General features: G+C 67.6%; 48 protein-coding genes, 1 tRNA gene, 1 other RNA gene and 4 pseudogenes (1 of these 54 running past the window's edge). 36 read left to right on the top strand and 18 right to left on the bottom strand.

Annotated features, from left to right (window positions below; all coding sequences use genetic code 11):
- Positions 1-368: 368 nt before the first annotated feature.
- The 3 genes and pseudogenes from MKCMC460_RS00005 (at position 369) to dszC (ending at position 4,051) form a co-directional block, all read left to right on the top strand.
- Positions 369-1,728, top strand: a pseudogene (locus MKCMC460_RS00005) (LLM class flavin-dependent oxidoreductase).
- The gene (locus tag MKCMC460_RS00010) at positions 1,725-2,807 is read left to right on the top strand and encodes a 2'-hydroxybiphenyl-2-sulfinate desulfinase (RefSeq protein WP_305071298.1); all 1,083 of its coding nucleotides are present in this window, start codon (positions 1,725-1,727) and stop codon (positions 2,805-2,807) included. The pseudogene MKCMC460_RS00005 and the gene MKCMC460_RS00010 overlap by 4 nt, the downstream one beginning before the upstream one ends.
- A complete protein-coding gene (gene dszC / locus MKCMC460_RS00015; RefSeq protein WP_015388811.1) occupies positions 2,804-4,051 on the top strand; it encodes a dibenzothiophene monooxygenase in 1,248 nt (415 codons plus the stop codon). The genes MKCMC460_RS00010 and dszC overlap by 4 nt, the downstream gene beginning before the upstream one ends.
- Here dszC and MKCMC460_RS00020 read toward each other — a convergent pair.
- Both MKCMC460_RS00020 and MKCMC460_RS00025 read right to left on the bottom strand, forming a co-directional pair.
- Positions 4,046-5,116, bottom strand: a complete 1,071-nt coding sequence (locus tag MKCMC460_RS00020; RefSeq protein ID WP_255735954.1) for an IS256 family transposase — start codon at positions 5,114-5,116, stop codon at positions 4,046-4,048. The two genes, dszC and MKCMC460_RS00020, sit on opposite strands and share 6 nt — an antisense overlap.
- 84 nt (positions 5,117-5,200) lie before the next feature.
- Positions 5,201-5,461 (bottom strand): hypothetical protein, encoded by a 261-nt coding sequence (locus MKCMC460_RS00025; protein WP_238305146.1) that lies wholly within the window; start codon positions 5,459-5,461, stop codon positions 5,201-5,203.
- A gap of 4 nt (positions 5,462-5,465) precedes the next feature.
- Here MKCMC460_RS00025 and MKCMC460_RS00030 point away from each other — a divergent pair, with 4 nt between their 5' ends.
- The 15 genes from MKCMC460_RS00030 to MKCMC460_RS00100 are packed head-to-tail and all read left to right on the top strand — an operon-like array spanning position 5,466 to position 24,493.
- A complete protein-coding gene (locus MKCMC460_RS00030; protein ID WP_236978770.1) occupies positions 5,466-6,056 on the top strand; it encodes a phage tail protein in 591 nt (196 codons plus the stop codon).
- Between the two features lie 25 nt (positions 6,057-6,081).
- Entirely contained in the window at positions 6,082-6,807 is a 726-nt protein-coding gene (locus MKCMC460_RS00035; protein ID WP_236978771.1) for a hypothetical protein, read from the top strand.
- Positions 6,801-7,769 carry a hypothetical protein gene (locus tag MKCMC460_RS00040; protein ID WP_236978772.1) on the top strand — a complete coding sequence of 323 codons (969 nt, stop codon included), beginning with the start codon at positions 6,801-6,803 and terminating at the stop codon, positions 7,767-7,769. The genes MKCMC460_RS00035 and MKCMC460_RS00040 overlap by 7 nt, the downstream gene beginning before the upstream one ends.
- On the top strand, positions 7,766-9,025 hold the full coding sequence (locus MKCMC460_RS00045) for a DUF4255 domain-containing protein (protein ID WP_236978773.1): 1,260 nt from the start codon (positions 7,766-7,768) through the stop codon (positions 9,023-9,025). Before MKCMC460_RS00040 ends, MKCMC460_RS00045 begins: the two co-directional genes overlap by 4 nt.
- Positions 9,022-10,980: an ATP-binding protein gene (locus tag MKCMC460_RS00050; protein WP_238305147.1), complete on the top strand. Its 1,959-nt coding sequence runs from the start codon at positions 9,022-9,024 to the stop codon at positions 10,978-10,980. The genes MKCMC460_RS00045 and MKCMC460_RS00050 overlap by 4 nt, the downstream gene beginning before the upstream one ends.
- The gene (locus tag MKCMC460_RS00055; protein WP_236978778.1) at positions 10,977-11,255 is read left to right on the top strand and encodes a hypothetical protein; all 279 of its coding nucleotides are present in this window, start codon (positions 10,977-10,979) and stop codon (positions 11,253-11,255) included. Before MKCMC460_RS00050 ends, MKCMC460_RS00055 begins: the two co-directional genes overlap by 4 nt.
- Positions 11,252-11,923 carry a hypothetical protein gene (locus tag MKCMC460_RS00060; protein ID WP_236978779.1) on the top strand — a complete coding sequence of 224 codons (672 nt, stop codon included), beginning with the start codon at positions 11,252-11,254 and terminating at the stop codon, positions 11,921-11,923. The genes MKCMC460_RS00055 and MKCMC460_RS00060 overlap by 4 nt, the downstream gene beginning before the upstream one ends.
- Positions 11,920-12,225, top strand: coding sequence for a hypothetical protein (locus MKCMC460_RS00065; RefSeq protein WP_236978781.1), 306 nt, complete (start codon positions 11,920-11,922; stop codon positions 12,223-12,225). The genes MKCMC460_RS00060 and MKCMC460_RS00065 overlap by 4 nt, the downstream gene beginning before the upstream one ends.
- Entirely contained in the window at positions 12,215-13,531 is a 1,317-nt protein-coding gene (locus MKCMC460_RS00070; protein ID WP_236978782.1) for a hypothetical protein, read from the top strand. Before MKCMC460_RS00065 ends, MKCMC460_RS00070 begins: the two co-directional genes overlap by 11 nt.
- Before the next feature lie 15 nt (positions 13,532-13,546).
- Positions 13,547-14,146, top strand: coding sequence for a phage baseplate assembly protein V (locus MKCMC460_RS00075; RefSeq protein ID WP_236978783.1), 600 nt, complete (start codon positions 13,547-13,549; stop codon positions 14,144-14,146).
- Entirely contained in the window at positions 14,143-14,514 is a 372-nt protein-coding gene (locus MKCMC460_RS00080; protein WP_238305148.1) for a GPW/gp25 family protein, read from the top strand. Before MKCMC460_RS00075 ends, MKCMC460_RS00080 begins: the two co-directional genes overlap by 4 nt.
- The gene (locus MKCMC460_RS00085; RefSeq protein ID WP_238305149.1) at positions 14,511-17,369 is read left to right on the top strand and encodes a putative baseplate assembly protein; all 2,859 of its coding nucleotides are present in this window, start codon (positions 14,511-14,513) and stop codon (positions 17,367-17,369) included. The genes MKCMC460_RS00080 and MKCMC460_RS00085 overlap by 4 nt, the downstream gene beginning before the upstream one ends.
- Entirely contained in the window at positions 17,366-20,635 is a 3,270-nt protein-coding gene (locus tag MKCMC460_RS00090; protein WP_236978789.1) for a baseplate J/gp47 family protein, read from the top strand. Before MKCMC460_RS00085 ends, MKCMC460_RS00090 begins: the two co-directional genes overlap by 4 nt.
- Positions 20,632-22,767, top strand: coding sequence for a phage tail protein (locus MKCMC460_RS00095; RefSeq protein ID WP_236978791.1), 2,136 nt, complete (start codon positions 20,632-20,634; stop codon positions 22,765-22,767). Before MKCMC460_RS00090 ends, MKCMC460_RS00095 begins: the two co-directional genes overlap by 4 nt.
- 10 nt (positions 22,768-22,777) lie before the next feature.
- The gene (locus MKCMC460_RS00100; RefSeq protein WP_236978793.1) at positions 22,778-24,493 is read left to right on the top strand and encodes a DUF6519 domain-containing protein; all 1,716 of its coding nucleotides are present in this window, start codon (positions 22,778-22,780) and stop codon (positions 24,491-24,493) included.
- Between the two features lie 16 nt (positions 24,494-24,509).
- Here the strand turns inward: MKCMC460_RS00100 and MKCMC460_RS00105 are convergent, their stop codons facing one another.
- Complete coding sequence (locus MKCMC460_RS00105) at positions 24,510-24,911, bottom strand: DUF4280 domain-containing protein (RefSeq protein WP_236978795.1); 402 nt, start codon at positions 24,909-24,911, stop codon at positions 24,510-24,512.
- A 159-nt stretch (positions 24,912-25,070) separates the two neighbouring features.
- Here MKCMC460_RS00105 and MKCMC460_RS00110 point away from each other — a divergent pair, with 159 nt between their 5' ends.
- Positions 25,071-26,186, top strand: coding sequence for a DUF4157 domain-containing protein (locus tag MKCMC460_RS00110; RefSeq protein WP_238305151.1), 1,116 nt, complete (start codon positions 25,071-25,073; stop codon positions 26,184-26,186).
- Positions 26,187-26,303: 117 nt separating this feature from the next.
- Here MKCMC460_RS00110 and MKCMC460_RS00115 read toward each other — a convergent pair whose 3' ends face one another.
- The 3 genes and pseudogenes from MKCMC460_RS00115 to MKCMC460_RS31620 all read right to left on the bottom strand — a co-directional run.
- Positions 26,304-26,870 carry a DUF6714 family protein gene (locus MKCMC460_RS00115; RefSeq protein WP_238305152.1) on the bottom strand — a complete coding sequence of 189 codons (567 nt, stop codon included), beginning with the start codon at positions 26,868-26,870 and terminating at the stop codon, positions 26,304-26,306.
- Positions 26,871-26,876: 6 nt separating this feature from the next.
- Positions 26,877-27,539, bottom strand: coding sequence for a hypothetical protein (locus MKCMC460_RS00120; protein WP_236978801.1), 663 nt, complete (start codon positions 27,537-27,539; stop codon positions 26,877-26,879).
- A gap of 603 nt (positions 27,540-28,142) precedes the next feature.
- Positions 28,143-29,042 (bottom strand): annotated as a pseudogene (locus MKCMC460_RS31620) (DUF4157 domain-containing protein); the annotation flags it as partial.
- Between the two features lie 666 nt (positions 29,043-29,708).
- On the opposite strand from MKCMC460_RS31620, the gene leuA reads away from it, so the two are divergent.
- Complete coding sequence (gene leuA, locus MKCMC460_RS00125; RefSeq protein WP_236978803.1) at positions 29,709-31,541, top strand: 2-isopropylmalate synthase; 1,833 nt, start codon at positions 29,709-29,711, stop codon at positions 31,539-31,541.
- A gap of 139 nt (positions 31,542-31,680) precedes the next feature.
- Here the strand turns inward: leuA and MKCMC460_RS00130 are convergent, their stop codons facing one another.
- Positions 31,681-32,673, bottom strand: a complete 993-nt coding sequence (locus MKCMC460_RS00130) for a DEDDh family exonuclease (RefSeq protein WP_236978805.1) — start codon at positions 32,671-32,673, stop codon at positions 31,681-31,683.
- A gap of 73 nt (positions 32,674-32,746) precedes the next feature.
- On the opposite strand from MKCMC460_RS00130, the gene MKCMC460_RS00135 reads away from it, so the two are divergent.
- The 3 genes from MKCMC460_RS00135 to MKCMC460_RS00145 are packed head-to-tail and all read left to right on the top strand — an operon-like array spanning position 32,747 to position 35,339.
- On the top strand, positions 32,747-33,985 hold the full coding sequence (locus tag MKCMC460_RS00135; protein WP_236978807.1) for a Mur ligase family protein: 1,239 nt from the start codon (positions 32,747-32,749) through the stop codon (positions 33,983-33,985).
- A complete protein-coding gene (locus MKCMC460_RS00140) occupies positions 33,978-34,685 on the top strand; it encodes a type 1 glutamine amidotransferase (protein ID WP_236978809.1) in 708 nt (235 codons plus the stop codon). The genes MKCMC460_RS00135 and MKCMC460_RS00140 overlap by 8 nt, the downstream gene beginning before the upstream one ends.
- Before the next feature lie 21 nt (positions 34,686-34,706).
- Complete coding sequence (locus MKCMC460_RS00145) at positions 34,707-35,339, top strand: C39 family peptidase (protein ID WP_236978811.1); 633 nt, start codon at positions 34,707-34,709, stop codon at positions 35,337-35,339.
- Between the two features lie 8 nt (positions 35,340-35,347).
- Here the strand turns inward: MKCMC460_RS00145 and recR are convergent, their stop codons facing one another.
- Together recR and MKCMC460_RS00155 are read right to left on the bottom strand one after the other, a co-directional pair.
- The gene (gene recR, locus MKCMC460_RS00150; RefSeq protein ID WP_236978818.1) at positions 35,348-35,959 is read right to left on the bottom strand and encodes a recombination mediator RecR; all 612 of its coding nucleotides are present in this window, start codon (positions 35,957-35,959) and stop codon (positions 35,348-35,350) included.
- A gap of 4 nt (positions 35,960-35,963) precedes the next feature.
- Positions 35,964-36,323 (bottom strand): YbaB/EbfC family nucleoid-associated protein, encoded by a 360-nt coding sequence (locus MKCMC460_RS00155; RefSeq protein ID WP_236978826.1) that lies wholly within the window; start codon positions 36,321-36,323, stop codon positions 35,964-35,966.
- A gap of 98 nt (positions 36,324-36,421) precedes the next feature.
- Here MKCMC460_RS00155 and MKCMC460_RS00160 point away from each other — a divergent pair, with 98 nt between their 5' ends.
- The gene (locus MKCMC460_RS00160; RefSeq protein WP_236978834.1) at positions 36,422-37,183 is read left to right on the top strand and encodes an Rv3717 family N-acetylmuramoyl-L-alanine amidase; all 762 of its coding nucleotides are present in this window, start codon (positions 36,422-36,424) and stop codon (positions 37,181-37,183) included.
- Here MKCMC460_RS00160 and MKCMC460_RS00165 read toward each other — a convergent pair.
- Together MKCMC460_RS00165 and MKCMC460_RS00170 are read right to left on the bottom strand one after the other, a co-directional pair.
- A complete protein-coding gene (locus MKCMC460_RS00165) occupies positions 37,180-37,626 on the bottom strand; it encodes an SRPBCC family protein (protein ID WP_236978836.1) in 447 nt (148 codons plus the stop codon). The genes MKCMC460_RS00160 and MKCMC460_RS00165 overlap by 4 nt on opposite strands.
- A gap of 54 nt (positions 37,627-37,680) precedes the next feature.
- The gene (locus tag MKCMC460_RS00170) at positions 37,681-39,528 is read right to left on the bottom strand and encodes a DNA polymerase III subunits gamma/tau (RefSeq protein WP_238305153.1); all 1,848 of its coding nucleotides are present in this window, start codon (positions 39,526-39,528) and stop codon (positions 37,681-37,683) included.
- Positions 39,529-39,939: 411 nt separating this feature from the next.
- On the opposite strand from MKCMC460_RS00170, the gene MKCMC460_RS00175 reads away from it, so the two are divergent.
- A complete protein-coding gene (locus MKCMC460_RS00175) occupies positions 39,940-42,222 on the top strand; it encodes a SpoIIE family protein phosphatase (RefSeq protein WP_236978842.1) in 2,283 nt (760 codons plus the stop codon).
- On the opposite strand, the gene MKCMC460_RS31625 is transcribed toward MKCMC460_RS00175, so the two are convergent.
- The 6 genes and pseudogenes from MKCMC460_RS31625 to ffs all read right to left on the bottom strand — a co-directional run bounded on the left by MKCMC460_RS31625 (position 42,223) and on the right by ffs (position 48,185).
- Positions 42,223-43,026: a YncE family protein gene (locus tag MKCMC460_RS31625; RefSeq protein ID WP_370653208.1), complete on the bottom strand. Its 804-nt coding sequence runs from the start codon at positions 43,024-43,026 to the stop codon at positions 42,223-42,225. It lies immediately after the preceding gene.
- A pseudogene (locus tag MKCMC460_RS31630) lies at positions 43,000-44,301 on the bottom strand (PE family protein); the annotation flags it as partial. The pseudogene MKCMC460_RS31630 and the gene MKCMC460_RS31625, both read right to left, overlap by 27 nt.
- 132 nt (positions 44,302-44,433) lie before the next feature.
- Positions 44,434-45,132: a beta-propeller fold lactonase family protein gene (locus MKCMC460_RS31635; RefSeq protein ID WP_370653209.1), complete on the bottom strand. Its 699-nt coding sequence runs from the start codon at positions 45,130-45,132 to the stop codon at positions 44,434-44,436.
- Positions 45,115-46,485 (bottom strand): annotated as a pseudogene (locus MKCMC460_RS00185) (PE domain-containing protein); the annotation flags it as partial. The gene MKCMC460_RS31635 and the pseudogene MKCMC460_RS00185, both read right to left, overlap by 18 nt.
- Before the next feature lie 272 nt (positions 46,486-46,757).
- Positions 46,758-48,044 (bottom strand): aminotransferase class I/II-fold pyridoxal phosphate-dependent enzyme, encoded by a 1,287-nt coding sequence (locus tag MKCMC460_RS00190; protein WP_236978844.1) that lies wholly within the window; start codon positions 48,042-48,044, stop codon positions 46,758-46,760.
- A 44-nt stretch (positions 48,045-48,088) separates the two neighbouring features.
- An RNA gene (ffs, locus tag MKCMC460_RS00195) (signal recognition particle sRNA small type) lies at positions 48,089-48,185 on the bottom strand.
- 102 nt (positions 48,186-48,287) lie between these two features.
- On the opposite strand from ffs, the gene MKCMC460_RS00200 reads away from it, so the two are divergent.
- Both MKCMC460_RS00200 and MKCMC460_RS00205 read left to right on the top strand, forming a co-directional pair.
- Positions 48,288-48,376: transfer RNA gene (locus MKCMC460_RS00200), tRNA-Ser, on the top strand.
- A 79-nt stretch (positions 48,377-48,455) separates the two neighbouring features.
- Positions 48,456-49,334: a hypothetical protein gene (locus MKCMC460_RS00205; protein WP_236978845.1), complete on the top strand. Its 879-nt coding sequence runs from the start codon at positions 48,456-48,458 to the stop codon at positions 49,332-49,334.
- 11 nt (positions 49,335-49,345) lie between these two features.
- Here MKCMC460_RS00205 and MKCMC460_RS00210 read toward each other — a convergent pair whose 3' ends face one another.
- The gene (locus MKCMC460_RS00210; protein WP_236978847.1) at positions 49,346-49,714 is read right to left on the bottom strand and encodes a hypothetical protein; all 369 of its coding nucleotides are present in this window, start codon (positions 49,712-49,714) and stop codon (positions 49,346-49,348) included.
- A 94-nt stretch (positions 49,715-49,808) separates the two neighbouring features.
- On the opposite strand from MKCMC460_RS00210, the gene MKCMC460_RS00215 reads away from it, so the two are divergent.
- The 9 genes from MKCMC460_RS00215 to MKCMC460_RS00255 all read left to right on the top strand — a co-directional run.
- The gene (locus MKCMC460_RS00215) at positions 49,809-50,297 is read left to right on the top strand and encodes a lipoprotein LpqH (protein WP_236978849.1); all 489 of its coding nucleotides are present in this window, start codon (positions 49,809-49,811) and stop codon (positions 50,295-50,297) included.
- Positions 50,298-50,362: 65 nt separating this feature from the next.
- Positions 50,363-52,066, top strand: coding sequence for a hypothetical protein (locus tag MKCMC460_RS00220; RefSeq protein WP_236978851.1), 1,704 nt, complete (start codon positions 50,363-50,365; stop codon positions 52,064-52,066).
- A gap of 5 nt (positions 52,067-52,071) precedes the next feature.
- On the top strand, positions 52,072-53,415 hold the full coding sequence (locus MKCMC460_RS00225) for a CHAT domain-containing protein (protein ID WP_236984483.1): 1,344 nt from the start codon (positions 52,072-52,074) through the stop codon (positions 53,413-53,415).
- Positions 53,416-53,432: 17 nt separating this feature from the next.
- A complete protein-coding gene (locus MKCMC460_RS00230; RefSeq protein WP_238305156.1) occupies positions 53,433-54,752 on the top strand; it encodes a hypothetical protein in 1,320 nt (439 codons plus the stop codon).
- Complete coding sequence (locus MKCMC460_RS00235) at positions 54,749-55,825, top strand: hypothetical protein (RefSeq protein ID WP_238305157.1); 1,077 nt, start codon at positions 54,749-54,751, stop codon at positions 55,823-55,825. Before MKCMC460_RS00230 ends, MKCMC460_RS00235 begins: the two co-directional genes overlap by 4 nt.
- Positions 55,826-55,853: 28 nt before the next feature.
- Positions 55,854-56,912, top strand: coding sequence for a dihydrodipicolinate reductase (locus tag MKCMC460_RS00240; protein WP_236978861.1), 1,059 nt, complete (start codon positions 55,854-55,856; stop codon positions 56,910-56,912).
- An 87-nt stretch (positions 56,913-56,999) separates the two neighbouring features.
- Positions 57,000-57,170, top strand: a complete 171-nt coding sequence (locus MKCMC460_RS00245; protein WP_236978862.1) for a CsbD family protein — start codon at positions 57,000-57,002, stop codon at positions 57,168-57,170.
- A gap of 57 nt (positions 57,171-57,227) precedes the next feature.
- A complete protein-coding gene (locus MKCMC460_RS00250) occupies positions 57,228-57,401 on the top strand; it encodes a CsbD family protein (protein WP_236978865.1) in 174 nt (57 codons plus the stop codon).
- A gap of 111 nt (positions 57,402-57,512) precedes the next feature.
- Positions 57,513-57,671, top strand: partial view of a cutinase family protein gene (locus MKCMC460_RS00255; RefSeq protein ID WP_289624958.1) — the 5' end (the start) only. 549 nt of this gene lie beyond the right edge of the window; 159 of the gene's 708 nt are visible here — the first part of the coding sequence; it begins with the start codon at positions 57,513-57,515; its stop codon lies off the right edge, out of view.

The raw sequence follows: 57,671 nt of genomic DNA on the forward strand, positions 1-57,671 counted from the left end.
GGTGATGTCCCAGGAGCGGTGTAAAAGGGGCGTCACGTAGGCTCCCTGTTTTGCGTTGGTGATTTTATGCGATCGCTGACGAATTGGATGCCGCCACGGCGAGCATGTCTTGGTCTTACTTCAGATCGCCTCAATGCTCACTGACGCCGGTTTCGGATTGCCGGTCGAATCCGTTGCAGCAGTTGGAAGTCCCGTCGGTGGCAAGTCGACCGTTGTGTCCGACAGACCGTGCATCCGATCACCCCGGCGCGATGGAAAGGAATCACCGGAATCATCGAGGTTTTAACCCTGTGCTGCTGATGGCTCGTGAATAGATACTCGATCGGACCGCCCACTCCTCGAACGGGAGGACATCTTTGACCACGACCGTGCCCCAAGGCCGTCAACTGCACCTCGCTGGGTTTTTCTCGGCTGGCAACGTGACCCACGCCCACGGTGCGTGGCGTCACGTGGGCGCTACGAATGGCTTTCTCAGCGGTGAGTATTACAAGCGGATCGCTCGGACGTTGGAACGCGGGAAGTTCGATTTGTTGTTTTTGCCGGACGGTTTGGCGATCGAAGACAGTTACGGTCGGGATCTTCAGACCGGCGTCGGCCTGGGCGGTCAAGGCGCGATCGCCCTGGAACCGACCAGCTGTTGTTGCAACAATGGCCGCGGCGACCGACAGATTGGGTTTGGGCGCGACGGTTTCCACGACGTACTACCCGCCCTACCACGTCGCGCGGATCTTCGCGACGCTGGACCATCTGTCGGATGGCCGGGTGTCCTGGAATGTGGTGACGTCGCTTAACGACTCGGAGGCGCGCAATTTCGGGGTCGACAAGCACCTAGAACACGATATCCGCTACGACCGTGCCGACGAGTTCCTTGAGGTCGTGAAGAAGCTGTGGAACTCCTGGGGCGACGATGCTCTGCTGTTGGACAAGGCGGGCGGGCGGTTTGCCGACCCGAAAAAGGTCCAATACGTTGGGCACCAGGGCAAATGGTTGTCGGTTCGCGGCCCGTTGCAGGTCCCCAGGTCACCGCAGGGCGAGCCGGTTATCCTGCAGGCGGGATTGTCACCGCGCGGTCGGCGCTTCGCCGGGCGGTGGGCCGAAGCGGTGTTTAGTATCTCGCCGAATCTGGACATCATGCGTGCGACCTATCAGGACCTCAAGGCGAATGTGGCCGCCGCTGGCCGCGATCCGGACCAGACGAAGGTTTTCACGGCGATCATGCCGGTCCTCGGAGAGACTGCGGCCATCGCCCGAGACCGGCTGGAATACATCAACTCGCTGGTGCATCCTGAGGTCGGTCTGTCGACCCTGTCGAGTCATAGCGGGATTGATCTCTCGGCGTATCCGTTGGACACCAAGTACGCCGATATCGTGGCCGACCTTGGTGACCGGCATGTGCCGACCATGTTGCAGATGTTTTCCGCGACCGCTGGCGGCAGCGACTTGTCGCTCGGGGAACTGGGACGGCGATACGGGACCAACGTCGGGTTCGTGCCGCAGTGGGCGGGAACAGCCGAGCACATCGCCGAGCAACTCGTCAGCCATTTCGAGGCTGGTGCCGCAGACGGGTTCATCATCTCTGCGGCCTATCTGCCCGGCGTCTACGACGAGTTCGTTGATCAGGTGGTGCCGTTGCTGCAGGAGCGCGGAGTGTTCCGCACCGAGTACGAGGGAACTACCTTGCGCGAGCATCTCGGGTTGAGCCGCCCCACCGGTAGGAGCGTGCAATGACCACGACTCCGGTCGAGCGTGATGTCCTGGCCTACAGTAACTGCCCGGTTCCCAATGCGCTGCTGACCGCCTTGGAAGCGGGTTTGTTGGCGCAGGAGGGTATCGCCCTGGAAGGTGTTGAGCGGCGCCCAGGGCGCTTTACACTTCACCTACGACCATCCCGCCTACACCAGGTTCGGTGGGGAGATCCGCCGTTAGTCAGCGAGGGGCTGCGGGCACCGGGGCGTACCCGCCTGCTGGGCGTCACCCGCTTCGCCGGGCCTCAGGGCTTTTACGTGTGCGCGGACAGTCCGGTGCGGTCGCCCGCCGAGTTGGCGGGCCGCCGGGTCGGGGTCTCGGCGGCGGCGATTCGCATCTTGCGCCGCGAGCTGGGTGACTATCGCCAGCTCGACCCGTGGCGGCAGACATTGATCGCCCTGGGCACCTGGGAGGCTCGGGGCCTGCTGTCCACGCTGGAGCGCGGCGGTGTGAAACTGGGCGATGTCGACCTGGTCGCCATCGAGACTCCCGGCGTGGATCTGCCCGCGGACCGGTTGAGCGCCGCCACCAGCGTCAAGGGCGCCGATCTGTTCCCCGCGGTGGCCCACCACCAAGCCGGCGTCCTAGACGCTGGCACAGTCGACGCGCTGTTCAGCTGGTTGCCGTGGGCTGCCGAACTGGAAGATCTCTACGGCGCTCGTGTACTGGCCGACCTCAGCGGCGACCAACGCAACCTATACGCCAGCGTCTGGACGGTCAGCGCGCAGCTGGTCGAGACCCACCCCGATCTGGTGCAGCGGCTCGTCGACGCCGCGGTGCGCGCTGGCCAGTGGTCCCGTCACCACCACGACGAGGTGGTGACAATCCATGCCGCCAACCTCGGCGTGGCGCCCGCGGCGATCGACCGAGGATTCGGCCCCGACTTCGCTGAGCACCTAGTGCCACGCCTGGACGAATCCGCCATCAACCTGCTGGACCAGACACAGCGGTTCCTCCTCGACAACGACCTGATCGATCACCCGGTCGATCTTGAGCAATGGGCCGCACCGGAGTTCTTAGCCGCAAGCCTGAACCGATCGACACCAGGAAACGGATCATGACACTGACGACCAACACCGCGAAGCCCCGGCCAGCCGACCTCGCCGACCCCGTTGCCGTAGCGCGTGATCTGGCCCGGACATGGCAGGACGGCCTCATCGAGCGCGACCGTGCCGGCGGATCGGCCACCACCGAACGCGAGGACCTGCGCGCCAGCGGCCTACTGTCGCTGGCAGTTCCGCAACGGTTCGGGGGATGGGGTGCTGACTGGCCCACCATCTTCGAGGTGATCCGCGAGATCGCCAAAGTAGACGGCTCCTTGGGTCATCTGTTCGGGTACCACACCGTGTGCATCGCGTTCATCGAGCTCTTGGGGTCGAGCGAACAGACGGAGCACGTCTACCGCCAGGTGGCGCAACACAACTGGTGGGCCGGCAACGCATCCAGCGAGAACAACAGCCACGTGCTGGACTGGAAGGTCCGTGCCACACCCCACGAAGACGGAAGCTACCGATTTGAAGGCACCAAGCACTTCACCAGCGGCGCCACGGATTCAGACCTGCTGCTCGTCTTTGGAGTAGTTCAAGACGCGTCAGCGCAGCAGGGATCGATCATCACCGCGGTGATCCCGACCGACCGAGCCGGCGTCACAGTCAACGACGACTGGGACGCCCTGGGCATGCGTCGCACCGACAGTGGCACCGTGGAGTTTCACGACGTGGAGGTGCGCGCTGACGAGGTTCTCGGGGGCCCCAACGCCATCATCAATGACTTCTTCCAGTTCCAGCCCGCCAGCCTGTTCGGGCCACTGGTCCAGCTGAGCTTCGCCAACGTCTACCTTGGGATCGCGCAGGGGGCGCTCGACGCCGCGCGCGACTACACCCGAACCCAAGCCCGCCCGTGGACACCAGCCGGTGTCACCCAGGCGGTCGAGGATCCCTACGTCGTGCGCGCCTACGGCGAAATGGGCATTGCCTACCAAGGCGCGGACGCCGCCGCGCGAGACGCCGCGCGACTGTTGCAAACCGTCTGGGACAAAGGCCGACAACTGACCGCCGAGGATCGCGGTGAGCTCATGGTCCGCGTGTCCGGCGTTAAGGCGTTGACCTCACAGGTCGCCCTCGACATCACCAGCCGCATCTTCGAGGTCATCGGAGCCCGCGGCACACACCCCCGGTACGGATTCGACCGATTCTGGAGAAACATCCGCACCCATACCCTGCACGACCCGGTCTCCTACAAGATCGCCGAAGTCGGCAACTACATACTCAACGGCCGCTACCCGGTGCCCGGCTTCACGTCATAGCCACGTTCGGGTGGGGAGAAGGCTCGCTCCCCACCTGAAACGAATAGTCGGCCTGTGACAATCGATTCTATGCGGTGGCAGCTGAATCGGTTGGCGCCACGCCGGTTTCGGCGTGAACTCCGAATTCCGTTGCGGGAGTTCGGAAAGTGGGTCATGCAGCGACCTGCGCAGGTTGGCCAGCAGCCGCAGCCCGGCCGGTGTCATGGTGAACCCTCGCCACCCGGCCGAGGCGCGATCGAGCACCGCCCACACCAGCTTCAGACAGGAAACCTCGCCGGGCAGCCGACCGATGACCTTGACCCGGCGGCGGGTCTCACCGAACGTCCGCTCGATGAAATTGGAGTGCCGCACCCGGGTCCAGTGCTCACGCGGGAACCGCAGGTAGGCCGTCAGCGAGTCACGGTCGCTGAGCAGACACCGCACCGCTGCCGGATAGGAGTCGCGCCAACGCCTTTCGAACACGTCGAGCCGCTTCTGCACATACCCGACCGCGTCGGGGCCGGGCTCGATCGTGTCGGGCACCTCGAAGATCGACCAGTAGTCGGCCTTGACCTCCGCTTGGGCGTTCTTGGGCACCTTGGCCAACACGTTTCTGGCGCGATGCACCAGACACCGCTGCCGCAGCGCCGCGCCCATGGTGCGCTCGACCGCGCCGATCAACCCGGCCGCACCGTCGCTGACCACCAGCAGCGGACACGCCAACCCACGCTCACCGAGCCCGGTCAAAAACCCCTCCCACGCGTCACCGGACTCGCTTGAAGCGGCCTCCAGCCCGACGAACACCGGGTTGCCGTCGGTGTCGATACCCCACGCGGCCAGCACCGGGTCGGCCGACGCGTTGGCGTGGTATTTGAAGTGGCTGCCGTCGAGGAACAGGTAATCCAGCTCGATGTCGTCGAGCCGGCGAGCGCTCCAGGCCTCGAACTGGTCGCGGATGTCTTCGCAGATGCGCGACACCGTCGATTTCGACACCGCGGCGGTCTCGCCGAGCGCCTCGGTCAAGGTGGCCTGCACATCGCGTGTCGACAGTCCGCGCACGAACCCGGCGATCACCAGCGACTCCAGCGCGTTGGTCTTCGGTCACCCCCTTACCGAACAACTGGGAGGCGAAGCGCTCGGCGGTGCCGCGCACCTTCGGCCGCTCCAGCGTCACCGGCCGGCGGTGGTTTTCACCGTGGTCGGGCAGTACCCGTTGCGCATCCCGGCGCGGGCGCCCGCACTGCCTGCGGCCCGCTCATAGCGGTCCCGGCCCGAAAACGCGGTCACCTCGGCCTCGATCGCGGCCTGCAACAGCAACCGGGCGCCGAGCACCGCGACCTGCTCGATCGCACCCGCCAGGTCCTCGCCGCCGGCGAACACCTCATCAATTTCTGCCTGCAACCGCTGCGCAGGCGATATCCTCTTCGACACGGACGTGGGTTCCTTCCTTCAGACTTGCTGGTCTTCGAGGGAACCTACGTCCGAACCCTTTTACACCGCTGGAGGGACACAACCTGCCCAGCGGGTCGATCCCTACAAGAACTTCAAGTTCCGGGTCAAGTGGGACGGCGCCTACGTCGCAGGGATCTCGAAGGTCAGCTCGCTGAAGCGGACCACCGAAGTGGTCAAGCACCGCGTGGGCGCCGACCCGAGCACGACCCACAAATCGCCCGGCCGAACCGAATACGAGGCGATCACGCTCGAGCGCGGGGTGACTCACGATCCGGCCTTCGAACTGTGGGCCAACAAGGTGTGGGACTACCAAAACGCACAGGCACTAGACGCCAACCAGGAGGTGTCGCTCGCGGACTTCCGCAAAGACCTGATCATCGACGTGTTCAACGAGGCCGGCCAGAAGGTGATCTCCTACCACGTGTACCGCTGCTGGGTGTCGGAGTACCAGGCGCTGCCGGATCTCGATGCGAACGCCAACGCCGTAGCGATACAGCACCTCAAGCTCGAGAACGAGGGCTGGGATCGAGACCCGGCCGTGGTCGAGCCGAGAGAGCCTTCGTTCGCCGGTTGATGAAGCGAGCTGACGGGGGAACGCGATGGAGACGAGTGCCGCACGCCTGCTCCAAGCATGGGAAGTGGGGGCCGCCGTTGCGCCGTTGGACCGGGCGCCATCGCTGCTGAGAACTCTCGACGCGCTGCCCGCGAGCGTGCCGGTCGATGAGCTGACGGTCGGTCAATGCGACGCCAGGCTCTTCGAGCTGCGCCGGACGGTTTTCGGAGAGACCCTGGATGCCGTCACGACCTGTCCGGCCTGCCAGACCGAGGTCGAATTGAACCTGCCGCTCGGCGAGCTGCAGCCGACCGGCAAGCATTCCGCCACGTCGACGACGGTGCACGCGGACGGGTACACGCTGCGCTGCCGGATTCCCAGGAATGCCGACCTACGCGCGCTCGATCTTCTCCACGGCCGGGCGACGCCCCGCGACCTGCTGGACCGGTGCCTGCTCGAGGCGGCCTCGCCCGCGGGCGACCCGGTCGCCGCACATCAACTGCCGGACGCAACCGTGGCTACCGTCGTCGAGGCGTTGGCCGACAGTGACCCCGGCGCCTGCATCGCCCTTCGGGTGTCCTGCACGTGCGGTAACCAATGGCTCGACGAGCTCGACATCCGCAGCGTGCTCTGGAACGACCTCACGGAATGGGTTGGACGAATGCTCTCCGAGGTGCATCGGCTGGCCCAGGCCTACGGCTGGTCGGAGACCGAGATCTTGGCTATGAGCGGGTGGCGCCGACGGTGGTACCTGGAGGCGCTGGGATGGTGATGCCCTACATCTCGCGGCTGCGCCCGACGACGGGCTTGCGACCCCGGCCGCGGTCGCGGTTCGAACCGCCGCCCGCGCTGCCCATCGACGGGCCTGCGTCGAACGGCCACGCTCTGCTCGGGCCGCCGGCACCGGACATCGAGCCGGTCACTCCGGAGACCGAGTTCGAGCCGGAACAGTGGTCCCCCGCCGAAAGTGATCCGGCGGCAGCCGAACCGGTCGCCGAACCCATGGTTGCCCCCACGAACCCGGCCGTTGAGGGTTCAGCGCTTGTCCGACCCCCGGCCCACGAACCCGATCCGAACCATCACCTGGTGGCACCCTCCGCGAAAACCCTGGAACCGCCACCGCGCCGGCCCGCCGCCGCGCCGGGTGCCAGCGCGGCCGAACCCGTCGCGGTCGCGAACCAACCGGTCAGGGCGCCCGTCGCAGCGGTGCGTCCGCCCGCCACGGCGCCGCCGCACGCCAACGCGGCCGCGCCACCAGATGCCAAGCCTGCGCAGGTTACCGAACCCGCGCCGTCCAACGGATCGCCACCGCCTATCGAACCGCCGCGGCAGTCCCGGCCCGCCGAGGCCCACCGTCCCGCGCCGACACCCCAGCCGTACCCCGGACCACCGGAAGCGGCGCCGACCGAAACAGGGCCAGAGGGGCCGTCCGACAACGTCCCCGCGCTCGCCAGGTGGCAAGGCGATCTCCGCGTCGACCTGGCGACCACCGAACCGCCGCAGCACCAGCGACCGGTGCACGCATCGTTGCCGGCGCCGCCACCGGCAGTGCCGCCGTCCGGTCACCACCCCGCCCACACCGACGTTTCGGTGACGATCGGCCGGATCGAGGTCCGGGCCCCGGCCGCCGACGCCGCACCGACGCCTCGCCAACCAGCCGGGCCGCGACGCCGTCCGCCCACCCTCGACGACTACCTCGCTTCGAGAACCAGGGCGAGAGGTCGCGCGCGATGAGCAACCATGCCGCGATCGCGGCAGTCACGGCGACCCTGACGAACATGCTCCAGTCGGCGGTTTCGGCAGACGAAGCGGTGAGCAGCGGAAAGGTGACCGCCCGGCCGCCTGACCGGGCGCGTCAGGGCGCAGCGGTCAATCAGGTCAACCTGTTTCTCTACCGGACTTCGATCGACGCCGCATGGCGAAACCAGGACCCGCCCGGCATCCGACCCGGTGAAGTGGGGCAGCCGCCGCTGCCGCTGGTGCTTTCCTATCTGATCACCGCCTACGGCGAAAACGACGACGAGATACTGGCCCACCGGCTGCTGGGCATCGCGATGGGCGTGCTGAACGACTGGCCGCTGCTGTCACGATCGCAGATCGCCAGCGCGCTGCCAGCTCCCGGATCGGGTCTGGAGAACCAGGTCGAGCGAATCCGGATCACCCCCGATCCCCGGCCCCAGGACGAGATCTCGCGCATGTGGGTGACATTCGGGACGGGCTACCGGCTCTCCGTCAGCTACGACGCCGCCGTCGTCCTCATCGACAGCACCCGCTCGCCCGTCGCAGCACCGCCCGTGCTCACGCGGGGACGGCAAGACACCGGCCCGGTAGCCGCCGGCTCCCCCTTTCCCCAGCTTCAACTCGCGGTGCCCCCGAACGGCCAGCCGGCGGCCCAGCCCGGCGACGTGCTGACTCTGACCGGCAGTTACCTCGACGCGGTCACCGCGATAGAACTGAGCCATCCGCTGGTCGATCAACCGGTCGCTTTGACGCCGCTGAGCGTCACCCCGGCTGCGGTAACAGTTCAGCTCCCCGATCCGCCGACCCTGCCGGCTGGGATGGCGACGGTCATGGCAACCTTCGACGCCCTGATGGACCAGACACTGTCCCCCGGCGCCGGACCGGTGACGGTTGCCAGCAACGCCGCACCCGTCGCGTTGGCACCCAAGCTGGTCAGTGCCACAGAACCACAGCTCAAGCTGACCAAAGCCGGTACCGGAAGCTTGACCGTGAGCTGCGTTCCCGCTGTGCAGCCGCATCAGAGCGTCGCCCTGATCGTAGGTAGTCAACTGGTGACGCCGGCGCCGATCCAGACGGCCACCGAACAGCTCACGTTCAACCTGCAGGGCTTCTCGGCCGGCACCTACCTGCTCCGCTTGCGGGTCGACTCGGTGGACAGCATCCCCCTGACCGCTCCCGCGGCAGCCGCGAACGGCAACCAGCCGGCGCCCATGCAATTCGATCCCAACCAACAGCTGGTGCTGACATGACCGCGGCGACCGGAGCTCGCGAAACAACGAACGAACCGGCCGACTGGGAAACGACGAACAATGCCTATCTGACCGCGGGACTGGCGTGGACCCGGGACCAGCTCAGCGGCGCTGCCTCGGATGCCGAGGCGTCACCGTGGTGGGAAATCGGCAGCGAGGCGGAGCCTCCGCCGGCGCTCGAGCTGCTGGGAGATCGGCTCGGGTTATCCCGATTCGAACGCCTCGTCCTGATACTCGCCGCCGCCATGGAACTGGACCCGAACACCCCCGCGCGCTGTGCCGACGCGAGCGGAAATCCGCACACCACCTACCCGACGATGGCGTTGGCACTGACAATGCTGCCCGGCGCCACCTGGGATGTCGTGTCGCCGCAACGGCCGCTGCGGTATTGGCGGCTCATCGAATTCGACGAACCCCGCGCCGATGCATTAACCGCCACCCGGTTCCGCATCGACGAGCGCATCGTCAGCTTCATCAAGGGGCTGAACGTGATGGACGAACGGCTCGCGGCGATCGTCTCCCCGGTGCCGATGGAGCTGACGCCGTCCCTGCCGCCGACGCACGAGCGGGCGGTCGCAGACATCATCGTGGCGCTGACCGAGGAGGGCGACGAGCAGCCGCCTGCCGTCCAGTTGGTCGGAGTGGACGCTTCGGTGCGCCGATACCTGGCCGGCACGGCGGCGCAGCGCCTGGGCCGCGATCTGTATGAGATCACGGCCGAACGGGTGCCGACGCACCCGCAGGAACTGTCCGACCTGATCCGGCTGTGGGAACGCGAGACACTCCTGCTGCCGGTGCTGATGTATGCCGACACGGCGGAGGTCTCCCGCGAAAGCTCGATTGGAATCGACGCGCTGTTCGAACGGGTGCGCAGCCACGTCTTGCTCGGCACCCGCGAACCCCGGCCGCTGCGATCACGCCGCCTGCGCGTAATCGACACGCCCCGACCAACCCCGGCCGAACAGCAGGCGTTGTGGCAGGAACTGCTGCCCGACGACACCGAAACGCCGCAGCGGCTGGCCGCCGAGTTCGACCTGAGTCAGCTGGCCATCACCGACGTTGTGCGCCAGTGCGGCCAAAATGGGAGGGGTGCGGCGGGCCTCTGGTCGGCCTGCCGCGCGCAAACCCGGCCGCGATTGGACACACTGGCGCGTCGCGTCGAACCGTCGGCGGGGTGGGATGACCTCGTGCTCCCCGACGCCGAACTCGCCCTGCTGCGACACATCGCCGACCAGGTGCGGGGCCGGGCAACGGTGTTGAGCTCCTGGGGCTTCGGCGAACGGATCACTCGCGGAAGCGCCGTGACAGCGCTGTTCGCCGGCGGCTCGGGCACCGGTAAGACCCTGGCTGCCGAGGTGATCGCCCACGAGCTCGAACTCGACATGTATCGCGTCGACCTCGCGGGAGTGGTGAGCAAGTACATCGGCGAAACCGAGCAAAACCTGCGGCGCGTCTTCGACGCCGCAGAAGAAGGCGGGTCGCTGCTGATGTTCGACGAAGCAGACGCGTTGTTCGGCAAGCGCAGCGAGGTCAAGGACAGCCACGACCGCTACGCCAATATCGAGGTCAGCTACCTGCTGGCGCGGATGGAGGACTACCGCGGGATCGCGATCCTGGCGACCAACCTGCGCCACGCCCTCGACGACGCGTTTCTGCGGCGGCTGCGATTCATCGTCGACTTCCCCTTTCCCTCACCGACCGAGCGGGCCCGCTTGTGGGCGCAGGCGTTTCCCGCCCAGGCACCGGTCGACGAGTTGGACCTCGAGCGCCTCGCCAGGCTCGCCGCCAGCGGCGGAATGATCCGCAACATCGCGATCAACGCAGCGTTCTGCGCGGCAGGACAGGGGACGAGGGTCGGCATGGAACTGGTGCTCGAGATGGCCCGGATCGAGTTCCGCAAACTCGAAAGGCATGTCAACGACGCCGATTTCAGGATCGAGGGAGCACCGGCATGAGGACCGATGTCCGGATCGATCACCTGGTGCTGGACGGGGTCGAATTGTCCCATCGGCAGCGCGACGCCCTCGGGCCGGCGATCGCGCGCGAATTGCGCAGGCTGGCCGACCGGCCAGTAGTTGGCCCGGCGGATCAGGGCGCCGCGGATCGCGGGCGGGACTCGACCGTCATCGAGATCGCACGTCAGGTCGCCGGCAGCGTTCACCGGGCCGTCAGCGCGGTGCGACCGCCGGCGGCAGTGACGCGTTCGGACATTCGCAGGGGACGCCGATGACCACTACCGGCTTCCCGGGGACACCCAAGACGCTGCGCGGCGGCCTGGTGCGAATCGACCCGAACGCGCGGACCCTGCTCGACGTGGTCGTCTTCCAATACAACCCGGACACGCTCACCCGGACGCTTCAGCCACGGGCGATCGGCGGCGAGCCCGGAGATCGACTCGAGGTGCTCCGATTCATCGGTCCCCCGCACGAGACCATCAAATTCGACGCCGAGATCGATGCGACCGACCAGCTGGAGAATCCGGCTGACAGCGCAAACCAGCCGGTCGTCACCTACGGGTTGCTGCCGGCGCTGGCGGTGCTCGAGCGGCTGGTGACACCCAGCGTCGCCGAACTCCTGGCGACCGACGCCCTGTTCGACAGCGGCACGCTCGAGGTCTCGCCGATGGAGGCGCCGCTGGTGCTGCTCGTCTGGGGAGTCAAACGAGTCGTGCCCGTGTTGGTGAGCAACCTGTCGTTCACCGAAGAAGCCTTCGACACCAAGCTGAGGCCCATCCGGGTCAAGGCCAGCATCGAATGCAAGGTCCTGACCAGCAGCGATCTTCCGCTGCAGCACGTCGGCGGAAACCTCTATATCGCCTACCGGCAGGCGGTGGAACAGCTGGCCGCGATGGTGACCAGCTCCGACGTTCGCCCCCTCGGATTGGAACACCTGCCATGAGCGTCAGCCGTTACGCGAATGTTGGGCAGGCGGTGTGGACCGCGCCCGACGGCTCTGAAGTCCCTTACCTACTGCGGCGGCTGCTGCCCGCGCTGGGATCCCTGCCGGCAGGCGGCGAGCACCGGGTCCGCCCCGGCGAACGGATCGATACGATCGCGAACTCCGCGCTCGGGGACGCGACCCTGTCGTGGCTCCTCGGCGACGCCAACCTCGCCACTCGCCCCACCTTGCTCGCAACCCCGGGCCGGCTCCTGGCGATACCGCCGCGGGGCGGCGCGCAAGGAGCCTCAGGTGCCCAGTGAGCTGACGCTGAGTCTCATGGTGGGCATGGGACTGGATCCCGCGCCCCGCGCGGTGATGGAGGCGCTTACCGACGTCAGCGTGTCCGTCGGCGCCGGCGGGTCCACTCCCAGCGGTTTCGATCTCAAGTTCGCCACCAGCAAGCTCTCGCCGATCACCACCCAGCTGCTGCCGACCGGCTATTTCGACCCGCCCACCCGCATTGTCATCGCGGCGACCCTGTCGGGGTCGACGACCGTTCTGATGGACGGCGTCATCACCCAGCAGGACGTGGTGCCCAGCGACGAAGCGGGCAAATCGGTGCTCTCACTCAAGGGCGAGGACCTGACCCGGATGATGGACGTGATCGACTTCAGTTCGATGATCGCCTACCCGGCGATGCCGGCCGAGGCGCGAGTCGCGCTCATCTTGGCCAAGTACCTGCCCGTCTACGGAATCGTTCCGCTTGTCCTGCCCAGCGTGCTGATCAACGTTCCGCTGCCCAACGAGACCGTCCCCCAGCAAAGCGGAACGGATCTGCAGTACATCAACACGCTGGCAGAGCAGGTGGGCTACACGTTCTATCTGCAGCCGGGTCCGGCGCCCGGGATGAGCATGGCCTACTGGGGACCCAAATTGCAGATGGCGATACCGTTCCTGGCCACGCCGCCGCCACTGGCGATCGACTGGGACGGACGCAGCAACGTCGAATCCCTGCAGTTCTCGTTCGACGGCTTCAAGAAGACGCGTTTCTTCGTGTGGGTTCAACTCCCCGACGTCCCGGTCCCCCTGCCGATTCCGGTCCCGGATGTGACGCCGCTCAGCCCTCCACTCGGGCAGAAGGATCCGCTCCCGCTAAAGGTGACACCGCTCAGCGGGCTATCGGGCTACAACCCGATTCAGGCGGCAGCCATCGCACTGGCGAAGACGGCCGACTCGGCCAACGTGGTCACTGGGCAAGGGACCCTCGACGTGTTGCGGTACGGGTCGATCCTGCCGGCACGGACGGTGGTTCAGGTGCAGGGGGCCGGAATCACCTTCGACGGAGAGTATTTCGTCTCCACCGTCACTCACACGATCAAGCCGGGCTCCTACAAGCAGAACTTCACCATGCAGCGCAACCGGCTGGTCGGCGGGAATTCCGCTGATCCGGCGAGTTATGGCCTCGGCCAACAACTCCCGGCATTTTCCAGTTCGGCGGCAACGGCCACGCCCGCGTTGCCTAGCCCAGGCCCGGCCCTGCCGGTTCCGGCGCCCGCCGGGCCGGCCGTTCCCGTGAACACCGGTGCTAGCACCGCGTCGTCCCTGCCGGCCTCACCGGCCGGCTGATCGATCGGAGAGCCCATGCCCGACAACAGTGTTTCTGGCGCCGTCCACCACACCACCATCGATCCGGACACGGCGCGGGAGCAGGACCCCGAACCGCCGGTGGCCAAGCGGTATTGGGGCAAATACCGCGGCACCGTGCTGGACAACGTCGACGTCCCACCGTCCGGGCGCCTGCTGGTCCGCGTGCCCGGAATCGTCACGGCCAACTGGGCCATGCCGTGCGTTCCGATCACCGACGTGCTGATGGGCACCTACCTGCGGCCGCGCATCGGCGCCAACGTGTGGATCGAGTTCGAACGCGGCGACGCGGACAAGCCGATCTGGGTCGGCTGTTACTGGGGTGACGGCGAAATCCCCACCATGGCCGAGGAATACAACGCCTACCCCGAAGTCACCGCGATCAGCATCGAGAGCGCCACCGCCGGAATATCGATCGCCGACGAGCCGATCCTCGGCGGCGGCGATACCCCCGGCTGCGTCAACATCATCGCCGGCAAGGGCGCGGTGGCCATCGCACTGACGCCGGGCAGCATCGACATCACCGCACCCGAGGTGACGATCACCACCGCCAGCTTCAACGTGATCACCGCCACCGGGACGTTCTCGGTCGAATGAGCACAGTCAACGTCGCCTTCCCCTACGGTCTGGATGGCCGTGGCCGAACGGCCACAGCGAGCTACGGCGACCACGTCGAGCAAATGCTCTTGCTGCTCCTGCTCACCCGCCCGGGAGAACGCGTCAACCAGCCCACGTTCGGCTGCGGACTGCTCGATCAGGTGTTCTCCCCGAACTCCCCGGAAATCGCCGCCGCACTGAACGTGACAATCGCGGCGGCGATCAACCTCTGGCTGCAAGACGTGCTGTCGGTGACTTCGCTTGGCGTGAGCAGCCAGGATGGCGTGCTGAGCGTGAACATCGGCTACGTCGTGCTGGCCACCGGCGCTGCGACCAACCTGACGCTGGCCGTCCCGGGGGGGCCATGAGCACCGAAATGCGGTGGGGCGACCTGGTGGTCAGCGGTGACGCGCGGCGGCGCACGCTGCATGAACGCCACGCCAACGGCCTGGACGGGGTGGAAGTCCACGACGGCGGCCGTCGGCTGCTCGTGTACTTCTTCGAGCACGCGCCGAGGGGGCTGCAAGCGGGCAACATCAGGATCGAGGCCCCCCGGGGCGCCCGGCCGGTGCGGGCGGTCGAGGTGCGCCGCGCCGAGGAGGCCGGGGGCGACCTCGAAGACCGCCTGATCGTCGAACTCGACCACGCCGGCACGGCAGGCCCTTACCTGCTCCGGGTCGTCGAACGCGGGCCGGACGGGGCGCCGGGCTCAAGAACACATCACGGCATCGACCCGCGCTACGCACAGGTGCGGTTCGTCTTCGACGTCGACGAACCGCGGCCGCCGGTCCACCGGGGGCCGGGCGGCGGGCCCTTCTCCGACAACGCGGTGTCCTACCTCTACCGCGACTACGCGGGGCTGCGACAGCTCATGCTCGACAGACTCGCGGTCACCCTGCCCGAGTGGAGCGAGCAGCACGAGCCCGATATCTGGATCACCCTGGTCGAGCTGCTCGCTTACATCGGCGACGACCTGAGTTACTACCAGGACGCCGTGGCCACCGAGGCCTACCTGCAAACCGCCCGCAACCGGATCTCGGTGCGCCGACACGGCCGCTTCGTCGGCTACCGCCTGCACGAGGGTTGCAGCGCCAGGGGCTGGGTGTGTATCCGCGTGAGTACGCCGGTCTCCTTGCCGCTGACCGATATTCGTTTCGCCGCGGCGGGGGTCCTCAGCGACGACGGCCCGCCGGTGCTGAATGCGGACACGCTGCCCCCGGACGTTCTGGCGTCCTTCCCCCAATACAGCCCGGTGTCCGTCCAGCCAGGTGCGCAAGGGCCGCCGGCAGTCGCCGAGCTGCTACCCGCCCACAACACGATCGACTTTTGGAGCTGGGGCGAGGACGACAGTCACCTGGCCGCGGGCGCGACCAGCGCCGTACTGGTGGACGGGCAGGATTCCCGCGCCGCGCCAAAGGTCACCAAACGCCCACCGCAGCGGACCTTGCAACTGCATGCGGGCGACGTGCTGGTCCTCGAACAGACCAAAGACCCAGACACCGGCGGGGTGGGGCCCGCAGATCCCGCCCTGCGCCAAGCGGTCCGCCTCACCGGAACGCAGCTATTGACCGACCCGCTGTTCGATCAGCCATTGCTGGAAGTGCAGTGGGCCGCCGAGGATGCGCTCCGCTTCGACCTTGCCGTGACGGCAGCGGGCCACCTCTGCGGCCAGGCTTCGGGCAACGTGGTGTTGGTGGCCAACGGAGTGGCTGCCGCGGATCCACTCGATCCGTCCGCGCCGGCACTTTCCCGGCCAGGGCTGAGCTACGCGACACCATTCCCCGACCCGCGGACCGTCGGCCGCCACCAAGCCCGCCGGCTGCATTCCATCTACCACCGTTGGCGCGAGCAAATCGCGCATTGGCGCACCCAGGCCGACCACGGCACCCCGCTATCCACCGAACACCTGGAGATGCTGGCCCTGCAGGTTGGTGACGACGCGCTGGAGCGGCTCGGGCTCGGCGCCACCCGCCGCGGACTCCGCAAAGACATCCGGGCCGAGCTCGACGCCGACGCGCTCACCGAGTTACTCGCACGCGCCGACCGCCTGCTGGCGGGCCGCCGCCGGAGGCTGGACTATCTGGCCCGGGTCGCGGCGGGCACCGGCCCACTCGACGCGGTGCTGATCGACGAGCTCCAGCAGGATTGGGGGACGGAGCTGACGGCAGCGCTCGCGCCGGGGCAACCCGGCTCCTGGGGACCCGCCGCGACGGCGATTTCGCAGGACCCGCGCGCAGCGCTGCCGATACTCCAACTCACCGATGGCGCGGGCAACAGCTGGCGCCCGGTACTGGACCTGATCGGCGCCGCACCGACGGATCGAGTCTTTGTCGCCGAAGTGAACGACGAGGGAATCGCCCAGCTGCGGATCAACAACCCGCCGGCTGCGGCCGGGTCGCTATCCGGGGCGTATTGGGTGGGCAACGGCGCGGCGGGCAACGTCGAGACCGAGGCGATCAACGCGTTGGTCTGGGTGCCCGGCGAGCAGGCCGGCTCCGTCAAACCGCCCGCATTGAGCGGCATATCGGTGATCCGCAACCCTCTTGCAGTCGTCGGCGGAATCGAGGCCGAGAACGTCGCAGCCGCAAAGCTGGCGATCCCCGGTTGCTTCGCCGTCGGGCAGCAGCGGGCCCTCACCGCGGACGATTACGCGGCGCTGGCCGCCGCGCTGCCCGGGGTCCGGCGTGGCGCAGCCGAATTACGCTTCACCGGTTCGACGGTCGTGGTCGATGTGGCCGTCCAGCCCGACTTGGGCGAGGACCCTTCCGACGAGCTGCTCGCCGAGGTGCGCAGGTCGCTTGCGGCGGTGCGCCGGATCGGCCAGCAGGTACGAGTGCTGGCGCCGCACTATCGGCCAGTGGCCGTGGAACTCGAGGTCGGCCTCGGCCGCGGTGCGATCCGACGCGACGTTGCTCACCACCTCGCGCGGCTGCTCTCCGGCGGCTGGCTGCACGACGGTACGCCGGCGTTGTTCAACCCGGCGAAGATGGGCTTCGCCGCGCCCGTGTACTCCAGCCCGATACTGGCCGCCGTCGGCGCCGTCGCCGGCGTCGACTCGGTGACGCTCACCCGGTTCGGGTTCCTGGACCAGCCGGCCGCGAGCGGATCCGCGACGCCGGCTTCGCCGCTGCAACTCGGGGCGCTGCAGATCGCGCGCCTGGACAACGATCCCACCCGACCGGAGCACGGCTACGCGCTGGTTTCGCTGGAGGGCGGACGATGACCGGCGCCTTTGTCCCTCCGCACAACTCGGCCCGCCGCGCCGCGCTGTTCGAGCAGCTGATCGTCGCGTTGACGTCCAGCGACACACCGGCGTTGGGTCTCCAGACCCGCGTCCCGGACGACCCCACCATCGCACTGCTGGACGCCTGGGCAACCGTCGGCGACGTGCTCGGCTTCTATTCGGACCGGATCGCCGATGAGGGGTACCTGTCTTCCGCTGTCCAGTCGGGTTCGATCCTGGCCATGGCCAACCTCGTCGGTTACCAACCGGTACCGAGCCTGGCCGCGCAGGTGCACATGGCCTACACGCTGGCCCCTGATGCGGCCGACGGCGCGGTCCAGTTCAGCCCCGGTCTGCTGTTCCAATCGGTGCCCGGTCCGGGTCAGCAACCGCAGACCTTCGAATCCGCCACCAAGCTGACCGCACGGCCCAGTTGGAACCTGCTGACGGTCAAAACCGGCCAACCGGTTCAACCCACCGACACCTCGCTGGTGGTTGACAGCACCACCGCGAAGCTGGGCCCCAACAGCGTGCTCTTGCTGCAGGCCGGCACCGGCCAGTACCCGGTCGCCGTCCAGTCCGCCACGGTTGACTACACGGCCAAGGTCACCAATGTGACGCTGCAGCAATCGGCGATCCCGCCGCCGAAGGATCGGGCCGACAGTGTTGCGGCGGGTTCTTCGCAGGAGGTTCAGCCGCCTGCCAACACGACGGCCGCGATAGACGCTCTGCTCACTGACGGCCTCAGCAAGCCGGTACGAGCACCCAGCTCGTCGTACCCGCAGCCCCAGACATCGGGCAACGGCGCTCGAACACCCGCGTTCAGCACCGGCTCCGACAGCGTGCCGCGGCTGCTGGCGGCCCTGCAGCCGTCCATCGCCCCAACGCTGTATGCCGCGCTCGGCTCCACCACCATTGGATCAGCGCCGGTGACGGGCGCATCGGTCATGGCGGTCGCGGCGGCCCCGTTCGGCGGCGCCGCCCCTCCGCAGCCCATCTTCAATGCCGGCGGCCAGCCGTCCGGCAGCCGCGACTGGCCGCTCGGCGATACCTTCGACCTGCAGTTCAGTGTCACCGCGGCGGACTTTCTGCTTTTGCACCAGGCCGCGTTGGAGGCGCTGGGCATCAGGTTGGATCCCGCCCGGGCCGGCCTACTGCAACGCATACTCGGACGCATCGAACAGGATCGGACAACCGAATATCCAGTCCTGGACGTGCAATGCAGTGCCGGGACGTTCACCAGCCAGGCCACGATCACCGTCAACCCGCGCGCCTTCCCACCGTCGCCCGCCACCCCAACGCCGGCCTCTTTCGGCGCAGTCACGCTCTCGACAAACCCGGACCGCACGATTGCACTGGCCTACGCCGGCTACACGACGGCCGACCCGGCTTCGACACCCACACCCCCGCCGACGCCCGCGCTGACCGTGAACCTCGGTCTCAATCCCACCACCGGCGCGGTCACCCTGGCATTCACCGGCGGCCCGAACCAAGGCTCGTTGATCTGGGATCCCGCCGTGAACACCGTGTTCAACGGGCAGGTCGGGAACGCGCAAGTGACGATCGCCTGGTCGACCCCCACCGACGCGCCGCACTCGATCGCTCTCTCCATCGCGACGCCGCTGCCGCCGGCCGACCCGACGCTGCTGCTGCTTGACGGGAACTACCCGGGAATCACCGCGGGCAGCTCGGTGCTGATCCACCAAGCGGAGACCGACATCTCGGTCGCCACGATCGCGCAGGTCCAGTCGGCTGACACGGTGTCCGTGAGTGGCTTCGGGATCACCGGCAAGGTCACGCAACTGAAGCTGGACAGGGCCTGGCTCGACAGCGGAGCCGTACTTCAATCCGCACTGCGGCCGGTGACCGTTTACGCACAGCCGACCGTGCTGCCGCTACAGCCGGCGCCGGTGACCGACGACGTGGCCGGTGTTTCGATCGACCTCGGCGGCCTGGTCGCCGGCATGGATCCGGGCCGCCTGATCGCCGTGACCGGCACCCGCACCGATGTGCCGGGCGCGTCGGTTCCGGGCGGCGAGATCGCGACGGTCGCGTCGGTGTCGATGACCGCCGACGCCGGCGGCGCGCCCTACAGCACCCTGAACCTGGCGCAGCCGCTGGCCTTTAGCTATCAGCGCGCCACCGTGCAGGTCTACGGCAATGTAGTCTGCGCCCACCAGGGCGCGACGATCAAACAAGTGCTGGGTAGCGGCCAACCCGCGCAGGTGCCGCAGAGCTTCACGCTGTCAGCCGGGCCGCTGCTCGCCGACCCCGCGTCGTCGGTATCCGGCTACCGCTCCACCCTGTCCGTGACCGTGGACGGGGTGGGCTACGCCCAGGTCAACCGCGTCGACGACAACACGTCGGCGCAGGCTTTCGTGGCGAGAACCAATGCGTCGGGGCAAACCACGGTCGTGTTCCCGTCGCCGCTTCCGCCCGGCACCGGAAACGTCAACGCCACCTACCGGACCGGTGACGGCAGTCAGGGCAATGTGCCTTCCGGCCAGATAACGCAGCTGCTCAGCCGCCCGGCAAGCCTGAAGGGCGTCACCAACCCGTTGCCGGCCGTGGGTGGCACCGGCGGCGACGACCAAGACTCCGTGCGGGCCGCGGCGCCGTCGGGCCTGAGCTCGCTCGGGCGTGTTGTGACCGTCGGTGACTACGCCGCGCTGGCCGGGTCGGTTGCCGGCGTCGGCAAAGCCAGCGCCGCCCTGACCCCAGCCGGGGTGGTGGTCACGATCGCCGGGACCGATCCGACAGCACTGAGCCCGCAAGGGGGGCTGTGTGCTGGTGTCGCCGCCGTCCTCGCCGCGGCCGGCGACCCGATGGTGCCGGTGCGGGTGCTGCCGGCCGATGTATACCTGATAGCCCTGAGTGCCAACGTGGTCGACGATCCAGCCGCCAATTGGGAGGACACCGTGACCGCGGTGCAGGGAGGCCTGCAGACGAGGTTCGGCTACGCTCGACAGAACCTTGGCCAGGACGTCGCGGTCAGCGATCTACTAGCCGCGGCGCACACCGCCCCGGGCGTGCTGTCGATCACGATCACCGGGCTGGCACTGGTGCCCGCGACGGCCTCTGCAACGGACCTGTCCAGGAAGCTGCCGACGCTGCTCACCCAGCCGGTGCCGGCGGTGGCCACGCTTGCCGCCGTCGCGGCTCAGTGGGGACTACCAACCACCCCCGGCGCGCCGACGCCGGCCGCGGTCGCTTACATCTCCGATGCGGTTCCCGGCATCGTGACCCTGAACGAGCAGACATCGTGAGCACCGACCGACAGAGCACACCCGTGTCGCTGTACAACCTGCTGCCCGCGATCTATCGGATGCGCGACGCGCAACAACAGGACACGCCGCTACTGGCCCTGCTGACCGCGATCGCCGGACAGGTCGACCAATTCGACGCCGACATCGGGCAGCTCTACGACAACTGGTTCGTCGAGACCTGTCAGCCCGAGTTGCTGCCCTATTTCGCACAATTGGTCGCGCTGTCACTCGGGCCGAGCTTGCCGACGAGCGCTTCAGACGCCGGCGCCGACGCCGTCTGGCGCCGCGCCCAGGTCGCTGACGCACTCACCGACCGCAGACGTAAGGGCTCCTACTCGGTGTTGCAGGACTTGGCGAGGCAGGCGACCGGCTGGCCCGCGCTGGCGGTCGAGCTGCGCCAAGTCGCGCTGGCCACCCAGTCGGTACGGATGCCCGGCGTCGGGCGGCGGCGGCTGGTCGACTTGGGTGATTCGCAGGCTCTTGAGGTGTTGGGGACGCCGGCCTCGGACGCGGCGCCGATCGCCGACCTGCGCCGCCTGTCGTCGCACCGGACACCCGGCACCGTCGATCCGTCGGGTGTGGCGGTGTGGTTGTGGCGACTGGTTCCCGACCGGGTGAGCCAGGCCCCGGCCGCGAACGACGGCGAGGAACACCGCTTCACGTTCGACCAGCTCGGGAGAGCTCTTCCGCTCGCCGTGGTTCCGGTCAGCGCCCCCCACTGCCCACCTGCTACGGAGTTCGACGTGGCCACGACCATCACCCGGCGCGCCCTCGAGCTGCGCCTGGACGACTACTACGGACCCGCGCGCAGCATCTGCCTGTATCGCGGCGGCCAGGCCGTACCCCGCTCACAGATCCTCGTCGCCGACCTGAGCCGCTGGCACGAGCGAACACCGGACGGCCACGTCACCATCGACCCGCTCCTGGGCCGAATCGCGTTCCCGGCCCGGCGCCCACCGGACGAGGCGATCTCGGTGACGTACGCGCACCTCGGCATCGGAGCGATCGGCGGTGGCAGCTACCAGCGCCCGCTCGCAGCGACCGCGGACTATCAGGTCGGCCCTGGGCACCACGCCAGCATCGAGAACGCGTTGCGGGCCTGGCATGCGGCCAACAAGAGCGGGAAAAAGCCCTACGCGGTAATCGAAATCAACGACGACGGCGTATACCGCGAGCACCTCGACATCAGGCTCGCCGCCGGCGAGCGATTGCAGATCCGGGCCGCGCAGGGACGCCGCCCCGTGATCATCCCCGTCGAGGCCGGCGGTGGCCGCGCCGACCGGTTCCGGGTGCGGGGCATCGACGATCCCGGCGCCGCCGATCTGCCGCACTTCTCGCTCGACGGTGTGTGGGTGGCGCGTCATTCGCTCGACCTCTACGGCAGCTTCGATAGCGTGGCTCTGCGCCACTGCACGCTGGTACCGGCGGGCAGCCTGGCCGACGTGGAAGCGCCCGACCAGCGCGAGCTGCCCAGCCTGATCGTGCACGGCGCGCCGTGCCCGCTGTCGATCTCGTCGTCTGTCGTCGGCAAGATCCGCGTCGAAAGCCCCGAGACCGGGTTCGACCCGCTACCACTGAGCGTTTGCGATTCGGTGCTCGACGCGTCGGGCCGGCACAGGTGCGCCGTGCTGGGGGCCGACGATCGGCCGGCCTGGGTGCGCCTGTCGCTCTCCCGGGTGACCGTCCTGGGAGGCGCCGACGTGCACAGCGTCGGGCTCGTCGAGGACTCGATTATCACCGGCGCCCTGGACTGCGAGCGGCGCCAGAGCGGGAAGGTGTCCAGCTGCTACATCGCGCCGGGCTCCCGCACCCCCAAGCGCATGAATTGCCAACCCGACACGGCGCTCGCCCGCGCGAAGCTCTCCGGGTTGGCAGTCCATCAGCGCCTGCGGCGGGCGGCCCGCATCGTCGAGCGCCTGGTGCCGCGCTTCGATGCCGTCCAGTTCGGCCAGGCCGCCTACGCGCGGCTCGCCGAGAGCGCGGCTCAGGAGCTCACGCACGGCGCTCACGACGAAGGCGAGCTCGGGGCGTACCACGACCTGTGGCAGCGGCAGCGAGTTGCCGACCTGCGGTGCCAGTTAGAACAGTTCACTCCCGTCGGAGTCGACATCGACCTCCGCTTTGCGACCTGAAGGAAGACTCATGTACGGCGATTTCTCAAGGCTGCCAGTCGGTTTCGCGGACCCGTTCTCCAGCGTGTTGGCCCAGCAGGGCCGGCTGCTGCTCGACGCGGAACTCAACGAGCAGAACGCGATCCTGCTGGACTACCTGCGCGACCTGACCACCGACCTGATCGGCCCCTTCGGTGGCCCCGCGCACCGGGCCGGCTTCTCGGTCGAGCCGGTTATCGAGGACGGCACGCTCCGGGCCGTGCGGCTCGGACGCGGGCATTACTACGTTTACGGTCTGCGCTGTCAGGCTCCGGCGCCCTACCAATACGCCGAAGAGGAGCTGCCGATCGGCGAGCACGAACCGCCCGCCGTCATCTTTCTGGTGGTCTGGGAACAGTCGGTCAGCGCGCTGCAAGTACCCGAGCTCATCGACCCCGCGCTCAGTGCCAGCGTGCCGGACACGACGCGACGCAGCCAGGTGAAGTGGCGGCCGCTGGCCCGGCGCAAACTGCCGGTCGGCGACACCGACCTTACGGAACTCAAGCCAGACCAGATCATCCGCGCCTTCCACGAGTTCAATGCCAACCCGACCCACAAGCCGAGGCTGGGCGCTCGAGCCCACGCAGGCGGTGAGACCCGGCCGGGGCCAGCCACCGCCGCGACACCTTGGGGTTACCGCGGCGTCGAGAATCAGCTCTACCGCGTCGAGGTGCACCGTGGCGGTGACGCCGAGGAGGCGACCTTCAAGTGGTCGCGGGACAACGGCAGCGTCGAGTTCGGCATCGAGGAGCTGAGCGAACCCGACGGCGACGTACGCACCGCCATCCTGCAACGTGTCTGGTACGACGCACGGCAGGGTCTGGCGGTCGGGGACTGGGTGGAACTGGTCGACGACCACTGGGCGCCGGTAGGCACGGCGCCCGCATTGATGCAGGTACAGGGCGTCAGCCTGGCAACACGACAGGTCATGCTGTACGACACCGAAAAGAATCGTGCGGTCAACTCCACACTGCACCCGATCCTTCGCCGCTGGGACCAGCAACCCGACACCGAGGCGCCGGGCCACGGGATTCCGGTGCGGCTGGCCCAGCACGAATGGTTCGACCTCGAAGACGGGGTGCAGATCACGTTCGAGGCGCCCGAAGCCCAGTACGAGCGGGGGGATTACTGGACGATCCCCGCGCGAACGGCCACCGGCGGCGTCCTCTGGCCGCAGTCACGGGACAGTTCGCCCGCTCCCCTGGCGTTGCCCCCCGAAGGACCCACCCGGTATTTGGCGCCGCTGGCCTTGCTCCCGCAGCCGCCGGGTAAACCGGTCGAACTTCGAGTGCTGTTCGGATATCGGGTCCGCGAACCCGAAACGGGTTCGGAAACAGCCGTATCCCCGATGCCGCGGCAGCGACAGGCCGACGAGATAGCGACCACCGCCGTCCAGGCTGTGACCATTCGATTCTCATTGCGGTCCGTCTCGACGCTCGACCCGGGCACTATCCACCCGATCTTGGACGGGACAACCATCGGCCGGGCGGCCGACGCAGGAATCCACATTGACCATCCCGACATTTCACGCCACCACGTTGCCTTCAATATCGCCGACGGGATCCTGTCCGTCATGGACCTCGGCTCCACCAACGGCACCGAGGTCAACGGCCACGAGCTCGCGCCGAGAGTGCCGGTGCCGCTGTCGCCCGGCGACCTGATCCAGGTCGGCTCCCCCGAGCTGCAGTTCCGGGTGGAGGCGGCTTAAGTTGACGGACGGCGTGTTACGGAACCGTGGCTACGGTGGTCTGCCCCGGGTTCACCACCGCGATCGTGCCGGCCCAGGCGCACTGGCAGGTGGCCATCTCGTCGAAGACGGGGTCTCCGCAGACGGCGGCCGCTTGGGGCGGGGTCCATGGGTCCGCCGTGGCTGGGACGCAGGGGGCCGGGGTGAACGCACCGGCCTTGGCGGCGGTGGCGGCTATCACCGCCGGATTGGTCGGCGAGTTGCACATCCCGAAGGTCGGGATGTTGGTAAGCGGCAGGACGTCGGTGACAGTGGCGAGTTGGATGCCCGGCACCGGCGCGGAGGCGACGTGCGGCGGGCCCGGCGTCACGGTGAGAATCGACGGAGCGACTCCCATGTCGCACATTATTTGGGCGCCATTGGCGACGAGAATTGCCATGTGTTAATAGTTTCAGAACGACAGACGGTATTCAACAAATTTCCCCCTAATTCGGCCGATTTTGTCCCCAGCCGCCGCGATCAGCTTCGTGGCGAATCAATGGTTGAGTGCAGTGGCACCAAACTAGAATGCCGATAAAATAAATGAGGGACAACCAACATGACACGAGCTTTTAAAGCCGAACCGGCGTCGGCGCAGCCGACTCATCCACTTCGTGCTGTCGAAAAGATGCGATCTAGCCCAGGATTTGCGCTTGACCGCGACCTTCGGAACCGCATGGAGCATCGGTACGGCCGTGACTTCAGCAAAGTACGGCTACATGCTGACACTGCGGCAGCCGAGTCGGCGCATGCCATTCATGCTCGCGCGTACACGGTCGGACAACACATTGCCTTCGGCGCCGGGCAGTTTGCCCCTCATAACTCCGACGGCTTAAGGCTAATCACCCACGAACTCGCGCATGTGGTTCAGCAGACCGGATCAGACACGGCAGAGCCAGTCAAGCTGGACAATCCGGCTCACGCAGTCGAACGCGACGCGGAACGCGGCGCCGAGAGCGGTCGTGTCGCGGAGCGCACTCAGTCGAACGTTGTCCACCGCTCCTTCATCGGTTCATTACTTGGTGGGGTCGCCGGTGCGGGCGCGGGCGCTGCGTTAGGCGGACTGGTGGGTGGCCCTATCGGTGCCATCGTTGGGGGTTTCGTCGGCATGGTGGGTGGCGCTATCGCGGGCAATGCCGCCACAACAAAGGAACGTGCGTTAACTACTGACGAGATCAATTACGCAAAAGAGATTTTCGTCAACAGTCTCGACTACTCCAAGATTCGAATCACACGAGACAGTATGTATGCGACGGGAGCACCGCGAACGATCGGTAATACTATTCACTTAAAATCTAGCTGGGGACATTTCAAAGGAGATGGCCTGGAGCTTACAGAGGAGGGCCGGACAACTCTGATCCACGAAATGACACATGCTTGGCAATTCCAAAATGGCGGCCTAGCCTACATACCCCAAAGCGTGATTGCTCAAATCAAGGCTGCGTTGAAGGGTGGCGACCGAGGCGGAGCTTATGATTGGCGAGCGGCGCATAAAGAGAAGTTGCCATGGAGCAAATGGAACCCTGAACAACAGGCTAGCGCAGTCGAGGACTACAACAAGCTGCTCAGGGCAAGCAAAGACAAAACAGCAACACCTGACCAGATTGCCGAACTCGCCGTGCTCTCAACTTACGTGCGCTACGTCGTCAACCGGCAAGGAGCGCCTTCATGGTAAAGCGAACTATTCACAAGGTCAGGCTATTCTAATAGTATTACTGAATATTGCACGCAATCTCGTGAAATCGAAATCGGAATCGCTGAATAAATCTGCATAGTCGACCGGCGCCTTGATTCACGGCAAAGAGATCTCGCCATCTTCCCAGAAGCGAATTGCCCGTGCGATCTCATCGCACTCCGAACCAGGATCATCTCTATAACATTCACCGTACTTAAGCATCGCGATTAGGTTCAAGTACGTCACAATCGCCTCTCGTTCCCTGAGCGTGAACTGCGCCGCCCGCGTAAGAAAATATTCGTCATCGACCGGCAACGCAGGCGGAAAAAGTTCGAATAAGACGAAGCTCACGATATCGTTGTTATCGAAGCAAAAATTGTGTTCTGAGCTTGCTGGCTCATTGCTGAAATCCAGATCCGCGGCAGGCGTAAGACTAGCCAACATATAGGCAGGCATATAATAGCGAAACGCCTGACTGGTAAATAGAGGCAATGAATCGGCGAAATTCCCGATCATGTCCACTGAGACCTCTTGCCAACTCTTACCTCTGAAGTTCTCAGCAATCTGATCGCACTCTGGATCCTCACCTGGCTTGGCGACAACCAATATGTCGTCGCCCGGATAGGGCGTCTCGGCAAACGCCTCACGGATCGTCGCCATCGCGGACGAGTGCGCCTCAGTCACGTCGTCTCATGGTGTGGTCAGCTTCTTCTTTGCGAGCTCTTCGCATTCATGGAGCATCCTATAGAGAGCGCCGATCTGTTTCATATGTCCGTGGTAGTTTTTATCACCTTTCTGCCAACAATTCCACTGATATTTCTCCCGCGCAGAAATGCAATCATAGAGCTTTGCTATTTTCTCAATCATTGCCTCATGCGTATCTGTCTTCAAGCAGCTGAACTTACCTCGGTTCTTGCACGCTTTTTCCACCTGGCGATACAGGTCTGCCTGCACCGCCTCAGTGCACTTCTTGCTTCGTTGCCGCGGTACCGGCGCAGGGACTGGCGGCGCGCTCGGCGCGTGCGAGGTTCCAGGGTCGACATGTTCTCGCTCGCCCGCTATCGGAGGTTGCGGCGCGGAATGTTCCGCAGGCGGCGCATTTGGACCCGGGGCACCCGGTTGCGCCTCAATCCACTTCCTCAAAGTCTCAGCATCCGCGTCGTTGTGGCCGGGAATCTGAGGCATCCCGGTCGTCGGTCCGCCCGGCAATTGCGGGGATTGCAGAGGGCCCTGCGGACCAGGCGCTCGCGGCTGATGGCATCCGCCGATACAAACCTGGAGCGGATCCGGCAAGACCACGAATCCGTGCCGTTGTAGTGCCACTTGAAACGTTGCAAAGCCGATCAGATCCACTGCGGCGAGTATTACGTAGACACCTAGCGCCACCGGAATCGCGACTGCACCAATTCGTGCCGCCGCCGCTTCGGCTTCTCGCGCTGCCTGCTCTTCTGCAACCCGCGCAGCTTGAGATGCCCAGCGTTCAGTCGCTTTGGCTGCCGCCGACTGTGCCGGCGGCGCCGCGGCTGGAGGTGCTGTCGCTGGACTCGCACCAGCCCCGCCGGGTGCTAGGGCGGGCGCAGTCGCGGCAGCGAATCCCGCCGCGGGCGCGGTTCCCCCGGCGCTTCCTGCATCGCTTCCGCGCTCGCCCGCTTTTCCCGACTCTTCACCGAGTCCCGCCTTCAATCGCCCCGTGCGATATGCGGTGTAGGCCTCCGCCGAGGTTAGGAGCTTCTGACAGCTACCCTGCCGACATCTCCGCAACGCGTTCGCGGCCTCAATCATGCCCATACGTCGATATGTCGCTTCCAGTTCCGGCGACCACTTTTCGAATGGGACACCGGGCGGCCCAGTCGTAAAATTCGAATCGTGGACGCCACCGGTCGGCTGGCGTTGCACCCTTACGCCGGTGCGACCGGCCGACATCCGTCCGCCGCCCATGGGGCGCGCGCTCCCCTGCTGCACCGTATGTGCCAGCTCATGTGCGAGCAGGCGCCTACCGCTCTGCGTGCTGACGGAAAATTGATCTTGACCAAATACAACATGCGGGCCCACCGTGTACGCGAGTGCTCGTATCGATCGCGCGGACTCTGCGGCTCTTGTGTCCGCATGAATCCGTACTCGGGAGAAGTCACACCCAAACCGTTCTTCGAAGTCCCCGCGTGCAGCCCCTTCTAGCGGGACGCCAGGCGATTGCAGGACATCTTGGACGGCTGGCGAGATATCCAGGCTTCCGGTTGTGCTTCCAGACATCGCTTTGCGCGCAATTTTCTTTTCTTCTTCGTTCCGTTCACACGACGCGCACTTGTGATGCAGTTGCCCCTGGGTCTGGTCTTCCTGCTCGCATGATGCGCACTTTCGTTGAATGCCTGCAGCACCTAACTGCGCTGAGACTCGATGTCCGACATTCCGCACTCCGTGCCCATGCAGGGCCTCGTCAGCCATTTGATCTGCTTCCCGCTCCTGCGGATCGTCTATCGGCCCGATTTCAAGCTTTGCTTGTAGGGGGACCGAAGACCAGGAGCCCGAGCTAGATACCCAGCCTCTAGCGAAAGACGGATTGCTGTCGAACAAAAGTGTGTGAAGGCCGTCAGAGGCGGCGGCAGGAACTCCGCCCAGATGTCGATCCTTATCAGCAAAGCCCACGTTTACGGCGGGATTCTGCTCCCGGAGTTCACCGTCGGGCGCGGCGGATCGTAAATCCCGCGCTCCGGTCCTTCGATCCCTGGACTGTCCAAATCGCGTCGGACCACCGAGTGGGGGGATTTTGGGCTCCGCTAGGAACTCGGCAAACATCGATTCTCCCGCCCCCCTACTCGACGTGGAATTAGCATCGAAATGGCGCTCGACGCCGCACATCTCACCTTAGTCGCAATGATCCGCAGAGTCACTAGGGGTGAGCGGCTAGATCACGGTCGCCTGTCAGCCAGCGGCACGTAAGACGTCGAGCCAGATCGGCGTAACTGACCAGCCGCGGCAGAAACCAACGGCGACGAAATCGATGGTAGGCGTTTGGGACGCTTTGCGAGAGGTTTCGGAACCGTACGCCTGCTGGGTATTCTATGTTGTAGTCGAATAGTCAATTTCTCGACGCAACCGAGTCAATTTAATGGACGGTAGAACCCTGAATTAAGTGTGCTAAACAGGTAATTTTATTTTAGCCAATCCGGATTGCAAAGATCCGCGTCGGCTGCCCGGAATCCAGCCTTGTCGCCGGATGACGGACACCTGCGAGAGCAGCGCGGCCAGCGACCGGGAGCAACGCGGGACATCACAGCACCTTGACAGGCGCATGGGCGAAAATCGCGGGACTACCGCGCGCGTCGACCCGCCTGCGGGCTCAAGGACCGTAGCCACCTCCCCCTGCCATTTTGGCGCCCGACCCAAGCGCGGTAGAGTGCAGGGCGTGCAGCGGGTGCTCCTTCTCGGACGCCGCGACGGGGTCTGATCCAGACCGGCTTCCCGTCGCGGGTGTTCGCGATGCGCCGGTCTGAGGTTCACTCTTAAAACCCCAGGAGCACAATCGTGACTACCAATCCAGACGCTTACGTCTCAGCTCGCACCGTCATCAAGCCCGCGGGACCCCCGCGACCCGGCCAGCCCTCGTGGAACCCCCAGCGCGGCAGCGCGATGCCGGTCAACAGGTATCGGCCGTTCGCCGAAGAAGTCGAACCCATCCGGCTGCCCGACCGGACCTGGCCCGACCGGGTCATCGAGCACGCGCCACTGTGGTGCGCGGTCGACCTGCGCGACGGCAACCAGGCGCTGATCGACCCGATGAGCCCGGCCCGCAAACGCCGCATGTTCGACCTGCTGGTCGGGATGGGCTACAAGGAGATCGAGGTCGGCTTCCCCTCGGCCAGCCAGACCGACTACGACTTCGTCCGCGAGATCATCACCGACGGCGCGATCCCCGACGATGTCACCATCCAGGTGCTGACCCAGTGCCGGCCCGAACTGATCGAGCGCACCTTCCAGGCGTGCGACGGAGCGCCGCAGGCAATCGTGCACTTCTACAACTCGACGTCGATCCTGCAGCGCCGGGTCGTCTTCCGCGCCGACCGCGCGGCAGTGCAGAAGATCGCCACCGACGGCGCCCGCATGTGCGTCGAGGAGGCCGTCAAGCATCCGGGCACCCGGTGGCGCTTCGAATACTCCCCGGAGTCCTACACCGGCACCGAGCTGGAATACGCCCGTGACGTGTGCAATGCGGTGGGCGAAGTCATCCAGCCGACCCCGGACAACCCGATCATCTTCAACCTGCCCGCCACCGTGGAGATGGCGACGCCCAACGTCTACGCCGACTCGATCGAGTGGATGAGCCGCAACCTGGCCAACCGCCAGTCCGTGATCCTGAGCCTGCATCCGCACAACGACCGCGGAACCGCCGTCGCCGCAGCCGAATTGGGTTACCAGGCCGGCGCCGACCGGATCGAGGGTTGCCTGTTCGGCAACGGCGAACGCACCGGCAACGTCTGCCTGGTGACGCTGGGGCTGAACCTGTTCTCCCGCGGGGTGGACCCGCAGATCGACTTCTCCAACATCGACGAGATCCGCCGCACAGTGGAGTACTGCAACCAGCTGCCGGTGCACGAACGCCACCCCTACGGCGGTGACCTGGTCTACACCGCGTTCTCCGGCAGCCACCAGGACGCCATCAACAAGGGCCTGGACCAGATGAAGATCGATGCGGACGCTGCCGACGCCGACGTCGAGGACATTCTCTGGCAGGTGCCGTACCTGCCGATCGATCCCAAAGACGTCGGGCGCACCTACGAGGCGGTAATTCGGGTCAACTCGCAGTCCGGCAAAGGCGGGGTGGCCTACATCATGAAGGCGGATCACGGCCTGGCCCTGCCGCGGCGACTGCAGATCGAGTTCTCGCAGGTGATCCAGAAGATGGCCGACGGTGATGGCGGCGAAGTCTCGCCCAAGGAAATGTGGGAGGCCTTCGCCGAGGAGTACCTGGCCCCGATCCGGCCGCTGGAGCGCATCAAGCAGCGGGTCGACGCCTCCGAGGAAGACACCGGCAGCACCAGCATCGCCGCGACGGTCAAGATCGACGGGGTGGAGACGGAGATCAGCGGCACCGGCAACGGGCCGTTGGCGGCGTTCGTCGACGCGCTGAGCACCGTCGGATTCGACGTGGCGGTGCTGGACTACAGCGAACACGCGATGAGCTCGGGCGACGACGCCCAGGCGGCTGCCTATGTGGAGGCTTCGGTTACGGGTCGAGGCACATCAGGCCCATCAGGCCCCGCGGACGGGAAGACGGTGTGGGGTGTCGGTATCGCTCCGTCGATCACCACCGCCTCGCTGCGCGCTGTGGTGTCGGCGGTGAACCGCGCCCTGCGCTAGTCCTGCGCGGCGGGGCAAACCCGGCCCTCAGGGGTGCAGGGTCAAGGGCCGGGCTTGCGGTACTTTAAGACACAAGTTGAATAGCCCCAATGTCTTTGGCGCAAACGTCAATTCGCGACGGGCCTGGAACTGGGTTACGTCAGAACAGGACAAACTGCTCGTCGGCCGTCGTGACGTCGGCGAACTGTTCCATGCTGCGGCCACCGACGACGGAACTCACTCCGTCCATGAACTGCGCGTCAGAAACCACCGGAACACCCAGCTGGCGCGCGTGGTAACCCTTGCCCTGCACGGGTGCGTCGTCGTTGCAGACCACCAGCGAGGTCGCGTTGTCGACGTCGTCGCTGTAGGCCAGGCCGGCGTGCAACATCCGCTCGACGAGTTCTTCGTGGGTCCGGCGCACCTCGGTGGCCAGCGCCACCCGCATGCCCTGCACCAGCGGCCGGCCCGAGACGTAGCGACCCGGGTTCAGATACGGGCAGGGCATCCGGGCGGCCAGGGCCTTCAGCGGCCGCAGCTCGTCGTGGGTCACCCGGCCGTTGGGCCAGCGGCTGCGGGTCACCGGGTGCACCGGCAGCCAGATGTCGCGGTCACGGGCTCGCTGCAACGCCGACGCCAGCACGCCGGTCAACACCATCGCGTCGTCGAACGCGTCGTGCGGACGTTCCTGGGTGACACCCCAATGCGCTGCCAGCGTCTCCAGCCGCAGGTTCTCGACGCCGAGGTCCAGGCGCCGAGCCAACTCCACCGTGCACATCACCGAGTCCACCGGCAGCACGGCCCGCGCCATCTCCGCCTCGGCCGCCAGGAACGAGTAGTCGAAGGCGACGTTGTGTGCCACCAGCGTCCGGCCGCGCAGCACCTCGATCACGTCGTCGACGATCTCGGCGAACTGCGGCTGGTCCTCGAGCATCGCGGCCGTCAGCCCGTGCACGTGCGTGGGCCCCGGGTCCACACCCGGATTGAGCAGGCTGACCACGGACTGCTCCACCCGGCCGTCGGCGTCGAGGCCCAGCGCGGCGATGCTGAGGATCCGCGCTTGACCCGGACGGAAGCCCGAGGTCTCGACATCGATGACGGCCCATCCCCCGTCCGGCTCCCGTGCGGGCCGGCCCCAGGAAATCCGGTGCATGGCTTGAGAATGGCACGTCCGACCGACATCGCCGACAACGCGGCGCGCCGTGTCGGGCTCTAAACTTCCCGGGGTGATCACCGCGCGCGCACGTCTGGCCCTGGCCGCCGGCGCGAGCGCGCGCTGGGCGTCGCGGGTCACCGGTCGCGGTGCGGGGGCCATGATCGGCGGCCTGGTGGCGATGAGCCTGGATCGCTCGGTGCTGCGCCAGTTGGGAGCCGGCCGGCGCACCGTCATCGTCACCGGCACCAACGGCAAGTCGACCACCACCCGGATGACCGCGGCGGCCCTGGCAACCCTGGGGCCAGTAGCCACCAACGCCGAAGGCGCCAACATGGACGCCGGGCTGGTGGCCGCGCTGGCCGCAAACCGGCGGGCCGTACTGGCCGCCCTGGAAGTGGACGAAATGCACGTCCCGCACGTTTCGGATGCGGTCGAGCCGACGGCCATCGTGCTGCTGAATCTGTCGCGCGACCAATTGGACCGGGTCGGTGAGATCAACGTCATCGAGCGGGCCCTGCGCGCCGGCCTGGCCCGACATCCGGACGCGATCATCGTGGCCAACTGCGACGACGTGCTGATGGCCTCGGCCGCCTACGACAGCCCGAATGTGGTGTGGGTGGCCGCCGGCGGATCGTGGGCCAACGACTCGGTCAGCTGCCCACGCAGCGGTGAAGTGATCGTGCGGGAAAACGGGCACTGGTACTCCACCGGCGCCGATTTCAAGCGGCCCAGCCCGCACTGGTGGTTCGACCCGGAGGACGGCGGGAAGCTGTACGGACCCGACGGGCTGACCCTGCCGATGCGGCTGGCACTGCCCGGAACGGTCAACCGCGGCAACGCCGCCCAAGCGGTCGCCGCCGCCGTCGCATTGGGCGCCGACCCCACCAAAGCCGTGGCCGCGGTGGCCGGCGTCGACGAGGTGGCGGGGCGGTACCGCACTGTTCAGGTCGGCGCCCATCGGGTGCGGATGCTGCTGGCCAAGAACCCGGCCGGTTGGCAGGAAGCGCTGTCGATGGTGGACAAGCATGCCGACGGCGTGGTGATCGCGGTCAACGGGCAGGTGCCCGACGGGGAAGACCTGTCCTGGCTGTGGGATGTCCGGTTCGAGCATTTCGAGGAGACCCGCGTCGTCGCCGCCGGTGAGCGCGGCACCGACCTCGCGGTGCGGCTCGGGTACGCCGGCGTCGAACACACCCTGGTGCACGACACGCTTGCGGCCATCGCGTCCTGCCCGCCCGGGCGGGTCGAGGTGGTCGCCAACTACACCGCGTTCCTGCAGCTGAACCGCCGGTTGGCCCGTCATGGCTGACTCGACCGTTCGCATCGGGCTGGTGCTGCCCGACGTGATGGGCACTTACGGCGACGGCGGTAACGCCGTGGTGTTACGTCAGCGGTTATTGCTGCGCGGCATCCCCGCCGAGATCGTCGAGATCACCCTGGCCGATCCGGTGCCCGACTCGCTGGACCTCTACACGCTGGGCGGCGCCGAGGACTACGCGCAACGGCTGGCCACCCGGCACCTGATCCGCTACCCGGGCCTGCAGAAAGCGGCCGGACGCGGTGCCCCGGTGCTGGCGATCTGCGCGGCCGTCCAGGTGCTCGGGCACTGGTATGAGACGTCGTCGGGAGAACGGGTGGACGGTGTCGGGATGCTGGACGCCACCACCTCGCCGCAACACCAGCGGACTATCGGCGAATTGTTGTCCAGGCCCTTGCTATCCGGACTGACCCAGCAGCTGACCGGTTTCGAGAACCACCGCGGTGGCACGGTGCTGGGTCCCGCGGCCGCCCCGCTGGCCGCCGTCACCAAGGGCGCCGGTAACCGGGCCGGCGACGGCTACGACGGCGTGGTCCAGGGCAGCGTGGTGGCTACCTACATGCACGGGCCATGTCTGGCCCGTAATCCGGAGCTGGCCGACCTACTGCTCTCCCACGCAGTCGGCGAGCTGACGCCGCTGGAACTGCCCGAGGTGGAACTGCTGCGTCGCGAACGGCTAGCCGCGCGTTAGCCAGAGCAGTACCTTCAGCTGATGAGTGTTGCCGCCGCGACGCGACGCGGGTCCGCGCTGGGCGCGGCCGCGTGCTGCCTACTGGTCGTATTCGCCGGCACCGCGCAGGCCGACCCGAAAGCCAAACCCGGCGGCATGCACGGCGACCCGGTCGCCGCCGCACCCTACTGGCGTTATCAGAAGCAGGACCTCGACTGTGGGGAGATGGCGGTGGCCGACGTCATCGGCCAACTCACCGGCAACCTTCCCTCCGAGGAGGAGATCACTGCGGCGGCCGAAAACATCCCCAGCACAAGCCATTCCGGGCCGATCTACACACCCACGACCAGAACCAGCAACCACGACCTGCCGGTGCTGCTGGCGCACTACGGGATCAAGTCCGACGGGTCCGAAACCAACCTGGTCGCCGTGGAGCGGGCGCTGGATCAGGGACGGAAGGCGATCGTCGGAGTCAACGACAAGATCCTGTGGGACGAAGGCGGTAACCGCACCAAGGAGAACCACTTCGTCGTCGTCACCGGAATCGACACCGACGCCGCCGTGGTGCACCTCAACGACAGCGGCATCAAGGCCGGCCGCGACGAGCAGGTCTCCCTGGACACCTTCGAAGCGGCGTGGGCCACCAGCGGCCACTTCGCCGTCATCACCCGATAGACAGGGCGTCAGACCATGGCGCGGCGACCGGTGAGCGCCCTACCCAAGGTCAATTCGTCGGCGAACTCCAAATCACCACCCATCGGCAGCCCGGACGCGATCCGCGAGACGGTCAGGCCCGGGATGTCGCGCAGCATCCGCACCAGATAGGTGGCCGTCGCTTCGCCCTCGGTGTTGGGGTCGGTGGCGATGATCACCTCGGTGATGTCGACGTCGTCGACCCGCTCGCCGATGCGGGTCAGCAGCTCGCGGATGCGCAGCTGCTCGGGACCGATCCCCGACAACGGATCCAGCGCCCCACCCAACACGTGGTAGCGGCCGCGGAATTCGCGGGTGCGTTCGACCGCCTGGATGTCCTTGGGCTCCTCGACCACGCACACCAGCGAGCCATCCCGGCGCGGGTCGGCGCAGATCCGGCACCGCTCGTCGTCGGACACGTTGCCGCAGACCGCGCAGAACCGCACCCCGTCGCGAACCTTGCCCAAGACGGCCGTCAGGCGATCGATGTCCGGCGGTTCCACCGACAGCAGATGAAAGGCGATGCGCTGCGCGCTCTTGGGTCCGATGCCCGGCAGTTTGCCGAGTTCGTCGATCAGATCCTGAACGGGCCCCTCAAACATGCAGTCAGACACCCGGCACTTGGGGCGGCGGCGGCCCCGGCGGCGTGGGAGCGGCGGGCGGGCGCATGCCGCCGGCCAGCGCACCCAGCCGTTCCTGGGCCATCCGGGTGACCTGCTTGGAGGCGTCGCCCATCGCACCGACGATGAGATCCTGCAGGGTTTCGATGTCGCTGGGGTCGACCACCTTGGGATCGATCTTCACGGCGATAACCTCACCGCTGCCTTTGACGACGACCTGGACCAGCCCGCCGCCGGCTTGACCGTGCACCTCGGAGTTTGCCAGCTGCTGCTGGGCCTCGAGCAGTTTCTGCTGCATCTGCTGCGCCTGCGCCAGCAGCTGCGACATATCGCCTCCGGGTTGCATGACAGTCCCCTCGCATCTTGGTCTCGAGTTGGTTTCGCCTGCGGGTGTCGGGCGATTTGAAACATTCAGCCTAGTCCGAGCGGAGTTACGTTGACGCGGTGGACGTCAGACTGAGCCTCCGTGTCGGGATCGCCGTACTGCTGGGGGCGCTGTCCGCCGGTCTCACACCGTTGCACCCCACCGCCACGGCCGCCCCCGGCAGCCTCGCCGGCATGGTGGTATTCATCGATCCGGGTCACAACGGCGCCAACGACGCGTCCATCTCGCGTCAGGTGCCGACCGGACGGGGCGGCACCAAGGACTGCCAGGCCAGCGGCACCTCGACCAACAGCGGATACCCGGAACACACCTTTACCTGGGACACCGCGCTGCGACTGCGGGCCGCGTTGAACGCGCTCGGTGTGCGGACCGCGATGTCCCGCGGCAACGACAACGCGCTGGGTCCCTGCGTGGACGAGCGCGCCAACATGGCCAATGCGTTGCACCCCAACGCGATCGTCAGCCTGCACGGCGACGGTGGGCCGGCGTCCGGGCGGGGATTTCACGTCAACTACTCCTCGCCGCCGCTGAACGCGGCTCAGGCCGGGCCGTCGGTGCAGTTCGCCCGCGTGATGCGCGATCAGCTGCAGGCCTCGGGCCTGACCCCGGCCACCTACATCGGCCAAGGCGGGCTGTACGGACGCTCGGATCTGGCCGGCCTGAACCTGGCGCAGTACCCGTCGATTCTCGTCGAGCTGGGCAACATGAAGAACCCGGCGGACTCGGCGCTGATGGAGTCGGCCGAAGGCCGGCAGAAATACGCCGACGCGCTGGTCCGCGGCGTCGCCGGCTTCCTGGCCTCGCAGGGCCAGGCGCGTTAGCCGGGCTGGCCTTCCAGCCGGCTCTTGAGGTTGCTCAGCGTCTCGGCCTGAATCTTCTTCAGCCCCAGCGGCGCGAACGTCTTCTCGAAGAAGCCTTTGACGCCGCCGGCACCGGTCCAGGTGGTGGTGACGGTGACGCTGGCCCCGGGCCCGGCCGGGGCCACCGTCCAGTTGATGACCATCGACGAGTTCTGGTCCTTCTCGATGACGGTGTGGCCGGCGACGTCCACGTCCACCTGGACGTTGCGCACCCGCGACTCGGTTGCTTGCAGCCGCCACTTGGCGACCGTGCCCTTTCCCTGGCCGCCCTGCAGCACCTGGTACTCGCTGTACTGCGAGGGAAGAATCGCCGGGCGGACGTTCTGGTAGTCGGCCAACGCGGCGAGCACGGCCTCGGGCTCGGCGTTGATCAGGATCGTGCTGGCTGCCCTCACCTGTCCCATCAGGTGCACTCCTCTTTTCTGGTCGTGTCGTGTGTCCGGACCACGATATCGGTGCTAACCGTCGATGCGGCGCGCGCCCAATTCGTTCTGCAACAGCTCCAATGCGACCTCCTCGGGGTCGCGTCGCGGCTCGGACGGGTCGCTGCGACCGACCTCGGCGAGCATGCTCTCTTCGTCCTCGTCCGGTACGGCGACCACCGCGGGTGCCGGCTCCTCGACCGTGGGCGGTGGCGCGATCTCGGCCGCCGCCGGCGGACCGGTCTCACAGCGCACCCGCCAATTCACGCCCAGGGCATCCTTGAGCGCCTCGACGATCACGTCGGCATTGCGCTGTTCGGACAGCCGTTTGGCCAGCGGCGCCGCTTCGTGGGTCAGCACCAACGTGTCGCCTTCGACCCTCAACACTGTGGCTCCCGAGAGCATCACCGCGGTGGTTCGGCTGCGCTCGCGCACCTTGTCGCGGACGGTCGGCCACATGCTGCGCACCGCGGCGGCATTGGGCTCACCCGGCGCCGCGGCCGGGTTCGCGGTTGCCGGGGCCGGGGCAGGTTTGGGTTCGGGCGCGGGTGGTGGTGGCGCGGTGGGCGGCGGCGGCGTTGCGGCCTGCGGCGGGGCGGGCGGCGCTGAGGTGGGCCGTTGTGTCGGGGGCTGTTGAGCGGCGACAGAGCGCCGGACGGGCGCGGGACGGGTCGGCGGCACATACGCGGGCACGCTGGGCTCCGCGGCACCGTCGGCGGCCGGAATCGACATCGCCAACCGCGTCTCGATGCGTTCGACACGCTGCAGCAACGCCGACTCGGTGTCCGTGGCCGACGGCAACAACAGCCGCGCGCACACCACCTCCAACAGCAGCCGCGGCGCCGTCGCGCCGCGCATCTCACCCAGGCCGGCCTGGACGACCTCGGCGTAGCGGGTCAGCGTCGCCGGCCCCAGCCGGGCCGCCTGCTCGCGCATCCGGTCCAGCACGTCCTCGGGCGCGTCGACCACACCGCGCGACACCGCATCGGGAACCGCCTGCAGCAGGATGAGGTCGCGGAAACGCTCCAGCAGGTCGGTGGCGAACCGCCGGGGGTCGTGCCCGGCGTCGATCACCGATTCGACGGCTCCGAAAAGCGCCGCAGCGTCCCCGGCGGCGAGTGCGTCGACGGCGTCGTCGATCAGCGCGACGTCGGTGGCGCCGAGCAGTCCCAGGGCCCGCTGGTAGCTGACCCGGCCGCCGTCCGATCCGGCTACCAACTGATCCAGCACCGACAGGGTGTCGCGGGGCGAGCCCCCGCCGGCGCGGATGACCAGTGGGTAGACCGCGTCGTCGACGACGACGCCTTCCTGCTCGCAGATCCGCCCGATGAGGCCCCGCATGGTGCGCGGCGGCAGCAGGCGGAACGGGTAGTGATGGGTGCGGGATCGGATGGTGGGCAGCACCTTCTCCGGCTCGGTGGTGGCGAAGATGAAGATGAGGTGTTCGGGCGGCTCCTCGACGATCTTGAGCAACGCGTTGAAGCCCGCCGTGGTCACCATGTGCGCCTCGTCGACGATGAACACCCGATAGCGGGACTGGGCCGGCGCATAGAAGGCGCGGTCGCGCAGTTCGCGGGTGTCGTCGACGCCGCCGTGGCTGGCGGCGTCCAGCTCGACCACGTCGATGCTGCCGGGGGCATTGGGGGCCAGCGCCTGACAGGAATCGCAGACACCGCAGGGGGTCGGCGTCGGGCCTTCGGCGCAGTTCAGCGACCGGGCCAGGATCCGCGCCGAGGACGTCTTGCCGCAGCCCCGCGGGCCGGAGAACAGGTAGGCGTGGTTGATCCGGCCCGCTTGCAGGGCCACCGACAACGGCTCGGTGACGTGCTCCTGCCCCACCACCTCGGCGAAGGTTGCCGGTCGATACTTGCGGTAGAGAGCCACGGTGAGCAGGCTACCCAGCCTGTCCGACGATGCGCGCCCGCAGGGCGCGAGGAGGAGGCGGGCAATCCGGCACAGCCTGTCCGACGATGCGCGCCCGCAGGGCGCGAGGAGGAGGCGGGCAATCCGGCACAGCCTGTCCGACGATGCGCGCCCGCAGGGCGCGAGGAGGAGGCGGAGAGCGGGTCGCCAGGCAGTGTGAGAATACCGACCCTTCCGGCCCGCCAGATTGAAATCCGGCCGGTCCGTCAACCCAACCTGTGACAAGACTGCGAAAGGCGAGCCTGACGATGCCGGACGACGTCCGCCCAGGCCGTCGATAAAGGAGCCGTTGATGACGCGTCACGCTGCTGGTTACATAGGCGAACGGGCATTGGTTGTCACACGAAAGGCTTCGAGTAAGGGGTTCATCAGATGATCGGCGGCGAGGTGCCGGGCCGCCCCTCGGCGCTGGAGAGCGACGAACTCGTTCCGGTCGGGACGCCCATCGACCTGGAGAATTGTGCGCGGGAACCGATCCACATTCCCGGCCACATCCAGCCACGCGGGGTGCTTGCGGTGGTTCGCGAGCCCGGATTCGAGCTGCGCCAAGTCAGCGCCAACGTCGGCGAGCTGCTGGGTCGGTCCGTCGACGACGTGTTGGGAAAACACCTGTCCGCGCTGATCGGCGTCGAGCAGGCCGCACGGATCGAACACGCGGCGGCGGCTTTCGGCGACCTGCGGCAACGCAATCCTCTCGAGTGCCAGATCTACGTCGACGGCGAGCCGCGGGCATTCGACGCCATCCTGCGCCGGGAACCGGACGGGATACTGCTGGTCGAGCTGGAAATCGCCTACGGCGAGCGGCCTTTCTCCTTTCCGAACACTTACCAGGCGGTGCGCAGCTCCATCGAGGATCTGAACGGCGCCGCCACCCTGGCCGAGCTCTACGACACCACCGCCCGCGCGGTCCGCGACCTCACCGGCTTCGACCGCGTGATGGTGTATCGCTACGACCAGGACTACAACGGCGAGGTGGTCGCCGAGTCCAAGCGCGACGACCTCAACTCCTTTCTCGGGTTGCACTACCCGTCCACCGACATCCCCGCGCAGGCCCGCGCGCTGTACGAGAAGAACTGGATCCGGCTGATCTCCGACGTCGACTACACGCCGACTCCGCTGGTGCCGGCGGTGGATCCAGACAGTGGCCAGCCACTGGACCTGACCTACGCGACGCTGCGGGCCGTCTCACCCATCCACATCGAATACCTGCAGAACATGGGCGTGCACGCGTCGATGTCGATCTCGCTGCTGCGCCACGGCCGGTTGTGGGGCCTGATCGCCTGCCATCACTATGCGGGCCCGCACCTGCCGCCGTTCGGCACCCGGGCGGCGGCCGAATTCCTGGGTTCCACCTTGTCGCTGCGGCTGGTCGATCGGTTCGAGGACGACCAGTTGCACAAGCGGCTGGCCGCCCAAGCGGTGCTCACCAAGATCATCGCCGCCACCCTGGACGACGGCGAGCCGCTGCCGTCGGCCCTGCTCGGTGCGCCAAATCTGCTGGACCTGATTCCTGCCGAAGGCGTCGTCGTCAACATCCAGGGCGACCGTCGGGAGCGCGGCACGGTGCCGCCGCCGGACGTGGTGGCCATGGTCGCCGCCTGGGCCCGCGGCGCGGGCGAAGAGATCGCCAGCAGCGAAAACCTGGTGACCGATCTGCCCGCCCTGGACCTCGACCCGCAGTTGGCCGCCGGCGCGCTCGCGCTGAACCTGCCCGACGGGCAGTACGCCATCTGGTTCCGCCGCGAGGTGCTGCGTTCGGTGGACTGGGGCGGCGACCCGTACAACAAGGCGATCGCGGTCAACGAAGGCGATTCGGTGCGGCTGAGTCCGCGCAAGTCGTTCGAGCGCTGGCGCGAGATCGTGCACCAGCGCAGTGATCCGTGGACGCTCAGCGAAACCGAATCCGCGGAGACGCTGCGACGTCACCTGGTGGAGTCGCTGTACCGCCGCACCCGGGGTGCGTTGCGGATGGCCGAAACGCTGCAGCGCAGTTTGCTGCCCGAGTCCATACCGCGACTGGACAGCTGGCACCTGTCGGCGCACTACGAGCCGGCCGCGGGCGACAACGTCGGCGGCGACTGGTACGACGCATTCCAACTGCGGGACGGCCGCTTGGTCCTGCTGCTGGGCGATGTCGCCGGTCACGGCGTCGCGGCCGCGGGAATCATGGCGCAGTTGCGCAACGCCCTGCGGGCTCAGCTGTTTGCCGGCGCCGCACCCGCCGAGGCGCTCAACCAGCTCAACGACTTCTGCGTGCACATGCTGCCCAGCGCGTTCGCCACCGTTATCGCCGCCCGCATCGATTTGGGCTCGGGCCAGGTGGAGGCCGCATCCGCCGGCCACCTGATGCCGTATCTGACCGACGCCGCATCGGCAGCCACCCAGGCCCCGATCCGGATTTCGCCGCCGATCGGGATCCGGGGCGTGACCTACACGCCGAGCACGTTCGTGGTCGCGCCCGGACACGGGCTGGTGATGTACTCCGACGGGCTGGTGGAGCGCCGCCGCAAGTCGATCGACGACGGTCTCGACCGGTTGGCCGAGACCCTCAGCCGCGTCGGCAATGCGTCCGCCACCCGGATCTGGCGGGCGATGTCGACGGTGTTGGGCAACACCGACGATGACGTCGCCATCGTCAGCCTGCGCCGCCCCTGATCAGCCGCTGATCACCGATACCGAACCGGTCGTGTAGTTGGTGACGTACACCACGCCGGTAAGGGGGTCTACCGCCACGCCGTACGGCGTGGTACCGACCGGGATGGTGGCGCTGACGGTGTTGGTACTGGGGTTGATCACCGACACCGTGCCGTCGACGGCGTTGGTGACGAAGACGTAGCCATTGGTCTGATTCGCCGCGACCGCGAACGGCCCAGTACCCACTCCCACGGTGCCGGTGACGGTGTTGGTCGACGTGTCGATCACCGACACGGTTCCGCTGCGGCTATTGGCGACATAGACATTGCTGTCCGGGCCGACGGCAATTCCGCGCGGTGCGTCGCCGACATCAATGGGTGACCCGGTGACGAAGTTGGTGTTCGGGTTGATCACCGACACGGTGTCGCTGTTGTAGTTGGTGACGTACACGTTTCCGCCCGGGTTGGCCGCGATCCCGGTCGGGCCGTCGCCGACCGGGATGCTCGGTACGGCGACGGTGTTGGTGGCCGGGTTGATCACCGTCACTGTGTCGCTGGTGTAGTTGGTGACGTAAATGCTGCCGCCCGGGTTGGCGGCGACGCCCAACGGATCGGTGCCGACGGCGATGGGTGACCCGGTGACGGTGTTGCTGGGGGCGTAGATCACCGATACCGTGTCGCTGCCCAAGTTGGTCACGTAGAGATTGCCGGTCTGACTGACGGCTATCCCGTAGGGCAGGTTACCGACGGCGATGACCCCGTTGATGCTGTTGGTGGCGGGGTCGAGGATCGAGACGTTGCCACTACCGGAATTGACGACATACACGTTGCCGCCCGGGTTCACCACCACCCCGTATGGGCGGTCGAAGCCGTAGACGGTGGTCACGGTGCCGCCGGAACCACCGGCGCCGCCGACGCCGCCGGCCCCACCGGTCTGGCCGAGCGCGGCACTGCCGGCGCCGCCCGCGGTGCCCGGAGCGCTGAAGCCGGCGAGCGCGGCGCCACCGGTGGCTCCGGTTCCACCGCCACCACCCGCACCACCGATACCCGCGGCACCCGCGTGTCCGGTGGAACCCAAGAAGCCGGTCCCGAAGATACCGGCGGCACCCCCGGCGCCACCGAGGCCGCCGTTGCCGCCGGCCCCACCGGTGCCGCCAGAACCACCGGCGACGCCCCAGCTGATGCTGGCCGCGCCGTTGCCGCCGACGCCGCCGGTACCGCCGTCACCGCCCAATCCGCCGGCCCCGCCGTGACCGAACAACCCCCAACTGGCCCCGCCCGCGCCGCCGCGGCCACCCGCGCCACCGGCGAAACCGGTGTCGCCGGAGGCGCCGTTGACGCCCGAGGCAGCTACGGTGAGGCTCGCCGCCCCCGAGCCGCCGGCTCCGCCGTGTCCGCCGATCCCGAACAGCAGCGAGCGCCCGGCACCCCCGGCACCGCCTGCGCCCCCGGCACCGCCGGCTCCCGTCGTGCTGTCCGCCCCGTTTCCGCCGATACCGCCGGCCCCGCCGGCCCCGCTCCACCAGCCGCCGGCTCCCCCGGCCCCGCCGGCGCCGCCGGCCCCACCGTTGACGCCGTTTCCGCCTGCTCCCCCGGCGCCACCGCGCCCGAGCAGCCCCGCCGATCCGCCCTTACCGCCGGCCTGCCCAGCCCCGCCCGAACCGCCGGCACCACCGTTGCCCCACAAGAAGCCGCCGTCGCCACCGGCCTGCCCAGTGCCCGCGGCGCCGTCGGCTCCGTTACCGATCAACGGGCGCCCAAACAACCACTCCGTCGGCGCATTGATCACGTCCAGCAACGTCTGCAACGGCGCCACGGCGGCCGCCTCGGCCCCGGCATACGCGCCGGCACTCGAGTTCAGCGCTTGCACGAAGCGTTCGTGTGCCAGACCCACTTGCGCACCGACGGTCTGGAACTCCTGCCCGAATTCGCTGAACCAAGTCGACACCGCGGCCGACACCTCGTCGGCAGCCGCCGGCAGCACACTGATCGTGGCCGGAGCCACCGACGCCGCCGCCGACCTCACCGCCGAACCGATCTTGGCGGCGTCCGCCGACGCCGCAGCCAGCACATCCGTATCGACAACCAAGAATGAAGACACCAATATCTCCTAACTACGCCCGATGACAGCAAACTTCAAAAACAACAGCAACTGCGCTCCGCGCGTCAGCGGCCAGCCCCAGCACCCTGTCGCGCCTCCTCTCCGGGACGAACCGGCAAACTTTAAGTCAGGTCATGCGCTGATCACCGAGACGGTGCCGCTCTGGAAGTTGGCGACGTAGACCGCCCCGGTCACCGGGTCGATGGCCACGCCGTACGGCGACGAACCAACCGGGATGGTTGCGGTGACGGTGTTGGTGGTCGGGTTGATCACCGAGACCGTGCCGTCCGCTAGGCGGTTGGTGACGAAGACGTAGTCGCTGGTCGGACTGACCGCCACCCCGTAGGGAGAACTCCCAGCGGCGACGGTGCCGGTGACGGTGTTGGTGGCGGGGTCGATCACCGAGACCGTGCCGCTGGCGGTGTTGGTGACGTAGACATTGCCGCCCGGATTGACCGCGACGCCGTACGGACCGTCGCCGACGCCGATCGGCGATCCGGTGACGGTGTTGGTGGCCGGGTTGATCACCGACACCGTGTCGCTGCCGTAGTTGGCGACGTACACGTTGCCGCCCGGATCGACCGCCACTCCATAGGGGGCCTGGCCGACCCCGATGCCGGTCACCGTGTTGGTGGCGGGGTTGATCACCGATACCGAGTTGCCGGAGGCGTTCGTGACGTAGACGTCGCCACCCGGGTTGACCGCCACCCCGTAGGGAGTCTGCCCGACTCCGATGCCGCCGGTGACGGTGTTGGTGACGGGGTCGATCACCGCGACCGAGTTGCTGTTGGGGTTGGTGACATAGATATTGCCACCGGGATTGACCGCGATACCTGTCGGATTTGCGACGGGAATGCTGGCGACGACCGTGTTGGTCACCGGATCGATCACCGACACCGCGGCGCCGTTGGGGTTGGTGACGTAGACGTAGCCGCCCGGGTCGAGCGCGACGCCGTACGGGGAGTTCAGGCCCGAGATGGTGGTCACCGTGCCGCCGGAGCCGCCGGTTCCGCCTACACCTCCGGCCCCGCCGGACACCCCGACGGCGGCGCTGCCGGTGCCGCCAGCAGCGCCGAAAGCGTTGAAGCCGGCCGTCGCGGCGCCACCCAGGCCCCCGGTGCCACCAGAACCGCCGGTACCACCCACACCGGCGGCACCGGTATGCCCGGTGGCGCCCAGGAAGCCCGTCCCGAAGAGACCCGCCGAGCCACCGGCACCGCCTGCCCCGGCGTTGCCGCCGGCGCCCCCGATTCCACCGGTCCCGCCGACCACACCCCAGGTCGTGCTGGCCGCGCCGGTTCCACCGACACCACCCACCCCGCCGTCGCCGCCGGCGCCACCGGAACCGCCGACACTGAACAGACCCCAACTTGTCCCGCCGGCACCGCCCCGGCCGCCGGCCCCGCCGGTGTATCCGGCGGCACCGGTGGCGCCCGCCGCCAAACTCGATCCGCCGTCACCACCGGCTCCGCCGGCGCCGCCGGGTCCCCAGAACACCGCCCGCCCGACACCTCCGGCGCCACCGGCACCACCCGCGCCCCCGGCACCGGTCGTGCTGTCCGCGCCGATCCCACCGACACCACCGGCTCCGCCGCGACCGGCCCACCAGCCGCCGGCTCCGCCCGACCCGCCAGCCCCCGCGGCGCCACCGTTGAGACCATCTCCGCCGGCTCCGCCGGCACCGCCACGCCCGAGCAGCCCCGCGGATCCACCCTTGCCACCGGCTTGCCCGGCCCCGCCCGAACCACCGGCACCACCGTTACCCCACAGGAAGCCGCCGTCCCCTCCGGCCTGCCCGGTGCCCGCGGCGCCGTCGGCTCCGTTGCCGATCAATGGGCGCCCGAACAACCACTCCGTCGGCGCGTTGATCACATCCAGCGCGGTTTGCAACGGCGCCACGTTGACCGCCTCGGCACCGGCATATGCCGCCGCACTCGCGGACATGGTGCTCACGAACCGTTCGTGCGCCAGCCCCACCTGCGCGTCCAGTGTCTGGAACTCCCGGGCGAAGTCGCCGAAGAAGTTCGACACCGCCGCCGACACCTCGTCGGCGGCCGCCGGCACCAAGCCCACCGTGGCCGGCGCCGCCGATGCTGCCGCCGACCTGACCGCAGCACCGATACCGGCCAACTTCGCCGACACCGCCTCCAGCGCCTCCGGAGCTGCAACCACATGCGACGACACGAAGGCCTCCCGACCAGAACTCGACGGCACCGAACCTCGGCGCTCAGCAACCGATCGCCGCACTCCAAAAACCGGATTTCGACGGCTCTCAGGACCCGGATACGGCGCAGACTGAAATTAACTCAGCGCACTGTCGGGTGCTCTGGTAACAGACCAAAAGCCTTGCGCTACTTTGAAATTCCCACCAATAGGGGGATCAGGCATCCACCGATAGGGGGAGCCGTGGTCAGGCGCTCCCCGCGTTGAGCGGACCGCTGCGCCGACGCGCGGATCTACCTGTCGAGCAACGACTCGGTGGCGGCCAGCAGCGCGCAGGTCGACAGCCCGTCGACGGCGTCGCGCAGGTCCGGCAGCGACGGGAACGACGGCGCGATCCGGATGTTCTTGTCGTCCGGGTCCTTGCGGTACGGGAAGGACGCACCTGCTTCGGTGACCGCGATACCTGCGTCCTTGGCCAGCGCGACCGTGCGACGCGCAGTACCCGGCATGACGTCGAGGCTGACGAAGTAACCGCCCTTGGGGTCGGTCCACGAGGCGATCTTGGACTCCCCGAGCCGCTGTTCCAGAATCTCGGCCACCAGCGCGAATTTCGGCGCCAGGATCTGCTGGTGCCGCTGCATGTGCAACCGGACGCCGTCGGCGTCGCCGAAGAAGCGCAGGTGCCGCAACTGGTTGACCTTGTCCGGGCCGATCGACTTCTTCGCGGCGTACTGCAGGTACCAGGCGATGTTGCCCAGCGATCCGCCGAAGAAGCTCACACCGGCACCGGCGAAGGTGATCTTCGAGGTGGAGGCGAAGATGTAGGGCCGGTTGGGGTTGCCGGCCTTGGTGGCCAGTCCCAGTACGTCGACCTGACGGATGAACTCGTGGGTCAACGTGTGCACCGCGTACGCGTTGTCCCAGAACAGCCGGAAGTCGGGGGCCGCCGTCTGCATCTGCACCAGGCGGCGCACGGTCTCCCACGAGTAGGTGATCCCGGTCGGATTGCCGAACACCGGCACCGTCCACATGCCTTTGATCGCCGGGTCGGCGGCGACCAGTTCTTCGATCAGGCCGACGTCGGGGCCGTCCTCGAGCATCGGGATCGGGATCATCTCGATGCCCAGCGTCTCGGTGATGGCGAAGTGCCGGTCGTAGCCGGGTACCGGGCACAGGAACTTGACGGCAGGTTCTTTGATCCAGGGCCGCGGCGAGTCGACGCCGCCGTGCAGCATCGAGAAGGTGACGACGTCGTGCATGAACTCCAGGCTGGCGTTGTTGCCGGCGATCAGGTTCTGCACGGGTAGGCCCAGCAGCTCGGCGAAGATCGCCCGCAGGCCGGGCAGGCCGTGCAGGCCGCCGTAGTTGCGGGTGTCGGTACCCTCCGGGTCCCTGTAGCTGTCCTTGGATTCGTCGCCGGGCAGGCTCAGCAGCTGGTTGGACAGGTCGAGCTGCTCGGGTGCCGGCTTTCCGCGGGTGAGGTCCAGCGCGAGCTTCTTGGCTTGCAGTGCCGCGTACTCCTGCTGGTGGCGGGCATGCACCCCGGACAGTTCGTCAGGGCTGAGGGACTCGAACGACACCATGCGGCCCTTTCGCCGTCAGAAACGAAATCAGACGTGATCTCACAGAGGGGACCCCGCGCACCCGACAGAGTCCATTGACCCTTGCTGCCTTCCGGCCCTGGGGGAGTTCACAGGATAGACGCCGCGCGGGGTCCATCGGCGAGTGTAATACCTGCGATCGGACGCCTCGGCGACGGCTTGGAGAGGCCGGTCGGCAGGTCCAAGGGACACTCGACTCCGTTCAGCCGCTACCATGACCACGGAGGATTCGCCTAGTGGCCTATGGCGCTCGCCTGGAACGCGGGTTGGGTTAACAGCCCTCGCGGGTTCAAATCCCGCATCCTCCGCCAAACGGTCCGCCGTGTGACCAGGGACGATACCGGTCCCGGTCGACTTCCGCGGCCTGAGCAGACCAGCCTGAGGAGGGGTATGGGGCGCAAAGTCGCCATGCTGTGGCACGCGTCGTTCACGATCGGCGCCGGCGTCCTCTACTTCTATTTCGTACTGCCCCGATGGCCCGAACTGGTGGGCGACACCAGTCAGGGGCTGGGGATGGCGCTGCGCATCGTCGCAGGCGTGCTGATCGGGTTGGCCGCGCTGCCGGTGGTGTTCACCCTGTTACGCACCCGCAAGCCCGAACTGGGCACACCGCAGTTGGCACTCACGATCCGAACCTGGTCGATCGTGGCGCATGTCACCGCCGCAGTCCTGATCGTGGGCACCGCGATCAGCGAGAACTGGCTCAGCCTCGACAAAGCCGGCCAGTGGTTGTTCGCGATCTACGGCGCTGCCGCCGCGATCGCGGTGCTGGGCTTCTTCGCGTTCTACCTGTCGTTCGTCGCCGAGCTTCCGCCGCCTCCGCCGAAACCGATCAAGCCGAAGAAAGACAAGAAGGAAAAGAAGCGCGGCCTGCGCGGGAAGAAGCGCGGCGCGGTCGGCGAGTCCGACGATCACGTCGCTGACGACGAAGACGAAGACGACGAGGACGAGGTTGCCGACGCCGAGGACGACGGCGTCGAGGCAGCCGAGGCCGAGGAAGACGCCGAGACCGTCGCGGCGAAGACCGAGACCAGCCAGACCGTCCCGGCTGACACCGAGGTGGCCCCCGCGGGCGTCAACCTGGAAAAGGACGAGAGCCCCGAGCCGGAAACGGTCGCCGACGAGGACACCGAGGCCGCCACGGCGGAAACCGTCGAGGCACCGGTGCCCGACTCGTCCGGGCAACCGCGGCTACGCAACCGCCGTCCGACCGGCAAAACCTCCCATCGCCGCCGGCGCACCCGGGGTGGCGTCGCGGTCGACGAATAACTCCTCGGCCCTCAGACCAAAACCACCGGGATATCGGTGTTCTCGTCGGTGTGGTAGCTCGCGCACACCCGGTGGTAGCCGTCGGCGATCTGCAGCGGGACACCTTTGGTGTAATCGCCGCGCACCAGCAGGATCGGCGAGAGCGGCTGACCCTTCTTGATCTTGGCCAGATCCGCGGCGACGTGCGGATTTTCCTCGGGCAGCAGCCGTAACCGCGCGGCCCGCAGGATGTCCTTGGCCTTCTTGTGCACGATGCTCGCAGCGCGCAGCTTGTCCGTCACGTCGTTGACGGTGTGCATGTCGGCGAGCAGGGCGAGATAGTCGGCGGCGGCTGGAAAGTCGTGGTCCTCGGGCTGTTTGAGCCACTTCACACTTGACATGCCGCCACCATAATTGGGATCGGTAGCGAGCGCGGCGGTCTGTACTTCTGCCATGACGACGCCAACGGGGCGGCGCATGACGGAAGGAAGTTCGATGAATCGTGTTATCGCGGCTGCGATCGGCACCCTTGGCTGCGCGACGGTGCTGGTGGGGTGTTCCAGCGGCGGCCACACGGCCGGCCCGGCGTCCAACGGCCCGGCATCGAGTATTTCCGCCGGCGGCGGCGCCACCGAGGTCAAAGTGGGCGGCACCGACCTGGCCGGGGTCAACCCGTCGTCGGTGACCTGCGTCAAACAGGGCGGCAAGATCAACATCGGCAGCGGGGCCACCAACGGCCAGCAACAGGCACTGGCGGTGGTGATGACCGACGCGAACCCGCCCACGGTCGACTCGCTGGCTCTGGTCGTGGACGGCAATGCCCTGTCGGTGGCCGACAACATGGGCAGCAAGGTCGGCTCGGCCAAGGTCGCGGTGGAGGGCAAGACCTACACCATCACCGGGCAGGCGCAGGGCGCGGACCTGAGAAACCCGCTGGCGGGCATGATCACCAAAGACTTCAGTATCAAGGTGACCTGCGGCTGATGAGGGGTGATCCGGCGCGGCGGGCATACAGTCGATGCCCGCCGCGCCGGACTTATGATGCAGCCGTGTCGATCCGCGACGAGCTGGAGCGCGCGCGGGACTTGGCGTGCGCCGCCGACGAGGATTCGGCGCGGGATCTGCTGTTGTCGCTGATGCCGCTCATCGAGCACGAAGATCGCGACGATCTGCTGTTGGAGGTCTTCGCCCAGCTCGGTGAGATCTACCTGGTTCGGGGCGCGAATGACGGTGTGCGCGAATGCATTCGGCGCATCTTGGGGCCGCTGGCGATCTATCGTGGGATCCTCGCCGGCACCCGGCCGGACGCTGCCGCCCTGGTGCAGATGCCGGGTCCCGCGATCGCGCACCTGGTGCAGCGCTATTCCCGGCGAGCAGGACTTCTCCGGGTCGGGTTGGCCGCGGCGCAGGGCGATCACGAGGGCGCCGCAACCGCTCTGGCCGACCTGGACGACGGCGACGATACTTTCGCCGATCTGGCCGACGAGCACGGTCTGCTCTTGCTGCACGCCCGGACGCTGTGCGCTGTCGCGCTGTGCGACGACGACCTGCAGGTGCGGTCGGTCCCCCTCTGGGACCAGGTGCTCGAGGCGTTGAACCGCGGCTTCGGCAGCTCGATATATGCCGAACATCTCTGGGTTTCGGCGGCCACCGGCTACGGCAGATTCTGCGTCGAGACGGGACGGCTGGCCGAAGCCGAACCATGGCTGCGGCGCGCCGGCGCGCGGGCGAACGCCAACGGGTGGGAACTCGACAGTGCCCGAACGCAATTGGAGCGCGCGGCGGCGGGCTGGTCGCTGGGCGATCACACCGCCACCGAGCGGCTGGTGTCGGAGGCCTATCCGGTGATCGCCCGGTACGCGCGTGCTCACGATGTGTCGCGCTGCTGGCTGTATCTGGGCCTCACCCGATTGGCCGCGGGTGCGCTGGAAGCCGCCGACGAGTGCTGGGAACACGCCGAGCGGCACTGGCGCGAGCTCGGCAAGCCGTTGCACCTGCACCGTATCCTGTTGCAGCGCAGCTGGATCGCGATATTCCGGGGTCGCTTCGCCGAGGCGGTCGAGCTGATCGCGCAGGCCCGGGAGTTGCTGGACTCGTCGCCACGCAGTAGCTGGCTGCAGTACGCGCTGCTGGACAATCACCTTGGGGTGGTGTGGCGGGCCGATGCGCTGGCGGACATGGGTTTCGACGGCTCGGGCGATCCCGACGAGACACTGCGACAAACCGAGGCACGCCAGGCCACGTCGCTGGGACTGCTGCACGGCGAGGTCGGCACCCCCGAGCACCGGCGGGCGATGACCAAGCTCGAGCGGGCCGCCGACCTCAAGGTTCCCGCCGCGCTGGCCGTCGACTCGGTTCGCTACTCGATCGCCCACGCCGATGCGAGAAGCTCGTGGGCGCAACGCGTCTCGGCGCCGGTACTGGCCGGCGCGTTCGCCGTCGCGTGGGAGTGGGAGAACTCCGAACTGGTCGCCGAACTGGTCGAGTACCACAGTGCCCGAGGAACTTTCGTTGATCAGCCACGCCGTGCGGCCATCGCCGACTGGGAGGCGACGGCGACCCCACCGGCATTCGTCGACATCGGCGACGGACCCGCCTCGGGTCCGCTTTCGCTGACCCGGCTGGGCCCGCTGCCCGCGCTGCGGATGCAGCCCGACGCGCAGCCGATCCTGGGCAGGTATCGCGCGCTGGCGCACCAGCGGTACGGCCGGGAGGTCACGGCCGCCGGGCCGGCCTGGTGCACCTGGCCGTGACCGAGATGCTGATCCTGCGCTACGCCGACGTGGGGATCGCCACCTACGCCAGCTTGCGAGTCGTCGGCCGGCCGCCGGTGACCTGGGTGGTGGAGGAACCGATTCTGTTGGCGGCCTTGCAGGAAATCACCGATGCACTGCCCGAGCCCGTCGGGTCCGAAGGCCGTCGCGAGGCGATCGCACGGGCGCTCACCCGGGGACCTTTCGCCACACCGGATTCCGAGCTCACCGTCGCCTACATCCTCGGTGTGCTGCTGATCGCCACTGCCGGCTGGCAGCTGCTGTGGGAGTGCCTGACAGGGTCGACGGGACCGCGCCCGACGCTGTTCGTCTCGCCCAGCGCGCGGCTGGCCCGGGTGCCCTGGGGTCAACTCGCCTTACCGAAATCCGGGCCCACCGACCAGGAATTGGTGCGCGCCCGGCAGGAAGCCATCACCGCCGCCGGCCGGGGCGCAGCCCGAATCCCCTGGCAACTGGCCGATATCGACGCGCATACCGACGGCTTCCGGTTGATGGAATTGGTCGACGTGCTGCTGGCTGTGCCCCAGCACATCGTGCACACACCGCGCGCGGCAGTGACATGGCAGTCCCGTCGGGATCGCCCACCGCTGCTGATACTGGATCCTCGGGTGCCGGGCCAGCGTCCCGACTCGGCCCTGGGTTCGGTGCTGGGCAGGCCTTCGCAGCAGACTCCGCTGGCCCGCTACTACGGCGACATGATGGGCCGGCGGACCGTGTTGCCGGACGCCGACGCCGCGGTCGAGCTGTTCCGCCGCCAAGACGCCGACCGCCGCTGGCTGGCGGAAATGCTTGCGCAACAACCAAGTCGGCTCCTCTATGTCGGGCACGCCAGCTCAGCCGATGGCGAGGCGGGTCACGCCGAACGGGCCGCGCTGCACTTGGCGTGTTCGGCGGCGATGCCCGGGAACGCCGCGCCGATCGGCGACCACCGGCCGTTGACGGCGTCGGACCTGATGGCGGCCAGGACGCCGATGCCGCCGCGAGTGGCGCTGTTGGCCTGCGCGTCCGGTGGTGACTATCAGTTCGACGAGGCGACGGGTCTGGTGGCCGCGATGATCCTCGGCGGGGCACAGTTGGTGACCGCCACGCTGTGGTCGCTGCCCACCACCGCCGCCTACCGGCAATTCGGCTCTGGGGCGGACGATTCCGCCGATCCGATGGCCGAGTTGGTGACGGCCGTGGACAGCGCGCATCAGGAAGACGATGCGGGGTGTGCCGTGAACCGTTGGCAGCGTGCGCAAATGCGGCGCTGGCGGGACGGCGATGTCACCGCCAGTCCGTTGTTCTGGGGTGCGTTGGTGACGTTCGCCGTGGATGGTGCGCGGTGAGTCAATATCCTGGGTCCATGAGCGCCGATCCGCAGGCGCCGGCCTCCGCCGGTGTGGGACAGCCTCGCCGCGCGGTGATCGAGCAGGCGTGGCGTGCGATCGGGTCCGGGGTCGAGGTGCTCAGTGCCGACGACGGTGGCCCGCTGACCCGGACCCTCAAACGCATCATCGACCCACTGGTGCTGCGCCTACGGTCCAACCCGCAGTATTCGGCACCGGTCGTCGCGGCCGACGCGGCCGCCGCAATGAGCAGCCTCATTGCCCAGAATGCAGACCAATTGCGTTGCACCGCAGCTTGGTTCGACTTACTGAAGGCCGAGCGCCGCCGGTTGCGGATCCGCAGCGGCAACGCTCAGGAGCTGTACTTCCAGGTGTGTTTCGAGCTCGCGGTGACCAAGGGTGCGCCGACGCCTCATGATCGTCAGACCGCCGCCGAGGTGCTGGGCGAGATCCACCGGGGCCGGGACCGCACCGCGATCGAGGTGCTCAACGACTACATCGCCGACGCCGAAGTCGTCGCTGCGCTCACGTCCCAGCTGCACCGCAGCTGGCGGGATGTGCGGGCCGAAGATCTGGTGCTCGAACCGTTTCTGGCCGAACTGCGGACCGTGCTCGGCCTCGCGCACGGACACAACGCGGCCACCGCACGCCAGCGGGTCTGGTCGGCGATGGTGGTCGACACCACGCCATACAACCTGGGTGCACTGGCCCACGGGGCAACCGCCGAGCTGCCGTGGTCGATAGTTGCGCTGGGTCTGAGTTCGGTTGCGCCGCAACGACCACCGCAGATCACCGGAGAATCCGACGGCGATCGGCCGTTGGACCGGACCGTGCTGGACCGGGTACGCGCCACCTTGCGGCGCGCCCTGGACCGCGACGCGCTGCCCGACATCCCGATGCTGTGCGCCGAGGAGGTCGACCGCTCCTGCGCGCCCTGGGGTCTGCTCGGCGAGGACAAGCAGGCCACGCTGGTGGCCGGCATCGAGGTGGCCGTCGAGCTCGCGCCGCTGGACCGCGCCGTCACCAACCGGTACGCGCTGGCCGCCCGGATCCAGGCCCGGCTGCGCAAGGAGGCCTACGTTCTGCACGCGCGACGGTATCTCGCCGACGGCGGACCGATTCATCCGCGCCAGCAACAGGTGGTTGACGAGCTGGCCGCATTCGCCCAGCCCTACCTGAGCCGGCTGTGGGCACGGCTGCACGGGCGCGACGTCTGGCAGGAGCCCTGCGACGACGTCGAAGACGTCCGTACGCTGCTGGACGGCGTGGCCCGATCGGTGAGCCTGGACCATCGCCAGCGCATCAAGTCGATGCTGGAACTGCAGGCGGCCGGATGAGACTGGTCAACGAGCCCGCACCGCCCTCGCCGCTGGTCGCGGCCCTGGAAGTCGCCGGGGCCGTGCTGGTCTGGACCGTGACGGACCCGGCGGATGACGTGCAGGTCGCGTTCACCGATCCGGATCGGGCGGACTGGCTGTGGCGTCTGGTAGGAACCGAGGGGCATCTGGCGATCGCGTCGGGCGCGGACGTCGGCGGCGTCGACGTGGTGCCCGGGTCACTGGCGCCGCTGCACAGACTGGCGGTCGGACATTGGTTGCGGCGATGGTGGCCAGCGAGCCGGCGCGACGGCATCCCGGGTCTCGATGCGGCGCTGCTGGACGTCGAGGTGGCGCTGCTGACCGTCGCCGCGCAGGCCTTTTTCTCCGACGACACCCTGGACTCCGACGTGGCCGGGTTGCTCGCCCCGCACGCGGTGACCCTGATCGCCCTGCTGGGTTCCGGCGATCGCCGGGTACGGGAGCTGGTGCGGGCGGGTGCCGAGCTGGCCGAGGAGATCGGTGTCGACGGTATCGGTTGGGCGGAACTGTTTGCGGCCGTCGATGATTCAGCCTCGGCACCGGCGTTACAGCAACGGCGTCGGGACGACTACGCGCTGGCCGCGGGCTCCGACGCCGGCCCGGGGATCGCGGCGGCGATCGGCCGCGGCGTCGCCTCGATCAACTGGGCCGCGGTGCCGCCGGGCATCTTCGACGCGGCCGAGGACACCGTCGACTGGCGCGTCACCGCAGCGGGTCCGACGGTGATCGCCGAAGTCCGCGCCGCCCTCATCGGCCCGCACCCGGCGACCGACATCACGGTGCGGGTGCGGTCCGGGAACGTGACCGGCACCGCCGCCCTGGACGCCCGGGGCCGCGCCGCTGTCGCGCTCTTCGACCGCCGGCAGCACGCGTTGACCGAATCGGAGGCCTGGGATCACGACTGGCCGTCGACATCGGTGGTCGTCGGCGCCGACGTCAGCGAACCGCGGGAAATCCGGGACCGGATCCGCCGCTGGGTCCGAGCGCGGTTGGACGAACCGCCGCAGGACGCGTTCCTGGCCGAGATTCTGGCGGCCGAATCCTCTTACTGAGCGCGGTGCGCTTGCCTATGCTGAGCGAGTGCCCAACAAATATCGCGTCGTGCAATGGACCACCGGAAACGTCGGCAAGAGCTCGTTACAGTCGCTCGCCGCCAACCCCCAGTTCGAACTGGTGGGATGCTACGCCTGGTCCCCGGAGAAGGCCGGTCGCGATGCCGGCGAACTGGTCGGCATCGAGCCACTCGGGGTGACCGCCACCAACGACGTCGAGGAACTGCTGGCCCTCAAACCCGACTGCGTGGTCTACAACCCGATGTGGATCGACGTCGACGAGCTGGTCCGGATCCTTTCCGCAGGCGTGAATGTGGTGACGACGGCGTCGTTCATCACCGGGCACAACCTGGGCGCCGGCCGCGACCGCATCCTCGAGGCCTGCGAGAAGGGCGGTTCGACGATGTTCGGGTCCGGCGTGAGTCCGGGCTTCGCCGAGCTGCTGGCCATCGTGTCGGCGATGGTGTGTAACCGGGTCGACAAGATCACCGTCAACGAGGCCGCCGACACCACCTTCTACGACTCGCCGGACACCGAGAAGCCGGTCGGGTTCGGTCAGCCGATCGACAACCCCGACCTGCCCCAGATGGCGCAGAAAGGGACAGCGATCTTCGGCGAGGCGGTCCGGCTGGTCGCCGACGCGCTCGGCGTCGAACTCGACGAGGTGCGCTGTGTCGCCGAATTCGCCCAAACCACCGAGGACCTCGCGATGGAATCGTGGACCATCAACGCCGGATGCGTTGCGGGCGTGTACATCAGCTGGCAGGGCATCGTGGGCGGCAACACCGTCGTCGACCTCAACGTGCGGTGGCGCAAGGGTCAGACCCTGGAGCCGGACTGGAAGATCGACGGCGACGGCTGGGTGATCCAGGTCGACGGCCAGCCGACGGTGACCACCAAGGTCGGCTTCCTGCCGCCGCCGTATTTCCAGGCCACCACGCTCGCCGAGTTCATGGCGCTGGGGCACATCATGACGGCGATGCCCGCGATCAACGCGATCCCGGCTGTGGTCGCCGCCGCCCCGGGTATCGCCACCTACGCCGACCTGCCGCTCACCCTGCCCCGCGGGACGGTGCCAACCAGCTAGCCGCCAGCAGCCTTGCCCTCGCCTGAATGAAGCTATCGGCCTGCGGGTATGCAGCAGAACATGGCTGCAAACAGGGCAGGGAACAGGTTGAGCAACACGGCGCAGTACTGGGGCGGCCGGGCGAAGGAAACCGTCGGCCGACTCACCGGTGACCGGCGCACCGAGTACGAGGGCAGACTCGACCAGGTCAAAGCGAACGTCAAAGACGCCGGGAACCGCGTCGCGCACTCGTTCCGCCGGCGGCGGCGAAGTTTTTGATCCGCCCGTGATCGGGTACTCGGGCTGAGTCCACGAACGCGACCAACAAGGAGCGACATGAGCGGCGAAGACAAAGCGAAGAACAAGATCGAGGACCTGGGCGGTCGCGCCAAGGAGGCCGTCGGCAAGGTCACCGGCGACCGCGACACCGAGAACGAGGGTCGCGTCGACCAGGCCAAGTCGAGCCTCAAAGACGCCGGCGAGAAGATCAAGGACGCATTCAAGAAGTAAATCGCGGCCCAATCACCGGCTGTCCCGCGCGAGCACAACGTTAAGTCTCTCTCGCGCGGGACGGTCCGTGGCCGAACATATTTCGCGCAGCGCGCAGGACAGGTACACCTCATGAACAGCACTACACCGATTCGCCGCATCGCCGCGGGCATCGGCGTCACCGCAGTGCTCGGCGCTTTCGCGTTGCTGTTCGAGCCCGCTCCAGAGGCCGGCGCCGCGCCGTGCCCGGATGTCGAAGTGATCTTCGCCCGCGGCAGCGGCGAGCCACCG

It is taken from the genome of Mycobacterium sp. 20KCMC460 (assembly GCF_022179425.1).
Lineage (GTDB): Bacteria > Actinomycetota > Actinomycetes > Mycobacteriales > Mycobacteriaceae > Mycobacterium > Mycobacterium kiyosense.

What these genes read in the sequence shown, in the direction of transcription:
- MKCMC460_RS00010 (WP_305071298.1), top strand. Translation starts at nt 1,725, where the DNA reads ATGACCACGACTCCGGTCGAGCGTGATGTCCTGGCCTACAGTAACTGC.
- MKCMC460_RS00090 (WP_236978789.1), top strand. Translation starts at nt 17,366, where the DNA reads ATGACCGGCGCCTTTGTCCCTCCGCACAACTCGGCCCGCCGCGCCGCG.
- MKCMC460_RS00040 (WP_236978772.1), top strand. Translation starts at nt 6,801, where the DNA reads ATGGTGATGCCCTACATCTCGCGGCTGCGCCCGACGACGGGCTTGCGA.
- MKCMC460_RS00100 (WP_236978793.1), top strand. Translation starts at nt 22,778, where the DNA reads ATGTACGGCGATTTCTCAAGGCTGCCAGTCGGTTTCGCGGACCCGTTC.
- MKCMC460_RS00230 (WP_238305156.1), top strand. Translation starts at nt 53,433, where the DNA reads ATGAGCGCCGATCCGCAGGCGCCGGCCTCCGCCGGTGTGGGACAGCCT.
- MKCMC460_RS00235 (WP_238305157.1), top strand. Translation starts at nt 54,749, where the DNA reads ATGAGACTGGTCAACGAGCCCGCACCGCCCTCGCCGCTGGTCGCGGCC.
- MKCMC460_RS00250 (WP_236978865.1), top strand. Translation starts at nt 57,228, where the DNA reads ATGAGCGGCGAAGACAAAGCGAAGAACAAGATCGAGGACCTGGGCGGT.
- MKCMC460_RS00075 (WP_236978783.1), top strand. Translation starts at nt 13,547, where the DNA reads ATGCCCGACAACAGTGTTTCTGGCGCCGTCCACCACACCACCATCGAT.
- MKCMC460_RS00205 (WP_236978845.1), top strand. Translation starts at nt 48,456, where the DNA reads ATGGGGCGCAAAGTCGCCATGCTGTGGCACGCGTCGTTCACGATCGGC.
- MKCMC460_RS00155 (WP_236978826.1), bottom strand. Translation starts at nt 36,323, where the DNA reads ATGCAACCCGGAGGCGATATGTCGCAGCTGCTGGCGCAGGCGCAGCAG.
- MKCMC460_RS00110 (WP_238305151.1), top strand. Translation starts at nt 25,071, where the DNA reads ATGACACGAGCTTTTAAAGCCGAACCGGCGTCGGCGCAGCCGACTCAT.
- MKCMC460_RS00145 (WP_236978811.1), top strand. Translation starts at nt 34,707, where the DNA reads ATGAGTGTTGCCGCCGCGACGCGACGCGGGTCCGCGCTGGGCGCGGCC.
- MKCMC460_RS00045 (WP_236978773.1), top strand. Translation starts at nt 7,766, where the DNA reads ATGAGCAACCATGCCGCGATCGCGGCAGTCACGGCGACCCTGACGAAC.
- MKCMC460_RS00165 (WP_236978836.1), bottom strand. Translation starts at nt 37,626, where the DNA reads ATGGGACAGGTGAGGGCAGCCAGCACGATCCTGATCAACGCCGAGCCC.
- MKCMC460_RS00080 (WP_238305148.1), top strand. Translation starts at nt 14,143, where the DNA reads ATGAGCACAGTCAACGTCGCCTTCCCCTACGGTCTGGATGGCCGTGGC.
- MKCMC460_RS00055 (WP_236978778.1), top strand. Translation starts at nt 10,977, where the DNA reads ATGAGGACCGATGTCCGGATCGATCACCTGGTGCTGGACGGGGTCGAA.
- MKCMC460_RS00085 (WP_238305149.1), top strand. Translation starts at nt 14,511, where the DNA reads ATGAGCACCGAAATGCGGTGGGGCGACCTGGTGGTCAGCGGTGACGCG.
- MKCMC460_RS00175 (WP_236978842.1), top strand. Translation starts at nt 39,940, where the DNA reads ATGATCGGCGGCGAGGTGCCGGGCCGCCCCTCGGCGCTGGAGAGCGAC.
- MKCMC460_RS00210 (WP_236978847.1), bottom strand. Translation starts at nt 49,714, where the DNA reads ATGTCAAGTGTGAAGTGGCTCAAACAGCCCGAGGACCACGACTTTCCA.
- MKCMC460_RS00130 (WP_236978805.1), bottom strand. Translation starts at nt 32,673, where the DNA reads ATGCACCGGATTTCCTGGGGCCGGCCCGCACGGGAGCCGGACGGGGGA.
- MKCMC460_RS00140 (WP_236978809.1), top strand. Translation starts at nt 33,978, where the DNA reads ATGGCTGACTCGACCGTTCGCATCGGGCTGGTGCTGCCCGACGTGATG.
- dszC (WP_015388811.1), top strand. Translation starts at nt 2,804, where the DNA reads ATGACACTGACGACCAACACCGCGAAGCCCCGGCCAGCCGACCTCGCC.
- recR (WP_236978818.1), bottom strand. Translation starts at nt 35,959, where the DNA reads ATGTTTGAGGGGCCCGTTCAGGATCTGATCGACGAACTCGGCAAACTG.
- MKCMC460_RS00060 (WP_236978779.1), top strand. Translation starts at nt 11,252, where the DNA reads ATGACCACTACCGGCTTCCCGGGGACACCCAAGACGCTGCGCGGCGGC.
- MKCMC460_RS00225 (WP_236984483.1), top strand. Translation starts at nt 52,072, where the DNA reads ATGCTGATCCTGCGCTACGCCGACGTGGGGATCGCCACCTACGCCAGC.
- MKCMC460_RS00050 (WP_238305147.1), top strand. Translation starts at nt 9,022, where the DNA reads ATGACCGCGGCGACCGGAGCTCGCGAAACAACGAACGAACCGGCCGAC.
- MKCMC460_RS00035 (WP_236978771.1), top strand. Translation starts at nt 6,082, where the DNA reads ATGGAGACGAGTGCCGCACGCCTGCTCCAAGCATGGGAAGTGGGGGCC.
- MKCMC460_RS00105 (WP_236978795.1), bottom strand. Translation starts at nt 24,911, where the DNA reads ATGGCAATTCTCGTCGCCAATGGCGCCCAAATAATGTGCGACATGGGA.
- MKCMC460_RS00065 (WP_236978781.1), top strand. Translation starts at nt 11,920, where the DNA reads ATGAGCGTCAGCCGTTACGCGAATGTTGGGCAGGCGGTGTGGACCGCG.
- MKCMC460_RS00215 (WP_236978849.1), top strand. Translation starts at nt 49,809, where the DNA reads ATGAATCGTGTTATCGCGGCTGCGATCGGCACCCTTGGCTGCGCGACG.